This window comes from Streptomyces sp. NPDC030995, from assembly GCF_055571215.1.
Genome location: NZ_JBVIFS010000020.1, coordinates 82,218 through 139,310, shown reverse-complemented (window position 1 = coordinate 139,310; position 57,093 = coordinate 82,218). Strand labels below are relative to the sequence as shown.

Annotated in this window: 49 protein-coding genes and 1 riboswitch (1 of these 50 cut by a window edge); of the genes, 12 read left to right on the top strand and 37 right to left on the bottom strand. The window is 71.7% G+C overall.

Annotation, left to right across the window (positions count from 1 at the left end):
* From ACZ45T_RS26880 to ACZ45T_RS26760, 25 genes are all read right to left on the bottom strand, one after another.
* Positions 1–770, bottom strand: the 5' portion of a protein-coding gene (locus ACZ45T_RS26880) for a polyprenyl synthetase family protein (protein WP_468445568.1). The gene continues 301 nt to the left of window position 1, outside the view; only the first 770 of its 1,071 coding nucleotides appear in the window; its start codon is at positions 768–770; its stop codon lies beyond the left edge, outside the window.
* A complete protein-coding gene (locus tag ACZ45T_RS26875; protein WP_468445566.1) occupies positions 767–2,140 on the bottom strand; it encodes a cytochrome P450 in 1,374 nt (457 codons plus the stop codon). Before ACZ45T_RS26875 ends, ACZ45T_RS26880 begins: the two co-directional genes overlap by 4 nt.
* Before the next feature lie 2 nt (positions 2,141–2,142).
* Positions 2,143–3,231: a terpene synthase family protein gene (locus ACZ45T_RS26870; protein ID WP_468445564.1), complete on the bottom strand. Its 1,089-nt coding sequence runs from the start codon at positions 3,229–3,231 to the stop codon at positions 2,143–2,145.
* A 45-nt stretch (positions 3,232–3,276) separates the two neighbouring features.
* The gene (locus tag ACZ45T_RS26865; protein WP_468445562.1) at positions 3,277–3,603 is read right to left on the bottom strand and encodes a branched-chain amino acid transporter permease; all 327 of its coding nucleotides are present in this window, start codon (positions 3,601–3,603) and stop codon (positions 3,277–3,279) included.
* The gene (locus ACZ45T_RS26860) at positions 3,596–4,384 is read right to left on the bottom strand and encodes an AzlC family ABC transporter permease (protein WP_468445560.1); all 789 of its coding nucleotides are present in this window, start codon (positions 4,382–4,384) and stop codon (positions 3,596–3,598) included. Before ACZ45T_RS26860 ends, ACZ45T_RS26865 begins: the two co-directional genes overlap by 8 nt.
* Positions 4,381–5,514, bottom strand: coding sequence for an aminotransferase class I/II-fold pyridoxal phosphate-dependent enzyme (locus tag ACZ45T_RS26855; RefSeq protein ID WP_468445558.1), 1,134 nt, complete (start codon positions 5,512–5,514; stop codon positions 4,381–4,383). Before ACZ45T_RS26855 ends, ACZ45T_RS26860 begins: the two co-directional genes overlap by 4 nt.
* Positions 5,514–6,152, bottom strand: a complete 639-nt coding sequence (locus ACZ45T_RS26850) for a 2OG-Fe dioxygenase family protein (protein ID WP_468445556.1) — start codon at positions 6,150–6,152, stop codon at positions 5,514–5,516. Before ACZ45T_RS26850 ends, ACZ45T_RS26855 begins: the two co-directional genes overlap by 1 nt.
* A gap of 86 nt (positions 6,153–6,238) precedes the next feature.
* Positions 6,239–7,756 carry a cation:proton antiporter domain-containing protein gene (locus ACZ45T_RS26845; RefSeq protein WP_468445554.1) on the bottom strand — a complete coding sequence of 506 codons (1,518 nt, stop codon included), beginning with the start codon at positions 7,754–7,756 and terminating at the stop codon, positions 6,239–6,241.
* A 1-nt stretch (position 7,757) separates the two neighbouring features.
* The gene (locus ACZ45T_RS26840) at positions 7,758–8,957 is read right to left on the bottom strand and encodes an acyl-CoA dehydrogenase family protein (RefSeq protein ID WP_468445552.1); all 1,200 of its coding nucleotides are present in this window, start codon (positions 8,955–8,957) and stop codon (positions 7,758–7,760) included.
* The gene (locus ACZ45T_RS26835; RefSeq protein WP_468445550.1) at positions 8,954–10,555 is read right to left on the bottom strand and encodes an amino acid adenylation domain-containing protein; all 1,602 of its coding nucleotides are present in this window, start codon (positions 10,553–10,555) and stop codon (positions 8,954–8,956) included. The genes ACZ45T_RS26840 and ACZ45T_RS26835 overlap by 4 nt, the downstream gene beginning before the upstream one ends.
* Complete coding sequence (locus ACZ45T_RS26830; RefSeq protein WP_468445548.1) at positions 10,552–11,286, bottom strand: thioesterase II family protein; 735 nt, start codon at positions 11,284–11,286, stop codon at positions 10,552–10,554. Before ACZ45T_RS26830 ends, ACZ45T_RS26835 begins: the two co-directional genes overlap by 4 nt.
* Before the next feature lie 41 nt (positions 11,287–11,327).
* Positions 11,328–11,594 (bottom strand): phosphopantetheine-binding protein, encoded by a 267-nt coding sequence (locus tag ACZ45T_RS26825; protein ID WP_468445546.1) that lies wholly within the window; start codon positions 11,592–11,594, stop codon positions 11,328–11,330.
* Positions 11,595–11,614: 20 nt separating this feature from the next.
* Positions 11,615–12,568 carry a chlorinating enzyme gene (locus ACZ45T_RS26820; protein WP_468445544.1) on the bottom strand — a complete coding sequence of 318 codons (954 nt, stop codon included), beginning with the start codon at positions 12,566–12,568 and terminating at the stop codon, positions 11,615–11,617.
* A gap of 230 nt (positions 12,569–12,798) precedes the next feature.
* Entirely contained in the window at positions 12,799–14,229 is a 1,431-nt protein-coding gene (locus tag ACZ45T_RS26815; protein WP_468445542.1) for an MFS transporter, read from the bottom strand.
* The gene (locus ACZ45T_RS26810) at positions 14,229–15,590 is read right to left on the bottom strand and encodes a UDP-glucose dehydrogenase family protein (RefSeq protein ID WP_468445540.1); all 1,362 of its coding nucleotides are present in this window, start codon (positions 15,588–15,590) and stop codon (positions 14,229–14,231) included. Before ACZ45T_RS26810 ends, ACZ45T_RS26815 begins: the two co-directional genes overlap by 1 nt.
* A gap of 2 nt (positions 15,591–15,592) precedes the next feature.
* A complete protein-coding gene (locus ACZ45T_RS26805; RefSeq protein ID WP_468445538.1) occupies positions 15,593–16,153 on the bottom strand; it encodes a thioredoxin family protein in 561 nt (186 codons plus the stop codon).
* Between the two features lie 17 nt (positions 16,154–16,170).
* The gene (locus ACZ45T_RS26800; protein ID WP_468445536.1) at positions 16,171–16,641 is read right to left on the bottom strand and encodes a VOC family protein; all 471 of its coding nucleotides are present in this window, start codon (positions 16,639–16,641) and stop codon (positions 16,171–16,173) included.
* Positions 16,642–16,684: 43 nt separating this feature from the next.
* On the bottom strand, positions 16,685–17,014 hold the full coding sequence (locus ACZ45T_RS26795; protein WP_468445534.1) for a putative quinol monooxygenase: 330 nt from the start codon (positions 17,012–17,014) through the stop codon (positions 16,685–16,687).
* The gene (locus ACZ45T_RS26790; protein ID WP_468445532.1) at positions 17,011–18,192 is read right to left on the bottom strand and encodes a hypothetical protein; all 1,182 of its coding nucleotides are present in this window, start codon (positions 18,190–18,192) and stop codon (positions 17,011–17,013) included. The genes ACZ45T_RS26795 and ACZ45T_RS26790 overlap by 4 nt, the downstream gene beginning before the upstream one ends.
* Before the next feature lie 103 nt (positions 18,193–18,295).
* Complete coding sequence (locus tag ACZ45T_RS26785; protein WP_468445530.1) at positions 18,296–18,766, bottom strand: VOC family protein; 471 nt, start codon at positions 18,764–18,766, stop codon at positions 18,296–18,298.
* Positions 18,763–20,031, bottom strand: coding sequence for a Rossmann-fold NAD(P)-binding domain-containing protein (locus ACZ45T_RS26780; protein WP_468445528.1), 1,269 nt, complete (start codon positions 20,029–20,031; stop codon positions 18,763–18,765). The genes ACZ45T_RS26785 and ACZ45T_RS26780 overlap by 4 nt, the downstream gene beginning before the upstream one ends.
* 5 nt (positions 20,032–20,036) lie before the next feature.
* Positions 20,037–20,414 carry a cupin domain-containing protein gene (locus tag ACZ45T_RS26775; protein ID WP_468445526.1) on the bottom strand — a complete coding sequence of 126 codons (378 nt, stop codon included), beginning with the start codon at positions 20,412–20,414 and terminating at the stop codon, positions 20,037–20,039.
* A gap of 51 nt (positions 20,415–20,465) precedes the next feature.
* The gene (dapA, locus tag ACZ45T_RS26770; protein WP_468445524.1) at positions 20,466–21,365 is read right to left on the bottom strand and encodes a 4-hydroxy-tetrahydrodipicolinate synthase; all 900 of its coding nucleotides are present in this window, start codon (positions 21,363–21,365) and stop codon (positions 20,466–20,468) included.
* Between the two features lie 361 nt (positions 21,366–21,726).
* Complete coding sequence (locus ACZ45T_RS26765; protein ID WP_468445522.1) at positions 21,727–22,821, bottom strand: pyridoxal-phosphate-dependent aminotransferase family protein; 1,095 nt, start codon at positions 22,819–22,821, stop codon at positions 21,727–21,729.
* Between the two features lie 387 nt (positions 22,822–23,208).
* Positions 23,209–24,066: a helix-turn-helix transcriptional regulator gene (locus ACZ45T_RS26760; protein ID WP_468445593.1), complete on the bottom strand. Its 858-nt coding sequence runs from the start codon at positions 24,064–24,066 to the stop codon at positions 23,209–23,211.
* A gap of 108 nt (positions 24,067–24,174) precedes the next feature.
* On the opposite strand from ACZ45T_RS26760, the gene ACZ45T_RS26755 reads away from it, so the two are divergent.
* The gene (locus ACZ45T_RS26755) at positions 24,175–25,635 is read left to right on the top strand and encodes an MFS transporter (RefSeq protein WP_468445520.1); all 1,461 of its coding nucleotides are present in this window, start codon (positions 24,175–24,177) and stop codon (positions 25,633–25,635) included.
* Positions 25,636–25,648: 13 nt separating this feature from the next.
* Here the strand turns inward: ACZ45T_RS26755 and ACZ45T_RS26750 are convergent, their stop codons facing one another.
* From ACZ45T_RS26750 to ACZ45T_RS26735, 4 genes are all read right to left on the bottom strand, one after another.
* Positions 25,649–26,572: an LLM class F420-dependent oxidoreductase gene (locus ACZ45T_RS26750; protein WP_468445518.1), complete on the bottom strand. Its 924-nt coding sequence runs from the start codon at positions 26,570–26,572 to the stop codon at positions 25,649–25,651.
* A 139-nt stretch (positions 26,573–26,711) separates the two neighbouring features.
* A complete protein-coding gene (gene leuA, locus ACZ45T_RS26745) occupies positions 26,712–28,502 on the bottom strand; it encodes a 2-isopropylmalate synthase (protein ID WP_468445516.1) in 1,791 nt (596 codons plus the stop codon).
* A 196-nt stretch (positions 28,503–28,698) separates the two neighbouring features.
* Positions 28,699–30,018: a benzoate/H(+) symporter BenE family transporter gene (locus tag ACZ45T_RS26740; protein WP_468445591.1), complete on the bottom strand. Its 1,320-nt coding sequence runs from the start codon at positions 30,016–30,018 to the stop codon at positions 28,699–28,701.
* A gap of 93 nt (positions 30,019–30,111) precedes the next feature.
* On the bottom strand, positions 30,112–30,630 hold the full coding sequence (locus ACZ45T_RS26735) for a helix-turn-helix domain-containing protein (protein ID WP_468445514.1): 519 nt from the start codon (positions 30,628–30,630) through the stop codon (positions 30,112–30,114).
* 121 nt (positions 30,631–30,751) lie between these two features.
* On the opposite strand from ACZ45T_RS26735, the gene ACZ45T_RS26730 reads away from it, so the two are divergent.
* Positions 30,752–31,243: a YbaK/EbsC family protein gene (locus ACZ45T_RS26730; protein WP_468445512.1), complete on the top strand. Its 492-nt coding sequence runs from the start codon at positions 30,752–30,754 to the stop codon at positions 31,241–31,243.
* Positions 31,244–31,314: 71 nt separating this feature from the next.
* Here the strand turns inward: ACZ45T_RS26730 and metE are convergent, their stop codons facing one another.
* The 4 genes from metE to aceA form a co-directional block, all read right to left on the bottom strand.
* Positions 31,315–33,672, bottom strand: a complete 2,358-nt coding sequence (gene metE, locus ACZ45T_RS26725; protein ID WP_468445510.1) for a 5-methyltetrahydropteroyltriglutamate--homocysteine S-methyltransferase — start codon at positions 33,670–33,672, stop codon at positions 31,315–31,317.
* Positions 33,673–33,841: 169 nt separating this feature from the next.
* Positions 33,842–34,066: riboswitch (cobalamin riboswitch) on the bottom strand.
* A 170-nt stretch (positions 34,067–34,236) separates the two neighbouring features.
* The gene (locus ACZ45T_RS26720) at positions 34,237–35,136 is read right to left on the bottom strand and encodes a 3-hydroxybutyryl-CoA dehydrogenase (protein WP_468445508.1); all 900 of its coding nucleotides are present in this window, start codon (positions 35,134–35,136) and stop codon (positions 34,237–34,239) included.
* Complete coding sequence (gene aceB, locus ACZ45T_RS26715) at positions 35,133–36,737, bottom strand: malate synthase A (protein WP_468445506.1); 1,605 nt, start codon at positions 36,735–36,737, stop codon at positions 35,133–35,135. Before aceB ends, ACZ45T_RS26720 begins: the two co-directional genes overlap by 4 nt.
* Positions 36,738–36,829: 92 nt before the next feature.
* Positions 36,830–38,143, bottom strand: a complete 1,314-nt coding sequence (aceA, locus tag ACZ45T_RS26710; RefSeq protein ID WP_468445504.1) for an isocitrate lyase — start codon at positions 38,141–38,143, stop codon at positions 36,830–36,832.
* Positions 38,144–38,521: 378 nt separating this feature from the next.
* Here aceA and ACZ45T_RS26705 point away from each other — a divergent pair, with 378 nt between their 5' ends.
* Positions 38,522–39,919, top strand: coding sequence for a short-chain fatty acyl-CoA regulator family protein (locus tag ACZ45T_RS26705; protein WP_468445502.1), 1,398 nt, complete (start codon positions 38,522–38,524; stop codon positions 39,917–39,919).
* A gap of 49 nt (positions 39,920–39,968) precedes the next feature.
* On the opposite strand, the gene ACZ45T_RS26700 is transcribed toward ACZ45T_RS26705, so the two are convergent.
* On the bottom strand, positions 39,969–41,141 hold the full coding sequence (locus ACZ45T_RS26700; protein WP_468445500.1) for a PP2C family protein-serine/threonine phosphatase: 1,173 nt from the start codon (positions 41,139–41,141) through the stop codon (positions 39,969–39,971).
* A gap of 150 nt (positions 41,142–41,291) precedes the next feature.
* Here ACZ45T_RS26700 and ACZ45T_RS26695 point away from each other — a divergent pair, with 150 nt between their 5' ends.
* The 5 genes from ACZ45T_RS26695 to ACZ45T_RS26675 all read left to right on the top strand — a co-directional run bounded on the left by ACZ45T_RS26695 (position 41,292) and on the right by ACZ45T_RS26675 (position 49,076).
* Positions 41,292–42,227 carry a cyclase family protein gene (locus ACZ45T_RS26695; RefSeq protein ID WP_468445498.1) on the top strand — a complete coding sequence of 312 codons (936 nt, stop codon included), beginning with the start codon at positions 41,292–41,294 and terminating at the stop codon, positions 42,225–42,227.
* A gap of 132 nt (positions 42,228–42,359) precedes the next feature.
* Positions 42,360–45,185, top strand: coding sequence for a SpoIIE family protein phosphatase (locus ACZ45T_RS26690; RefSeq protein ID WP_468445589.1), 2,826 nt, complete (start codon positions 42,360–42,362; stop codon positions 45,183–45,185).
* A gap of 97 nt (positions 45,186–45,282) precedes the next feature.
* Positions 45,283–46,848 carry a sugar ABC transporter ATP-binding protein gene (locus ACZ45T_RS26685; RefSeq protein WP_468445496.1) on the top strand — a complete coding sequence of 522 codons (1,566 nt, stop codon included), beginning with the start codon at positions 45,283–45,285 and terminating at the stop codon, positions 46,846–46,848.
* Positions 46,845–47,897: an ABC transporter permease gene (locus tag ACZ45T_RS26680; RefSeq protein ID WP_468445494.1), complete on the top strand. Its 1,053-nt coding sequence runs from the start codon at positions 46,845–46,847 to the stop codon at positions 47,895–47,897. The genes ACZ45T_RS26685 and ACZ45T_RS26680 overlap by 4 nt, the downstream gene beginning before the upstream one ends.
* A 30-nt stretch (positions 47,898–47,927) precedes the next feature.
* Entirely contained in the window at positions 47,928–49,076 is a 1,149-nt protein-coding gene (locus ACZ45T_RS26675) for a substrate-binding domain-containing protein (protein ID WP_468445492.1), read from the top strand.
* 40 nt (positions 49,077–49,116) lie between these two features.
* Here ACZ45T_RS26675 and ACZ45T_RS26670 read toward each other — a convergent pair whose 3' ends face one another.
* The gene (locus tag ACZ45T_RS26670) at positions 49,117–49,638 is read right to left on the bottom strand and encodes a MarR family winged helix-turn-helix transcriptional regulator (RefSeq protein WP_468445490.1); all 522 of its coding nucleotides are present in this window, start codon (positions 49,636–49,638) and stop codon (positions 49,117–49,119) included.
* A gap of 31 nt (positions 49,639–49,669) precedes the next feature.
* Here ACZ45T_RS26670 and ACZ45T_RS26665 point away from each other — a divergent pair, with 31 nt between their 5' ends.
* The 3 genes from ACZ45T_RS26665 to ACZ45T_RS26655 all read left to right on the top strand — a co-directional run bounded on the left by ACZ45T_RS26665 (position 49,670) and on the right by ACZ45T_RS26655 (position 52,847).
* Positions 49,670–50,302: a mycothiol-dependent nitroreductase Rv2466c family protein gene (locus ACZ45T_RS26665; protein ID WP_468445488.1), complete on the top strand. Its 633-nt coding sequence runs from the start codon at positions 49,670–49,672 to the stop codon at positions 50,300–50,302.
* The gene (locus ACZ45T_RS26660) at positions 50,283–51,539 is read left to right on the top strand and encodes an MFS transporter (RefSeq protein ID WP_468445486.1); all 1,257 of its coding nucleotides are present in this window, start codon (positions 50,283–50,285) and stop codon (positions 51,537–51,539) included. Before ACZ45T_RS26665 ends, ACZ45T_RS26660 begins: the two co-directional genes overlap by 20 nt.
* Before the next feature lie 138 nt (positions 51,540–51,677).
* Complete coding sequence (locus tag ACZ45T_RS26655) at positions 51,678–52,847, top strand: hypothetical protein (RefSeq protein ID WP_468445484.1); 1,170 nt, start codon at positions 51,678–51,680, stop codon at positions 52,845–52,847.
* 157 nt (positions 52,848–53,004) lie between these two features.
* Here ACZ45T_RS26655 and ACZ45T_RS26650 read toward each other — a convergent pair whose 3' ends face one another.
* Positions 53,005–53,415 (bottom strand): MarR family winged helix-turn-helix transcriptional regulator, encoded by a 411-nt coding sequence (locus tag ACZ45T_RS26650; RefSeq protein ID WP_468445482.1) that lies wholly within the window; start codon positions 53,413–53,415, stop codon positions 53,005–53,007.
* 25 nt (positions 53,416–53,440) lie between these two features.
* Positions 53,441–54,319, bottom strand: coding sequence for an NmrA/HSCARG family protein (locus tag ACZ45T_RS26645; protein WP_468445480.1), 879 nt, complete (start codon positions 54,317–54,319; stop codon positions 53,441–53,443).
* A gap of 513 nt (positions 54,320–54,832) precedes the next feature.
* Between ACZ45T_RS26645 and helR the strand changes: the two genes are divergently transcribed.
* Entirely contained in the window at positions 54,833–56,998 is a 2,166-nt protein-coding gene (helR, locus tag ACZ45T_RS26640; RefSeq protein WP_468445587.1) for an RNA polymerase recycling motor ATPase HelR, read from the top strand.
* Positions 56,999–57,093: the final 95 nt, after the last annotated feature.

Genomic DNA, 57,093 nt, shown 5'->3' with positions numbered 1-57,093 from the left:
GCGTCGATGAGGTCGTCGCGCAGCTGGAAGGCCTCCCCCAGTGCCTCACCGTACTGTTCGAAGGCCCCGGTGAGGTCGGTGCGTCCGGCCAGCAGGGCGCCGAGCACCAGCGGGCGGTGGATGGTGTACCGGCCGGACTTCACCACCGCTATGTACCGGGCCAGTTCGGGATCCGGGATCAGCTCGGCCGCCGCGGCGACATCCAGGGCCTGGCCCTCGATGAGTTCGGCCTTGAGCTCGAACCATTCCGCGGCCACCGCCGCGGGCAGCCCTGCCATCAGGTGGTCGGCGTAAGCCCAGGCGAGGTCCCCGGCGAGGACCGCCACCGATTCGCCGTAGCGGCGGGACTCGCCGAACCAGCCGTTCGAGCGGTGGATGTCCGCGTGCCGCGCGTGGACGGTCGGCTTCGAACGGCGGCGGTCCGCGTCGTCCATCACGTCGTCGTGGATGAGAGCCGCGGCGTGCAGCAGCTCCAGTGCCATGGCGGCCCGGACCGGCGCGCCGCCCGGCTCACCGCCCGCGGCGAGGTAGCCGCTGAGCAGGAACCGGGGCCGCAGTCGCTTGCCGCCGGCGCCGACGAGCTCCGCGACGGCCTGGGCCGGTCCGGCGCCCCTGAGGTGCCCGCCCGGCCTGCGGTGGCCCTGCTCCGAGAGGAAGGCGCGCAGGCCGTCCTCCACCTCCACCAACAGGGTGGACAGGGCGGCCGGGACGGTCGGAGCGGCCGCGGCGCCGACCGGCGGCGAAACGGGCTGCGCCGGAGCCGTCGTCATGGCGCCGTCCTCTCCGGACGGCGGGCCTCCAGGCGCATGCGGGACTCCTTCGGCCGCAGGGTGGAACGCGCCACGGCACGCGTCGGGGCGTCGGTGGCGGACCGCAGCCGCCACTGCCCGGCCAGGGCGGCGAAGGCGATCGTGATCTCGGCATAGGCGAGCGACTCGCCGATGCACTTGCGTACGCCCGCCCCGAACGGCAGGTACGCGTGGCGGGGGATGGACCCGGCGCGCTCGGGGAGCCACCGGTCCGGGTCGAACCGGTCGGGCTCGGGGAAGAGCTCCGGGTCGCGGTGGAGGGCGTACGGGCTGAAGAACACGTCCGCGCCCTCGGGGATGCGGTACCCGCCCAGGTTCACGTCGGCGGTGGCGCGGCGGGTGAGGATCCAGCCGGTCGGGTACATCCGCAGGAGTTCCTGGATGACCCGGCCCATGTACTCCAGCCGGGGCAGGTCGGCGTAGGTCACCGGGCGTCCCTCCAGTACCTCGTCCAGCTCGGCGTGGACCCGGCGCTCGACGTCCGGTCGGGTGGAGAGTACCTGGAAGGCCCAGAGCAGCAGCGTGGCCGAGGTCTCCGTCCCGGCGACCATCATCGAGCGGATCTCGTCGTGGATCTGCTGGGTGGTCATCCCCTCGCCGGTGTGTTCGTCGCGGGCCAGCATGAGCATCGAGAGGAGGTCGTCCTGGTCCAGGTCGCCGGCCCGGTAGTCCGCGATGATGCCGTCCACCACCTCGTACAGGCGCCGCAGGTCGGCCGCCTCCCGCCGGTTGACGGGGAGCGGGAGCCGGTGGATGAAGTCGACCGGCAGGAAGGCCCGCCGTCCGACGCCCGCGACCAGTGCGGGCAGGGTGCGCCGGATCTCGGCGGCCGCCTCGGGAGTGAGGCTGGAGAAGAGCGTCCGGGCGAGGATGTCCATGGTCATGCCGTTGAGTTCGCGGCCCACGTCGAGCACCTGGCCGTCCCGCCAGGACGCGGATACGGCCTCGACCGAGTCGATCGCCGCGCGGGCGTAGATGGCCATCCGGCCGTGGTGGAAGGCGGGCTGCGACAACCGGCGCTGGCGCAGGTGCAGTTCGCCGTTGGACGCCGCCAGACCGTTCCCGAGCAGCTTCGTGGCCTGGTCGAAGAGGGTGCCGCCCTTTTCGAACTTGCTCTGGTGGGTGATCAGGATGTCCTTCAGCAGTTCCCCGGTACTGACCATGTAGGCGGGCCGGGTGCCGATCCGGAAGACGACGACCGGTCCCTGGTCGCGCAGTTCCTCCACGAACTCCAGTGGCCGCCGGGCCAGTCTCAGCGCGTGGCCGAGGAGCGGGACGCCGCCCGGCACCCTGCGGGCGGGGACGGGGCTGGGGGCAAGGGTGTCGGCCATGGTCATCGTGCCTCTCCGGTCCGGTCCGACAGCAGGGCGCCGAGCGGGGCGGCGGCGCTGTGGGCGAGGTATTCGGGCCGACGGCCGGTACGGGCCTGGTCGGCGTAGCGCTTGGTGGCGAGGGACCAGTCGTAGGTCACCCGCAGCTGGCGGGTCATGGCCCTGAGGTGGCGTTCGGTGCTCAGGCGCTCGTACGGGTCGCAGGACAGGCGGTCGCAGAGGGCGGGTATCCCCGCGGCGAGGCGCTGGAACCGCTCCGCGAGCCCACCGACCCTGCGGCGTATCTCCTCGATCACCTGCGCCCGGCTGCGCCCGCTCGCGGCCTCGAGGACGAGGACGAGGTTGTACGTGTCCCCGCGCGCCTCCTCGTGTTCGACGGAGTGGACGTCGTTGCAGTGCGCGAGGATGTCGATTTCCAGCTCCGCCAGCCGGCGCACCGTCGGGTCGGCGAGCACCCGCTCCGGGACCTCGTAGCGGCCGGTGCGTTCGGTGGCGTCGAGGTACACGTACATCGCCATGGTCTCCCGGCGCAGGGCCAGGTAGCCGTCCAGGGCGGGGACGGTGCGGGAGCGGCGGGCGTCGGCCTCGGCGAGGAAGGAGCGCAGGAAGCGGGCCCAGTTGCGGGCGGCGCGCTCGCGCCACTGCTCGGTCATGGGCGCCTGCAGTCGCTTCCACAGGTCGGCTGTGGCACCGGCCAGGCCCTCGGCGCCGGCGGGGACGGGCAGCGAGGCCGCGGCCGGGTGCGCTCCCGCCTCTCCGTAGGGCGCCGTCGTCGCGAGGAGCGCCCGGACGACGTCTGCGGCGAAGGCGGGGTCGTCGCCGGCCGGGCCGTCGAAGAAGTCGTCGCAGACCGCGGTCCAGGTGATGACGTCGGTCATCACGTCCAGGTCGGGCCCGCCCGCCTTGGGGCAGAATCCTGTAGCCACATCGGCCAGCCGCATGGCCAGGAAATAGCCGATGGCGGCGTCCGTGGGCTGGAGCAGGCCGTGCCCGACGGCCCAGTCCACGCCCCTGCGCTGAGCCTGCTCGACCGCGTCGGGTGTCGATCGCAGCGCGGTGAAGGGGAGGGGGAAGTCCACGTCTGTGGGCATGTCCTTCGGTGCTTCCTTTCGCTTGTGTGGGGTGCCCGCCGGGTCCTAGGCCATCAGGTGGGTCAGCGCCATGTAGGTGCCGGTGCCGAGCACGATCGCGAGGAGGGGGCTGCCGCGCCACTGGTAGAGCCCGGCGCAGACGACGATGGCCACGAGGGCCGGCAGGCCGTACGGGGCGTGGCCGAAGTCGACGCCGCGCACGGTGTAGACGACGAGGATGACCATGATCCCGGGCGGCAGCGCGGTACTGAGGTAGCCGAGCAGCGGCGCCTGCGCGGCGTTCCTGAGCAGGACGAACGGGGCCGCGCGCAGGGCGTAGGTCACTGCGGACATCACGAGGACGGCGCCGAGGATGTACGTGGTCTCAGGCACGGGAGCGCCTCCTCAGCGAGAAGTCGAGGGCCAGCATCGCCAGGAAGACGACGACGGCGACGGTGAGGAACTGGTCGCCTCCCAGCAGCCAGGCGACGGCGGCGGCCAGCAGGCCGTAGGCCACGGGACGGCCGTTCGCCCGCTTGCGCGCGTGGTCCCAGGCGAGGACGACGAACAGTGCGGTGAGCGCGAACTCGACGCCTTCGACCTTGTCGGGCAGAGCCGTGGAGGCGAGCGCCCCGGCCAGGCTGCCGAGCACCCAGTAGCCGTGGCTGAGGAGCTGGATCAGGGTGATCCGGCGGCCGTTGGAGCCCGCCTCGGGCGAGCTGGTGAGCAGCGAGTACGTCTCGTCGGTGAGCGCGAAGACGCCGTACGCCCGCTGCGCCCGGCCGGTCAGCAGGTGCAGCGGGAACGACAGCCCGTAGAAGACGTGCCGGAAGTTGACCAGGAGGGTGGTCAACGCGACGGCCGCGAGGCCGAGGCCCGACGTGATCATGCTGACGGCGAGGAACTCGAGCGATCCGGCGAACACCACCAGCGCGGTGGTGGGCGCCCAGTACCAGGGCAGGCCGTGGCTCACCAGGAGCAGCCCGAAGGCGGCTCCGAGCGGGAGGTAGCCCATCGCCACCGGCACGGTGTACCGGGCGGCGGCCGCCAGGTCGGCGCGCAGCGCGGTGCCCCGGGGCGCCGGGCCTCCCCGCGACGGGGCCGCAGGGGCCGCGTCGCGGGGGGCCGTCGTCGTCTCGCCCACGGGTCGCGAGCGGGAGGCGTGCTCGTTCACCCGAGGTCTCCGAGCTCGGCCGACAGCCGGCCCAGGCCCTCCTTGAGCACCTCGTGCGGGCGGGCGAAGCTGATCCGCAGGCCTTGCCGGGCGCCGAAGACCTCTGCGGGCATGACCAGCATCCGCCGGCGCTCCAGCAGTCGTTCGGCGAACTCGGCCGAGGTGACCGGGGAGCCGAGGTGGAACCAGGCGAAGGGGGTGCCGTGCGGCTCGACCAGCTCCACCACGTCCCGGTGCGCATCGGCGAACTCCCGCAGCTGGGCCAGGCCCGGCTCCACGAGCCCGTGGTAGCGGGACAGGTGCCGCTCCCGGTCGGCGAGCACCAGGGTGGCCGCCCGTTCCCACGCGAGGGAGTTGGACACCGTGGTGTAGCGCTTGTAGTTGACCATCCGCTCGATGAGCTCGGAGGGGGCCACGGCCCAGCCGATGCGCAGGGCGGGCAGCCCGTAGACCTTGGAGAGGCCGGAGACGGAGACGGACCGCTCGTAGCGGTGGACGATCGAGTCGGAGAAGTCGAGGAGGTACTCCTCGTCGTTGACCACCCAGAGGCCGTGGTCCCGAGCCACCCGGAGCACGCCCTCCCACTCCTGCTCTCCCAGCGAGCGGCCGGAGGGGTTGCCGGGGCTGTTGAGGATGAGGATCCGCGTCTCGGGGCGGATCGCGCGGGCCAGCGCCTCCGTGTCGAAAGCCGTGCCGGGACGCCAGTCGAGGACGCTGACCTCGCAGCCGATGTGCGCGGGCACCTCCCAGGCCTGCTGCCAGCCGGGGGCCGTCGCCACCACGTGGTCACCCGGCGAGAGCAGCGACCGGTACAGGAGGTACAGGGCTTCCTGGGCACCGTGCGCGATCATCACGTCCCGGCCGGCCCGGTCGGCTTGGCCGGACAGGCCGGGAGCGCCGTACAGGGCGGCGACCTGCGCTCGCAGTTCGGGGGTCCCGCGGTCGAGGCTGTAGTCCAGCTCCCACGCGCCGTCCAGGGGGAGGTCGCGTACGTGCTGGAACTGCACGCCGCTCTCGGCCAGGTCCAGGTCGTAGCGGCCCTGGGCGTGGTCGAAGAGCCATTCCTGGATGGTGTAGGTGGCGATCCGGCCGGTCGGGGCGGAGGCGGAAACGGGGGTGGTGCCGGGCATCAGTGCTCTCCCGCGAGGCTGAAGGTGATGACGACGACGTCGCGGTGGGCGGGCTGCCCGGGGATCTTCGGGGTGATCGGGCTGACGTAGTGCACGACCTCCCGGTCGGCGAGGAACAGCACCTCGCCCGGGACCATGGTGCGTTCGACGACGACTTCCCCCCTGTCCTTGTCCCGGACGAGGGAGATGCCGCCGCTGACGTTCTCGGTGGCGACGCAGGTCACCGCGATCAGGTCGTAGCCGTCCTGGTGGAAGCCCTCCGGGGCGGGCAGGCCGGTGTGCTCGTCGTCGGCGGTGATGCGGATCTGGTGGCACCCGATACGGAACTCCTCGTCCGCGACCAGCGCGCGGGCGGCCGGGGAGTTCACCAACGCCTCGGCGAAGGCACGGGCGGCGTCGGGCAGGGGCGCGAACCGCCGCTCCACACCGCCGGCGTAGCCGTTGATCCCCTCGCTCTGGAAGAAGGAGGCGGAGTCGTCGCCCCACAGGAAGGTCTCGCCCTTGACCCTGGCCTCACCGAAGGCACGGAAGCGGAAGCAGCGGTCGTGCCGCAGGTAGGTGTCGGCCGGCAGGGTCGCGTAACTGGCCAGCAGGCCGTCCGAGACCTGTCCTAGGGCGGAGGCGAAGACGTATCTCACTACTACTCCTGGAACGGTGATGTGCGATGCCGGGATGCCGGCACGTCGGGCAAGAAAGAAGGGGGCGGCGGACCGCCGGTCGCGGCTCAGCCGCGGAGCGCTGGTTCCCCGGGCGGCGGTTCGGCGAGGGCCTGTTCGTGGCCCTCACGGCGGCCGGGTCCGGTCGCTTTGAGCAGGCGCAGCAGGGGGCTGGTCATCACGGTGGTGCCGAGCGCGACGAGGGTGAGGATGGCGAGCATCCGGGCATCGATGATCCCCGCGTCGTAGCCGATCTGGATGACGATGAGTTCCGTCAGGCCACGGGCGTTGAGCAGGACTCCGAGGACGAGCGCCGGCCGCCGTCGCATTCCGGTGAGCCGGGCGCACAGCCCGGGCCCGGCGATCTTCCCGACGGTGGCCAGGGCGAGCAGCCCGAGGAAGACCAGGACCGTCGCGCCGTCCCAGTGCAGTGCGCTCAGGTCGGCCGTCAGCCCGAAGCCGAAGAAGAAGAACGGCAGCAGGACGGTCTTGGCCGTGCCCGTCAGCCGCTCCGCGACGGCCGCCCCGCGGGCCGGCCAGGCCAGGCCGACCAGCAGGGCGCCGATCAGCTGGTGCACACCGATGGCGGCCGTGAGCGTCGCCGCTGCCGTGACGCCGCAGACGAGGAGCACCCCGGTCGCGGCGCCTCCGCGGTCGCGTGCGGCCCAGTGGGAGAGCAGCCGTTTGACGGGGCCGAGGAACACCGCGGCCATGGCGACGGCGACCAGGCCGTTGACCAGCAGCACGGTGGGGTCGGAGCCGTGGGCCACGGCCAGGATCGCCGCGAGGACCAGCCAGCCGGCGCCGTCGCCGACGGCCGCCGCGAAGAGGCTGAGCCGTCCCGGTTCGGTACGGGAGATCCCGAGGTCGGCGAGGATCCGGGCGAGGACGGGGAAGGCGGTGATGCTCAGGGCGCAGCCGATGAACAGGACGAAGGCCACGCCGCCGCCGTTCGGCCCCGCGTACCGCTCGGCGAGCGGTACGGCGACGACCGCGCCGAGCGCGAAGGGCACCAGCACCGAGGCCTGGCTGACCAGCAGGGCCCGCGTCGCGGCGCCGCGCAGACGCATCCCGGCGAGCTCTTGGCCCACCCCGAACATGAAGAGGATGAGCCCCAGTTGGGCCAGCCCCTCCATGGGGCCGCGGCTGCCGGCCGGGAACAGCCAGGCCATGGTTCCGGGCGCCAGATGGCCGAGCAGTGACGGCCCCAGGGCGAGGCCGGCGAGGATCTCGCCGATCACGCGGGGCTGGCCGAGCCGGCGGGCGAGCGCTCCGCCGAGGTGGGCGGCGGCCAGGACCACGACGACCGCGAGGAAGAAGTGGCCGGTGGCGCCGAGTTTCGGCCCGCTGCCGTTGCCCGCGGCCGCGTCGGAACCGGGCAGGCCCGCGACGGCGGCGACGATGGCGGCGGCCGGTAGGACGGCGGTCACCGCGAGGGCGACGGCCACGCCCCGGCGGGACTTCGGCCCCGGGGCGCCGGTCCCGAACGACGGCTCCGACGTCGGCGCGCAGGACGCGGGGGACGGGGCGGACGCAGGGGACGGGGCGGCCTCGGGAGCCGCGGGCGCGGTGCTTTCCCGGGCCATCTCAGCTCGCCTCGAAGATCATGTCGCGCATCAGCTCGCTGGCTCCTGCCGCGATCGTGCCGGCCGTCGCGTCGCGCTGCAGCCTCGCCACGGCGGACCCTTCCAGGTACCCCTGCGCCCCGTGGTACTGCGCGCACACCTGAGCCGCGGACAGGGCCAGTTCAGTGGAGCGCAGCTTCAGCACCGACGCCGTACGGGTGTCGAGACGGCCCTTCGAATGCAGCCAGGCCGCGTGGTGGGCGTACCGGCGTACCATGTCGAACTCCCCGTACAGCTCGCCGAGTCGGTGCCGTACGGACTGGTGCGAGGCCAGGGGTACGCCCTTGACGCGGCGGGCGCGGACATGGCCGTCGAGCACACTCAGGGTGTGCCGTACGCCGCCGACCGCCAGCAGTCCCGCCACCAGCCGCTCGAAGTCCAGGGCGCGCATCAGCTGCATCAGGGCGCGGTCGCGCCGGCCGAGCAGGGCGTCGGCCGGGACCTCGACCCCCTCGAAGGTGATCTCGGCGATGTCGGCGGCGCGCCAGCCCACCATCGGCTGCGGGCGCCGGGTGATCCCCGGGCTGACCGCGTCGACGAGCAGCATGCTCGCTCCCGTCAGCCCCCGCTGCGCCCCGGAGTCCGGGGTGGGCCGGCGCGTGCGGGCCAGTACGACGAGCAGGCCGGCGCCGGTGCCGTTGGCGACGTAGCTCTTGTGCCCGTCGAGCACGAAGCCCGCGGTGGCATCCGAGCCGCGGGGCGCCGCGCAGGTCCGCAAGTCCCGCAGGTCCGATCCCGCCTCGGGCTCGCTGATGGCCAGGGCGGTGACGCGCTCGCCGCGGTGGGCTGCGGGCACGTGCGCCGCCTGCTGCTCGGGGGTGCCGAACAACAGGACGTAGGAGAGCGCCATGTACGCGTGAACGCCGATGGAGGCCCTGATGCCGGCGTAGCCGGTCGCGCCGAGCTCCTCCAGCAGCACTGCACTGCGCAGGAAGTCCTCGCCCGTGTGGCCGACGTCCAGGAGTCCGGCCGCGCCGAGCTCCTTCCAGGCGTCGGCCGCGATGGCGCCCCGTTCCTCCCAGGCCTCGGCCCGGGGCAGCACGCTCATCGCGAGCCGCTCCCGTACCCGGGCGCGGAACGCGTCGTGGTCGGGGCCGAAGAAGGGGAATTCCAGGGCCAGTTCCCGCTCGGCGAGCTGCCGGCCGGTGAGGGAGGTACTCATGACGACGCTCCTGCGGGGATCGACGGGGCGTCGTGAGTGGCGAGCAGGGCCCGCCGGTCCACCTTGCCCGTGCCGGTCAGGGGTAGTTCGCCGCGGAGCCGGATGACGGGCGGCACCATGTAGGCGGGCAGGATGCCGCGCAGATGCGCGCGGATCTCCTCGGGGTCGCGGTCCGCCGTATCGGGTACCGCGAAGGCGATGAGCTCCTGTCCGCCCTGCGCGTTCGGCCGGGTGGTGACGAAGCTCTGACGTACGGCGGGGTGCGCGTCCAAGTGGTAGGCGATCTCGCCCAGTTCGATGCGGAAGCCGTTGACCTTGACCTGGTCGTCGAGCCGGCCCTGGAAGACCAGGTGGCCCCGCTCCGAGAGGCGGGCGCGGTCGCCGGTGCGGTAGAGGCGTTCGCGGACTCCGTCGATGTCGGCCTCGACGAACTGGCGCGCGTTGGTCTCCGGCAGCCCCAGGTACCCCGGGGAGAGACCGGGGCCGGCGAGCAGGACCTCACCGGTCTCCCCCGGTTCGCACAGCCTGCCGTCGTGGACCACGTAGGCGCGGGTGTTCTGGATGGGCCGGCCGATGGGGAGGCTGGACTCGTCCGGGTGGAGCGTGCGCACCGGGTGGTAGGTGGCGAAGGTGGTGCACTCGGTGGGGCCGTAGACGCTGACGACGCGGTCGGCCCCGTAGGTGCGCAGGGCGGTGGCCATGTGGGTCAGGGAGTGCGCCTCGCCGCCGGTCAGGATCGTGGTGACGGTGCCGAGGGTGTCCGGGGCCTCGTCGACGATGGTGTTGAAGAGGGCGGTGGTGAGGAAGAGCACGCTCACCCGGTGTTCGGTCAGGACGCGGCGCAGCCGGCCGAGCCGGATGAAGGAGTCCGGGTACAGCACGCAGGTGCCGCCGCCCAGCAGGGCGCCCCAGATCTCGAAGGTCGCCGCGTCGAAGGAGGCGGGTGCGAGCTGGAGCAGGACGGCGTCCTCGTCCAGCCGCGCGTAGCGGGCGTCGTGGACGAGGCGGACGATGCCCCGGTTGCGTACGGGGACGCCCTTGGGGGTGCCCGTGGAGCCGGAGGTGAAATTGATGTAGGCGATGTCGTCGGGGGACCCCTGGTACGACGGCGACTCCTGCCGCTCCGTCAGGAGGTCCAGTTCCACCGGGACGACGGTCCGGCCGGGCAGCCGGGCGCTGACGGCACCGGTGTCGGCGGCGCGGGTCAGGACATGGGTGCCGCCGGTGCGCGCCAGCAGGGTGCTCAGCCGGTCGTCCGGCCAGGACGCGTCGGCGGGAAGGTAGGCGGCTCCGCACTTGGCCGCGGCCAGCAGGGCGATGATCAGCTCTGCCGAGCGGCCGATGAGGACGGTGACGGTGTCGCCGGGGCGGACACCCGCGTCCTCCATCCGCGCGGCGAGGTCGTTGGCGAGTCCGTCCAGCTCCCGGTAGGCAAGGCGGCCCCCGGGGTGGACGAGTGCGGTGGCGGTGGGGCGGCGGGCGGCCTGGGCCTCGAACAGCTCCTTGACCGCGCGTTCGGGATACGGGGTGGTGGTGCCCTGGTTGAGGGCCCGGTGGGCCGCCAGGGCGGCGGCCGTCGGGCGGTGCGGTGTGGTCATGAGGGTCCCCCCAGCCTCGCGTTGATCGTTTCCAGCAGTCGGTCCCGGTGCGTGTCCAGGAAGAAGTGCCCTCCGGGCATCTCCACCAGTTCGCAGTCGCGGCTGGTGTAGCGCTTCCAGTCGCGCATGCCGGCGTGTCCGTCGACGGGGTCGTCGCGTCCGTAGAGTGCGGTGATGGGCACGTCCACACCGGGTGCGCCGTGGCGGTCGTCCCACAGCTCCGCCAGCCGCATGTCGGCCCGCATGGTCGGCAGGAACAGGCGCATCATGGCCTTGTCGTCCAGGATCTCGGCGGGTGTGCCGCCCATGGCGCGGACCGCGTCGAGGTAGGCCTCCGGCGGCAGCTCGTGCAGATAGGGGCGGGCCTGCGGTGAGTTGGGGCTGCGGCTGCCGGACACGAACAGTCTCCGGGTGGCTCCCGGGTCGGTCCGAGCGGCCAAGTGGGCCATCTCGTAGGCGATCCGGCCTCCGAAGCTGTGTCCGTAGAAGGCGTGCGGGGCACTGAGGAGGCCGCCCGAGCGGAGTGCGGTGAAGGTGTCCGCGAGCAGGGTCTCCCAGTCCCCGTACATCGCCTCGCGCAGCCGGGGACCCCGGCCGGGCAGCCTGACAGCGACCAGTTCCACCCCGTCGTCCAGGCCGCCCGCCCAGCTCCTGAAGAGGTCGGGGCCGCCTCCCGCGTACGGGAAGCAGATCAGCCGGATGCGGCGGGTGCCCACCGCGGGCCGGAGCACCGGCGCCCACCTGTCGCTGTCGGGCCGCACGGCCGGCCCGCTCACTCCTGGGTGTTCTGGAGGATCGACGCGGCGATGTCCCGGACAGCGCTGCGGGCGAAGAGGTCGTCCGGGGACAGGACGTCCTCGCCGAAGGTCTCGTCCGCCTGGGAGATCAGGCGGATCGCGGTCAGCGAGTTGCCGCCGGCCTCGAAGAAGTCGTCATCGGCGTTCTCCACTGTGAGACCGAGGTCCCGGCAGGTGGTGACGACCCACTGCTCCAGCTCTTCCTGGGTCGCGGTCCGCGTGCTCTGGGCGTTGTTCGACACCGTGATCGTCCTTTCTGTTGTCAGTTGGTGCGGAACGGGTGGCCGTTGACCGTGCTGTCCACGAAACGGTTGTGGCCGTAAGTGTCCTGGCCCGAGGTCAGGACGTTGCCGAACTGGGCGAGGCTGGCCTGTCCGCCGAACTCCTCCAGCTCGGTGGAGTACGGGTAGACCTTCACCGAGGTCGGCAGGTAGCGGCCGGCGAAGCCCAGCCGCATCTGGTCGGTGAGACCGCTGTGCGGGTGCGAGGCGTGCATCAGCGTCGACCAGAAGACGATGAACTGGCCCTGGCGCATGACCTGGGAGACGGCCTTCGACTCGTCCGGGCTCCAGTCGGGGTCCTTCTGGAGCTGGCGGTAGTCATGGCCGAAGAAGCCGCGGCGGATGCCGTTCTTCTCCGTGTTGTTGATGGCGTCCGGGTTGTAGTCCATGGTCTTGGTCTCGTCGTAGTTCATCGTCTTGTGCGAGCCCGGGATGAACTGGAGGCAGCCGTTCTCGATGCTGGCGTCGGTGAACGCCGTCCAGACGGTGATGGTCCCGCCGAAGTCCGCGTCCTCGGGCCAGACGATCTGCGGGTGCTTGGACCCGGCGACGTTGGAGAAGTTGTCGGCCTGGTGCCAGTCGGTGCCCTCGTCGCCCGGGTACTTCGGGAAGAACTCGGAGCGCCAGCACAGGGTGTCCGGGCCGAGGATGCTGGAGACCCGGTCGACGATCTCGGGCCGCGTGATGTGGTCGGCGAGGAAGCCGACGTCCAGGTGCCGGTCGTAGTTCGCCAGGTTGGTGTTCCCGGAGACGGCCTTGCCGCCGCCGTAAATGGCCTTCTTCGTGCTCAGCAGCTTCGGACGGAGGGCCTGGAGGTTCGCCTCCATCTCCTCCTTCTCATAGAGGTCGAAGGGGCCTATGTATCCATTGCGGTGGAACTTCTCCAGCTCTTCTGCACTGAGGGAGAATTTCTTGGTCTCGCTGATCTGGCTCATGTCTCGGCTTTCCTACGAGGAGTCGTACGGGAACGTTCGTGAGCGGCGGGAATTCGCACGGTTGCTCAACGCACGGGAAATAAAAGGCTCATAGGTGCGCGCGGAGCGCTGCACTTGGAAGGGAGCCTGCAGGGAATCTTCGGGGGGGCGGGCCCTCCCGGTATCCCCGAGTTCATCACGTGTCTTTTGGTCGCGTCAACAGAATTCGAGCCCTATTTGCCGGGCGGCCTTCATTTCACCGGAATCGGCCGTTCACGGTCCTCGGATTCCGGCGTGTTCCGCGCGGCGCCGGCGTCCGGGCGCGACCCGGCGAGGGATTCGTTGACCTCTTCCAGGGCCCGACCGGTCGTCGCCGGGCCCAGCAGCCCGATGTCGAGCGCGATGATGCCGAGCGTCACGGCGACGAGGGCGAAGAGCACCCCTGATCCGAAGTCGTCCAGCACCGGCACGAGGAGGAACGGCATCGCGGCCGTGGTGATCCGGGACAGGGAGTACGTCCAGCTCACCGCGGTGACGCGCAACGCGGTCGGGAAGATCTCGGCCTGGTAGACGTGGTAGGAGTTGGAGAAGACGTTGCTGACGGCCGTGTAGCACAGACCGGCCAGCACGATGGTGAACTCGCTGTCCGCGCTGCCGAACAGCAGCCCGGAAGCGGCCATCGACAGCGCGGCACCCACGATGAGGTACTTGCGCTCCACCCGCTCGATGAGCGGCAGCGAGAGCAGCGAGCCGAGCGGGTAACCGAGGAACGTCACCGCACTGAACAGCAGCGAGTGGACGATGGAGTAGCCCTTGGCGGAGAGCACCAGGGGGGCCATCGTGCCGAACCCGTATCCGCCGAAGGCCTGCATGAGGTGGAAGACCGTCATCATGCCCACCCGGCGCCGGTACACGGGGCTTTGCATCAGGGCCCGTAAGGCCTCGCGTGTGGTCGGCGCCCGCAGGTCGCCGGCGGGCGCGGCCACAGGACCCGCCACGGGGCCGGAGGTGTCGCCCAACTCCTTGAGCGTCGCCTCGGCTTCGTCGATCCGGCCGACCGAGGCGAGCCAGCGTGGCGACTCCACCAGAGTGCGGCGCAGGGCCAGGACGACGAGCCCGCCGGCCGATCCGATGAGGAAGAGCCAGCGCCACCCGTCGAGGCCCAGCGGACTGAGCGGTACCACCCAGCGTGCCAGCAGCCCCACGGCGGGCACCCCCATGAACCCGATGGTGTAGGCCCAGGCGGTGTATCTGCCCCGGTGGCGGGCCGGGAGCAGGTCACTGAGATAGGAGTCGGCGAGCGGCAGCACCGGGCCGATGCCGAGCCCGGCCAGGAACCGGGCGCCGATGACCATCGACACGTCCGGGCTGACCGCGCCCACCGCCGAGAAGACCGTGTAGACGGCGATGGCGCTCAGCATGACCCGGCGCCGTCCGTACCGGTCCGCGAGCCGTCCCGTGACCAGCACGCCGATGAACATCCCGACGAAGACGGACGCCAGCACCGCCGAGGTCTGGGTGCGGGTGAGGTCGAACCGGCTGGTGAGCACGGCGCCCAGCACGCCCGACATGAAGATCTCGAACATGTCGAAGAACAGGGCGAGTCCGACCGTGCCGACGATGACCCGGTGGCGGAGCGTGGGCGCCAGGCCGTTCATCCGGTCGGCGATCGAGGCGGCCATCAGGCGGCTTCGGGTGCGTCGAACGGGATCTGGCCGGCCAGCGGCACCCGCCCGGGTGCCCGCACGCTCCAGCCCGCCGCCGCCCACGCCTGGTGGTCCAGCGCGTTGCGGCCGTCGACCAGCCGCGGTGTACGCACCAACGCGGCGAGCCGGCGCGGATCGGCGACCCGGAACTCCTCCCACTCGGTGAGCAGCATCACCAGGTCGGCGCCGGTGACGGCGGCCTCCAGCGAAGGCGCGAAGTCCAGCTCGGGACGGGCCGCGGCGCCCGCCCCGGCCGCCATCGGGTCGTACACGCGCACCTCGGCCCCCGCTCGTGCCGCCTGCGCGGCGACTTCGAGGGCGGGCGAGTCGCGCACGTCGTCCGTGTCCGGCTTGAAGGCGGCGCCCAGTACGGCGATCCGCCGGCCGGCCAGCTCGCCGCCCAGGGTGTCGCGGGCCATGTCCAGCACCCTGCCCCGGGCCCGTAGGTTGATGGCGTCCACCTCGGACAGCAGGGCGGCCGCCCCCTCGCCCCCCAGTTGACGGGCGCGGGCCCGGAAGGCCCGGACGTCCTTGGGCAGGCAGCCGCCGCCGAAGCCGACGCCGGCGTTCAGGAAGCGGTTCCCGATCCGGGCGTCATGACCGATGGCCCGGGCCAGGGTGGTGACGTCGGCCCCCGTGGCCTCGCACAGCTCCGCCATCGCGTTGATGAAGGAGATCTTCGTGGCGAGGAAGGAGTTGGCGGCCGTCTTCACCAGTTCCGCCGTGGCGAGGTCGGTGACGAGGAACGGCGTACCCCGCTCCACGATGCCGGCGTACACCTCCCGCAGCAGCTTCTCCGCGACGTCGGAGCGCACGCCCACGACGATGCGGTCCGGGCGGAGCGTGTCGGCCACCGCGTGCCCCTCGCGCAGGAACTCGGGGTTCCAGGCGAGGTCGACGGTGCCCCCGGCCGGCGCGAGGGACACCAGCCGGTCCACGAGGCGGGCGGCCGTGCCGACCGGGACCGTGGACTTGCCCACGACCAGGCAGGGCCGGGTCAGGTGCGGGGCGAGCGCATCGATCGCCGCGTCCACGTACCGCAGGTCGGCCGCCCCGTCATCGGCGGACTGCGGGGTTCCGACGGCCAGGAAGTGGATGTCGGCGAAGGCCGCGGCCTCCGCGTAGTCCGTGGTGAAGCGCAGCCGGCCCGAGGCGGTGTGGTTCCGCATGAGGGCGCCGAGGCCGGGCTCGTGGAAGGGAACTTCGCCGCGGGCCAGCGTCGCGATCTTGTCGGCGTCCACGTCCAGGCCGATGACCTCGAAGCCCATCTCGGCGAGCCCTGCGGCGTGGGTGGCACCGAGGTAGCCGGTGCCGAGCACGGAAATCTTCGGCTTCATGGTCAGGACGGCTCGTTTCCGGGTGCCCACTTCACGGAACAGCCCATGCTGGGGTGGTGCGGTTCGGGAACGGGCCGCCCGGCCAGCGTCTCGGTGACGGCGGCGCGCAGCCGCTCCCCCGTCACCGGCCGGCCGTTGCCAGGGGTCGAGTCGTCGAACGACCCGCGGTAGACGAGGGTCCCGTCGGGCCCGTACAGGAAGAAGTCCGGCGTGCAGGCCGCACGGTAGGCCCGCGCCACCGACTGGCCGGCGTCGATCAGGTACGAGAAGGTCCAGCCGGTACGGGCGACCTGGTCGCGCAGCCCCTGCGGCCCGTCGTCGGGGGCGACGGAGGTGTCGTTGCTGCATACGGCGACGACCGCGAGCTGCGGGAACTCCTCGGCGAAGGCGCCCAGCGCCTTCTCCAGGTGCTTCACGAACGGGCAGTGGTTGGAGACGAAGGCCACGAGCAGGGCGGGCGCCCCGGCGTGGTCGGCGAGGCTCACGGTGGTCCCGTCGAGAGCGGGCAGTGAGAAGTCGGGGGCGGGGGTGCCGAGCGGCACCATGAAGGAGGAGACGGCCATGTCGGGAGTTCCTTTCGTTACTTCTGAGCGTCCGAGAGCAGCAGCGGCGCGCTCGGGTGCAGGCCGCGGGAGTCGTTGACGAACTCCAGGTACATTCCGTCCGGGTCGATGACGAAGAAGTAGTCGACGAGGGTGCGGCCCGTGGCGATCTCCGTGACCTCCCCGATGCCGGCGGCGATCAGCTCCTCACGGGCCGCCGCCAGGTCGGGCACGCTGAAGCCGAGGTGCTTCACCCCGACCTCCGGCAGGTTGTTGCCGACGGTGAAGGACGGGCGCGGGGCGGCCGCGTTGGCGGCGTAGTGGAAGAGCTCCAGCACGTAGCCGCTGCCCTCCTGCTGGAGGTGCGTGATGGTCAGCGACTTGTCCTGCTTGGTCCACTCGAGGATGAGGGAGAAGCCGAAGTAGCCGTAGAAGGCCTTGGACGCGTCGAGGTCGGCCACGCTGAAGGCCGTGTGGTGCGGCTGGTAGACGGTGGTGCGGGCGGTCATGGCTTCTCTCCGAAGGTGTGCGGGGGCCGGCGGGCGGTTGCGGTCAGGGGCTGGGAGCCAGCCCGTTCGCGCTCCAGAGCACGTTGAGGAACTCGATGCGCGGCGGGCCCTGGACGAAGGGCACGTGGCGTCGGCCGAACTCGGCGGTCTGCTCCGTGGCCCGGTGCTCCTTGAACGCGGCCTCGTCGCGGTAGATCTCGTAGAAGACGCGGGTCAGCGGCTCGCCGTCGATGCGGTGCACCGCGTAGCCGACCAGTCCCGGTTCGTTGGCGGCGGCCTGCGCGATCCGCCACTGGGCGAGGGCGTCGAAGGCCTCGACCCCCTCCGGCTTCAGGTCGAAACGGGCGACGACCGCGTACTGGGCCTGGCTCACCGCTCGGCCCGGGCCGCGGCCAGCAGGGGGAAGCCGCCCTCGTAGCTGATGCCCCGGGCGAGCTCGTCCTCATTGGCGGCGATGCAGTCGGCCAGGGCCGCGACCCACTCGGCGGTGATCTCGCGGCGGCGGGCCGTGGCGAGGATCTGGCGCAGCGGGTTGATGTGCGCCTCGGCGAGGCCGCGCAGGCTGCGGATCTGCTCGGGCGTCACGTCGTGCGGGAAGGACGGCGGCAGGGGGCTGTCGCTGACCTTGAAGTTGAGGATGGTGCGGATGCACTTCTCGCACTGGCAGCAGTTGCGGTCCTTCTGCTCGCCCTGCCAGCACACGCGCAGGTTGTCGGCGCCCTCGGGCCACAGCCTGGCGAGGCCGGCGACCTTGTCGCTGCGCTCGATGCCGGTCGCGTCGTGATGCATGCGCATCCGGCCGCCGGACAGCATCCAGTCGGTCATGGGGTTGGAGCCCCAGGGCAGTACGAGCGAGCCGTAGGGTTCCGAGCTGGCGATGACTCCGTGCTCGAACCTGCCGCTGAACAGGGTCAGTACGGAGGTCATGCCGGTGGCGAAGGCGTCCTCCCAGTGGCTGAGGTCGCTGTGCCACAGCTTGCGGAAATTCGTGGTCACCGGCAGCAGTTCGACGCCGACACCGTCCAGCAGCGGCACGCTGCGGGCGTACAGCGCGTCGTAGGCGTCACGCTCCTCCAGCGGGATGTCGTAGCCGTGGACCATGACGGCGCCGGTCAGGTCGAGCGAGCCGCGGCCGGCCGCCTTCTTGACGTGGCGGATCGTCGTGAAGGCGCTGTCCACGCCGCCGGAGAAGGTCTGCAGGGCGCTGCGGGTGTCGGGGCCGGCGCGGTCCGGGATCTCTCGGTCGGCGGAGAGCTCGACGGCCGTGTAGCGCTCGGGGCGCCACTGCACCCAGGCCGCCTGGAACTCCTCGAGGTTCTCCAGGAGCGTCTGCGACACCGGGCCCTCGACGTGCAGGTTCTCGCCCTTGCGCATGGCCACGAACAGCGTGGCCAGCAGGAAGGGGTCCATGAGGTCGGTCAGGTAGGGGGCGTGGCGCAGGTCGACGCGGTACCAGAGGCGGTCGGTCGCGGCGCCGTCCTGGTGGGACACCTCGACGGAGAGCTCCAGGCGGCCGTCGGTCTCGGTGCGCTGGACGGGGGCGATCCACATGCTGGGGTGTTCCTTCTCGTCAGTCGGGATGGGACGCGATGGGTACGGCAACGGGCGCGGGTGCGAGTGCGGGTGCGAGTGCGGGCGCGGGTGCGGGCCCCGGTCAGGCGTCGCGCGCCGCGGGCGGCTCGATCAGCTCGACGAGGTTGCCGTCGGGGTCGCGGAAGTAGAGGAACTTCACGCCGCGGGCGGCTGCCGGAGCGTCCACCTCGACGGGGCCGCCGACCACCTCGAGCCGCCGCTCGCGCAGTTCGGCCTCGGCGGCGGCGATGTCGGCGACGGCCAGGGCGAGGTGGCGCAGGCCGGTCGTGTTCGACGGCGCCCGCGGGTCCTCGGGGCGCACGTGGCGGTCGTACTGGGTGAGCTCCAGGACGGTCTGCGCTCCGGGGATGCGCAGGTGGACGGTGGTCGCCGTGGCGCCGGGCACGCCGACTCCCTCGGCGAACCGGGGGGTGGTCAGCTCCAGCCGCTTGGCGACCTCCGCGCCGACGAGGCCGACGTAGAAGTCGGTGAGCCGGTCGATGTCCTCGGTCACCATCGCCACGTGGAGCAGTCCATGGACCTTGATCGTCATCGGACGAGTACCTCTCGTGTCAGCCCTTCCCTCGCGGCGGCCGGGGGCCGGATCGCGGTGGGGGCCGGGGTTCCGGTGTGGAAGGCCGGGTCGAGTGCGGGCAGCACGCCGGCGAGCCGGGCCCGCTGTCGCTGTTCCAGGAAGGCCAGGAACGCCTGCCCGACGCCCGCTTCGAGTCCCAGCTTGAAGGAGTCGGCGACCCATCCCTGGAGGACGTCGCCGCGGGCCGAGCCGAGGGTCGGCCGCAGGCCGGCCGGTTCGTCGACGGCCGACCGGATGAGGGCCGAGTTGCGCAGTACCTCGTCCAGGTCGACCGGAGCCGGGGCGGCCGAGGACAGTCTGGTGAAGGCGTGCGAGACCATCCCCAGCATGTTGTCGTCGGAGGTGAAGAGCCTCTTGCTGATGACCGTGGAGCCCCGGCACAGCATCACGCCGGCCTTGATGTCGGCCAGCTCCTCGCAGATCGGGGCGTAGGTGGCGTGGATCGACAGGCCTCCCCGGCTGAAGAGGTCGAGGCTCCGCACGATGGTCGGATAGTGCAGGTTGGAGTAGTGCACGAAGGCCGCACCGCGAGCCGCTCGGCCCACGATGACGCCTTCGCCGAGCCGCAACGGGGTCCCGTCGGGCGCGGTCATCGGGTCGAGGTCCTCGGCGTACTCGACCTGTTCGGGTTCTCCGAGCAGGTCGGTGCCGATGTAGAGCTGGTGCGGCATCTCGACCTCGAAGACCGTCGGCGACGCCGTGCCGGAGGCGCCTCGTCCGCGCAGGTTGTCCGCACGGCGGTCCTTGGAGAAGTTGGTGACGCACAGGACCGGGTCGAGGTCGTACAGGTCGATCAGCCCCCGGACCGCGCCGTGCACCTGTGAGTGCAGGTAGTTGCGCACCAGGACGGCCTGCGAGGTCTCCAGGACGCGGCGGACGTCGTCGACGAGTTCCGGCGGGACCGTGAAGGGCTTCTCGATCACGAACTTGCGGTAGCCGGCACGCCACCACTCCAGCAGTGCCGGGGCCAGCGTACGGCTCGGCAGGCAGAGGTCGACGATGGTCGACTCCGGTGCCGTGGGCGTCAGTTCCTCCCGTCCGGCCACCACCTTCTCGGCCACCCGGTCGCGCCGCAGCAGCGCGGCCAGCTCGGGCCCGGCCTTGCGGGTCGGGTCGACGAACTGGATGCGGGCGCGGTCCAGGCGGCCGGAGCGGGCGAGGTGCGAGTAGGCCCGGTAGTGGAGCGATCCCGCCTTTCCCGCTCCGGCGATCACGAGGTCCACGAGGGTCAGCCCGCCTTGACGTGCTCGACCGCGCCGCCGAAGTCGGCGTCGCCGATGTGGAAGGCGAGGTAGCGCAGCGTCTCCGTACCGGTGTTGGAGATCCGGTGCTTCGTGCCGCGCGGGATGCGGACGCAGGAGGTCGGGGCGAGCTGGTACAGCTCACCGTCGAACTCCAGTTCGGCATTGCCGGCGATGATGAAGTACGTCTCGTCGGTCTTGGGGTGGTGGTGGACCTGGCCGCCCTTGCCGGGCTCCGCGCTGGCCACGGCCACGCGCACGACACGGCTGCCCGGGTTGTCGGCGGCGGCGTAGAGCAGCGACCGTACGACGTCGCCGCCGTACACGCCCTCGGTCATGGCGGCCACATCGAGCAACGGGTTCATCTTGTTCTTCCTTCCAGGGTTCGGCTGACTGCGGCGGCGATGTGCGCCTGCTCAGAGGAGCTCGCAGTCCTTCATGATCGTTTCGAGCTCGCCGATGCGGTCCTCGGGCAGCGGGGTGAGCGGCAGACGCGGGTCGCCGACCTCGAAGTGGGCGAGGGAGAAGGCCTTCTTGAGGGCGATCGGGTTCGTCGCGAAGTAGATGCCGCGGTAGAACTCGGCGAACTTGAGGTACAGGTCGCGCGCGGTGGCGAAGTCGCCCGCGAGTGCCGCCTCGACGATCGAGCGGCTCTGGCGGGGCATGACGTTGGCCGCCACGGAGATGTGCCCGTGCCCGCCGAGGAGCAGGGTGGGCAGCGCCGTGAAGTCATTTCCGGCGAGCACCACGAAATCGGCGTCGCGCACCAGGTGAAGCACCCGGCGCAGTCGCACGATGTCCTGGTTGCCCTCCTTCATTCCGATGATGTTCGGGTGGCTCGACAGCTCGGCCACCTGGTTCGGCGAGATGTCGACGGTCGTACGGCCCGGCAGGTTGTGCATCATCAGCGGGATCTGAACGGAGTCGGCGACCTTGCGGAAGTACGCCACCAGACCGCGCTCGGTGGGCGGGTCCAGGTAGGGGGTGAAGGCGAGTACGGCGTCGGCCCCCAGCTTCTCGGCCTCCTTCGCCAGCTCCAGGGTGCGGGTCAGGTTCTCCGTGCCGATGTCGGGGATGACCATCGCGCGTCCGGCCGCCTGCTCGACGCAGATCCGGGTGATGCGCAGCTTCTCCTCGTCGGTGAGGGCCGCCGCCTCACCGGTCACACCGTTGGGACACAGCCGCGTGACGCCATTGTCGATCTGGAAGTCGACCAGGCGGCGCAGGGCCTCCTCGTCGAGGGCGCCGGAGGGGTCGAAGGGGGTGAGAAGGGTGGTGTACGCGCCGACGAAGCGGCGCGTCTCGGTGCTCAGCACAGGTTCTCCAAAGGGGTGTGGTCGGGGTGACGCGGCAGGCAGGCAGTTACGGCCGGCGCTGCGCCGTCGGGCGCGTCTGACTGCCCCCCGGGTGCGCTCGCCTCAGGGCATGGCGAGGATCGCGGGCACCGTTGACCGCGGCCGGGCAGGCAGGGATGAACCGCGGGCAGGCACGGGCCTGCGGGCGGGGGGAACGAGGCGCGGCCGAGCGCGGCCGGCACGTGGTGCGGCGGCGGCCGGGGCACTGGCGCGAGGGAAGGGGAAGGAGAAAGGAAGGAAGGGAAGGGAGGGGAAGGGAGGGGAAGGGAGCGCTGATGAGTGCGGTGAAGGGGCGCTCGCGACGGCCGGAGACCGGCTGACGTCAGGCGGTGCGCAGCCCTTGCTGTCTCCACAGGACGTCCGCCATGGCGGCCGACGCACGGCCGGGTTCCCGCACGACACCGCGTTCCAGGAGGAGGAGCTCCAGAGCCGTGAGGACCGGCAGAAGGTCGAGCGGGGAGACCGAGCCGATGTGGCCGATTCTGATGATCTTGCCCTTGAGGCTGCCCTGGCCTCCGGCGACACGGATGCCGAAGCGCTCGTGCAATGCCTCCACCAAGCCGTCGGCGCGGCCGTCCGCGGGCAGTACCGCGGCGGTGAGCGAATGCGAGGCCCTGCCCTGCGGCAGCATCGGCAGGCCCAGGGCCGCGAGGCCGGCCCGGCATACGGCGGCGCTGTGCGCGTGCCGCTCCCAGACGTTCTCCAGCCCTTCGGCCTCGATCCGATCGAGCCCGGCCGCGACGGCGAACAGTGTCGCGTTCGGCGGGGTGTTGGGGACGGTGCTCTCCAGAGCGGCGGCGCGCAGCAGGTGGAAGTTCCAGTACGAGTACCCCTGGGACGGACGTACCACGTCCCAGCCTCGTTCACCGACGGCGACGAAGGCGGCGCCCGGCGGGCTCATCAGGCCCTTGTGCGAGGCGGTGAGGGCGAAGTCCACGCCCCACTCGTCCATGTGGAAGGGTTCGACACCGATCGACGTCATGGTGTCCGCCACGACCGTGGCGCCGTACCGCCGGCCCAGTTCCGCGAGGCGTTGCACATCGTGCACGGCGCCGGTCGAGGTCTCGCAGTGCGTGAAGAACAGGTGGCGCGGCCCCAGCTCCGCCAGCTCGCGCTCCACGGCGCGAAGGTCGAAGGTCTCACCGTCGGGCACCTCGTGCAGCCGCACGTCGGCCTGATAGGTGCGGCAGAGCTCCGCCCAGCGGCGGCCGTACTTGCCCGCGGCGAGGACCAGAACGGTGTCACCGGCTGCCACGACATTGGCGACGACGGCTTCCATCGCGCCGGTGCCGGAGGCGGGAAGCATGAGAATCTGGCCGCTGGTGCGGAAGAGATTCTGCAGTCCGCCGTGAATACGTTCGAAGAGTTTTTTGAAATCGGCGGTCCGATGGTGCGTCAGCCGCGCGATCGACGCCATTCTGATAGCCAGCGGAACATGGGTCGGCCCCGGCGTGAACATATCTAAGTCCTGCATCACACTCCCCCGTTGAACTGCGAGTCACGACATCGGGTGCGGGGTGCCGCACTCAGTGAAGAAGAGGCTGAGGGTGGGCCTCTGAAAAAGCGGCCTGAACGAGTTCGGTTACTCAAGGACAGGCGCGTCCGTGGTGCATGCATTTACAATCCCATCTCCGGCTGACGAGATCAAGAAGTCTCCGCACCGAAAGCTCGGATTATCGGATTCTTGCAGGTCAAAGCGGTTCTGACGGACAGTCTGATTGTCCAAGGAGTGGACGGTATGCGGGTGGCCGCGCGAACACGTACGGGAATGCCGGGCGGTTCAGGTGAATCACTGTGACCATGCTCACCCCGCGCGTTCCGAAAGAAGCCACGCGAGTTTCTCGGAAGTGTCCGTTCCGGCCAGCGGGTTGTACAGCATCACGGTGAGGTCCGGCCGGGCGGGCAGCCGCAGTTGGCTGCTCTCGAAGCTGAGTGCGCCCACCTCCGGATGGTCGACCTCGTTGACGATCACTCCGAATTCCTGGACGTCCTGGCGGGCCCACAGCTCGGCGAACTCGGAGCTGGTCAGCAGCAGTTCCTCGATGACGTCGCGGAAGCCCTCGTCGTCGGGCCGCTCCGCGGCCGAGGCCCGGAAGGCGGCGACCACCGCCGGCGCGACCTGTTTCCAGGACCGGGCCCGGTCGCCACCCGGCCGGAACCTCTGGTGGCGGAAGAAGCCCACCAGACAATTGCGGTCCGCGCCCGGCAGCCCGAGCGCGAGCCGCGCCGACTCGTTCCACGCGACGTGGTTCCAATAGCGGTCGAGCATGGTGGCCGGACGGGGTTCCCACGCCTCGATGAGCCTTTGCAGCCCTTCGCAGTACGCGGCTCCCGGCGCCGCGGCGGGCGGTGGCGGGTTCACCCCCGCCAGGGCGTAGAGGTGGCGCCGCTCGGTGTCGTCCAGCCGCAGTACGCGCGCCACCGAGTCCAGCACCTGCGGCGACACGGCGATGTCCCGCCCCTGCTCGAGCCACTGGTACCAGGACGGACCCACTCCCGCGAGCACCGCCACCTCCTCGCGGCGCAAGCCGGGAGTGCGCCGGCGGCCGCTCGACGGCAGCCCTGCCTCCGCGGGTGTGATCCGGCCCCGCCGATTGCGCAGGAAGTCACTGAGCTCGGGCCGGTGCACGGCCGACCGGACAGTCGAAGTCACGTACGGGATCCCCTCGTTGCCACCGCCGCGCGTCGGCGGTGTCGGTGTGGCTGGTGGTGGCACCACCAGCACAAGCAGCCTCTTCCGCCCGTCTCCGGGCCAGTGGACTCTGTGATCATGACAAGCACTCCGACCGAAGCAGGGACAGCGGACCGGGACACCGCCGCCCCCGGCGACCACGACCGACTGAGCGCCCGAGCGACACTGACGCTCCTGCTTCTGTGCGCGGCGCAGTTCATCATCGCGCTGGACTTCTCCATCCTGAACGTGGCACTTCCCGTGCTCGGCGACGACCTCGGCATGGGACAGGCCGACCTCCAGTGGGCCGTCACCGCCTTCGCCCTGCCGTCGGGGGGATTCCTCCTGCTCTTCGGCCGCGTCTCCGACCTGTTCGGCCGCCGCCGGCTGTTCATCGCGGGCCTCGCCCTCTTCACCCTGGCCTCCGTACTCGCCGCGGCCGCCTGGAATCCGGCCCTGTTCCTCGTCGCCCGCGCCTTGCAGGGTTTCGGCGCCGCCGCCGTGGTACCGACGGGCATGTCCCTGCTGACCACGACCTTCCCGGAGGGCCCGCAACGCAACAGGGCACTGGCCGTCAACGGCACGGTCCTGTCGCTGGGCTTCACGGTCGGCATGCTCCTGGGCGGTGTGATGACCGACCGGCTGGGCTGGCGGTCCACCATGTCCCTGCTGGCGGGCGCCGGCGCGCTGCTCGTGATCGCCGCCCCCGCGCTGCTCGCCGAGAGCCGGCCCGCCCGGCGGCCGAAGCTGGACGTTCCCGGCGCCGTCACCGTCACCGGCGGTCTGCTGAGCATCATCTACGCCCTGTCCACCGCGGCCGAACAGGGCTTCGGTGAGGTCGAGGTGATCGTCACCCTGCTCCTGGGCGTCCTGCTGCTGGTGGCGTTCGTGGCCGTGGAGTTCCGGGCCGCCGAACCGCTGATCTCGCTCCAGATGCTGCGCCGCCCCAGCGTGGCCTTCGGCAATCTCGGCGGGCTGGCCACCTTCTCGATGATGAGCTCGGTGATCTTCCTGCTCACGCTCTACCTCCAGCAGGTGCTCGGTCTTTCGGGCTTCGAGACCAGCCTCGTCTTCGGCGGGCAGGGTGTCGTCCTCGCTCTCACCGGCATGGCGGCCTCCCGGATCGTCGCCTCCCTGGGAGCCAGGACCACGCTGGTCGCGGGCCTCGCGGTGCAGTCGGCGGGTACGGCGGCCCTGGTGTTCCTGCCCGGTCACGGCGGTGTCCCCCTGGCCGTCACCGCACTGCTCCTCGCGTCCGTCGGCCACATGTCCGCGGTGGTCTCGTACGGCATCAACGCCACGGCCGGCGTGACCGACCACGAACAAGGGCTGGCCACCGGACTCGTCACCAGCGCGCAGCAGATCGGAATCACCATCGGCATCCCGGTGCTGAGCGCGTTCGCGGCCGACCGGGCCGGTGCCCTGGAGCGCGCCGGCGACGCCGTCGAGACGGCCCTCCTGGGCGGTACCCGGCTGGGTGTCGGCGTGGACGCCGCGCTGGTCATGGCCGCCGCGGTGGCCATCGCGGTCGGCCTCCCCAAGTCCCGTGCGAAGGGCTGAGACCCCTGCCGGGTCACGGCAGTCGGGCGGCCACCCGGTCGGCGATCAGCTCCAGCTGACCGAGATCGGACAGGTCGAGGAGCTGGAGGTAGATCCTCGACGCACCGGCCGCCCGGTACCGCTCCAGCGTCCTGATCACCTCGTCGGGGGTACCCGCGAGTCCCGTCGCCCGCAGCTCCTGCGGGTCGCGGCCGATCGCGCCGGCCCGCCGCGTGACCTCGGCGTCGTCACGACCGACGCACACGGTGAGCGCGGCCGAGTAGACCAGCCCGTCCGGGTCGCGGCCGGCCTCCTCGGCCGCTTCGCGCACGCGCTCGAACTGGCCGCGGGTGTCGTCCGGCGTGGCGAAGGGCACGTTGAACTCGTCGGCGAACCGGGCGGCCAGGGCCGGGGTACGTACGGCTCCGCGGCCGCCGATCAGTACGGGCACCCGCCCGCGCACCGGCTTGGGCAGCGCCGGGCAGTCCACCAGCCGGTAGTGCCGGCCCTCGTGGTTGAAGGTCTTGCCCACGGGCGTGCCCCACATGCCGGTGAGGATCTCGAGCTGCTCCTCCAGCCGGCCGAAGCGCGCGGCCGGGAACGGAATGCCGTACGCCAGGTGCTCGCGCTCGAACCAGCCTGCTCCCAGACCGAGTTCGATCCGCCCGCCCGACATCTGGTCCACCTGCGCGACTTGCACGGCGAGGACTCCGGGCAGCCGGAAGGTGCTCGCCGTCATCATGGTGCCCAGGGTGATCCGGCTCGTCTCACGGGCGAGTCCGGCCAGGGTGATCCAGGCGTCGGTGGGACCGGGCAGGGCGTCGCCGGGAGCCACCTTCACATAGTGGTCCGAGCGGAAGAACCCGTCGAAGCCGAGCTCCTCGGCGGTCCGGGCAACGCGCAGCAGGGTCGGATAGTCGGCCCCCCGCTGCGGCTCGGTGAGCACACGCAGTTCCATCTGTCCTCCTCCGTACATTCCGCCGCCTCCACGAGGCGGTCATGGCACGGGGCCGTCCCGACGGGACGGCCCCGCATTCCGCAAGGACGGGGTGATGTCCGCAGGTCAGAGCCGCGGACGTGCAGGCCCCCGCACAGGGTCAGGCCCGGTCGCGAAAGCCCCGGTTGACCGCTGAGACGACCGCCTTCAGGGAGGCCGTGACGATGCTGGAGTCGAGGCCCACGCCCCAGAAGGTGCGGCCTTCGACCGAGGCCTCGACGTACGCGGCGGCGCGGGCGTCACCGCCCGTGGACATCGCGTGCTCCTGGAAGTCCCCGACCCGTACGTCGATGCCCAGTTCGCCGAGTGCCGAGACGAAGGCGTCGATGGGGCCGTTGCCGACTCCGTCCAGGGTCTTCTTCTCCCCGTCGAGCAGCACCTCCACCGAGAAGGAGTTCTTCTCGTCGATGACGGTGGCCGACTGGTGGGACAGCAGGGACATCCGGCCCCACGGTGCGACCTCGCCTCCCTGGCCGACGGCGCCCGCCTCCGGGGAGTCGACGGGCAGGTACTCCTCGACGAAGGCCTCCCACATCTGCGCGGGCGAGACCTCGCCGCCCTGGTCGTCCGTACGGTTCTGGACGGCCTGCGAGAACTCGATCTGCAGACCGCGCGGCAGGTTCAGCTTGTGCTCGGTCTTCATGACGTGGGCGATGCCGCCCTTGCCGGACTGGGAGTTGACCCGGATGACGGCCTCGTAGCTGCGGCCCACGTCCTTGGGGTCGATCGGCAGGTACGGCACCGCCCAGTCGAAGGCCTCCACCGGGGTACCCGCGGCGGCGGCCGAGCGCTCCAGCGCCTCCAGGCCCTTCTTGATGGCGTCCTGGTGCGATCCGGAGAAGGCCGTGTAGACCATGTCGCCGCCGTACGGATGGCGCGGGTGCACGGGAAGCTGGTTGCAGAACTCGACCGTGCGGCGGATCTCGTCGATGTCGGAGAAGTCGATCATCGGGTCGATGCCCTGGCTGAAGAGGTTCAGGCCCAGGGTGACCAGGCAGACGTTTCCGGTCCGCTCCCCGTTGCCGAACAGGCAGCCCTCGATGCGGTCGGCACCGGCCAGGTAGCCCAGCTCTGCGGCGGCCACGGCCGTGCCGCGGTCGTTGTGCGGGTGCACGGACAGGACGACCGCGTCCCGCCGGTCCAGATTGCGGTGCATCCACTCGATGGAATCGGCGTAGACGTTGGGCGTGGCCATCTCGACGGTGGCCGGCAGGTTGACGATGACCTTGCGGTCCGTCGTCGGCTGCCACACGCCGATGACCGCGTTGCAGATCTCGGCGGCGTACTCCAGCTCGGTGCCGGTGTACGACTCCGGGGAGTACTGGAAGCCGATCCCGGTGTCCGTCATCCGCCCGGCGAGATCGGCGCACAGCTGCGCCCCGCTCAGGGCCAGCCCGGTGACCTCGTCGCGGTCCATGCCGAAGACGACACGACGCTGGAGGGTCGAGGTGGAGTTGTAGAGGTGGATGATGGCGTGCTTGGCGCCGCGTACCGCCTCGAAGGTGCGCTCGATGAGGTGCGCGCGGGTGGGTACCAGGACCTGGATGGCGACGTCATCGGGGATCCGGTCCTCTTCGATGAGCTGCCGGATGAAGTCGAAGTCGGTCTGGCTCGCCGAAGGGAAGCCGACCTCGATCTCCTTGTAGCCCATCGAGACGAGCAGTTCGAACATGCGCAGCTTGCGGTCCGCGCCCATCGGGTCGATCAGTGCCTGGTTGCCGTCGCGCAGGTCGACCGCGCACCACTGGGGCGCCTTGGTGATGGTCTTGCCGGGCCAGGTGCGGTCGGGCAGGTCGATGGCCCGGAAGGGCTGGTACCGCTCGAACGGCATTCCGGAGGGCGCCTGGGCCGGGAAGGCGGGGGCACGCTGAACGGAGGGTGTGGAGTTCATTCGGAGATGTCCTCTGTGAATCGTCGCGGCTGCGGGCCGACTGTGTGGCGCATGGCCGGACTCCGCGCCGAGGAGGTCGAGCCCTAGAGGCCCTCGGCGCGGCAGATAAGGAGGAGGCGAATGCCGTGTACGTCGCGCATGTCAATTCACCTTACAAGTGCGTTGCTCGGTCCGGTCCAGCCTTTCGAAGGCCATCTCAGCGTGTGGGACTGGGAGTTGATGCTTGCGCGTGGGCGAAGGCGGAGGGAGCGGGTGGCGCGGCGGGAGACTCGGGCGCGTCGTCCGACCTGGTGCCGGACGGCGCGGGCAGCCGGCTCCGGCGATGCGCTCCGGCCCTGCGCGGTGTGCGGCGTCCGCGCGTCACCGCGACGGTCAGCGCCCCGGCCAGCAGTCCCCAGAACGCGGAACCCACGCCGAGCAGCGTCACCCCGGACGCGGTCGCCAGGAACGTGACGACCGCGGCCTCCCGCGAACTCTCGTCCGAGAGTGCGGAGGTCAGCGAGTTCCCGATGGTGCCCAGCAGTCCGAGCCCGGCGATGCCGAGGATGAGGGCGGTGGGCAGCGCGGTGAGCAGCGAGCCCACCGTTCCGCCGAAGATGCCCACGGCCAGGTAGAACACTCCCGCCCAGACACCGGCCAGATAGCGGCGGTCCGGGTCCTCGTGTGCTTCACGGCCCGTGCAGATGGCCGCCGTGATGGCCGCGAGGTTCAGTCCGAAGCATCCGAACGGCGCGAGCAGCAGATTGGTGGAGCCCGTCCAGGTGATCAGCGGCGACACCGGCACCCGGTCGTAGCCGTCGCCGCGCAGGACCGCGACGCCCGGCAGGTTCTGCGAGGCCATCGTCACGACGAACAGCGGCAGCGCGACGCTGATGATCACCTGCCAGGAGAACGCGGGGGCGGTGAAGACCGGTTCGGCGAAGGCGAAGCTGATCCTGCCCGGCTGTAGCGATCCCTGTGCGGCCGCGACCGCGACGCCCGCGGCGAGCGCCGCGATGATCGCGTAGCGGGGCATCAGCCGCCGGCCCAGGAGATAGACCGCGAAGATGGAGAACACGACGGCGAAATGGCCGTCCATGCTGGCGAAGAGTCCGGTGCCGAACTGTACGAGCACCCCGGCGAGCAGACCCGCCGCGAGCGGCACGGGGATCCGTCCCATCACGCGCTCGAACCAGCCCGTCAGCCCGCTGAGCACGATCAGCGCGGCGGAGACGAGGAAGGCGCCGACGGCCTGAGCCATCGTCACCCCGTCGAGTCCGGACACCAGCAGCGCGGCCCCGGGAGTGGACCAGGCGGTGACGACAGGGGCCTTGTACCGCAGGGACAGGCCTATGCAGGTGACCCCCATGCCGACCCCGAGGGCCAGCATCCACGAGGTGAGCTCCCGCGGCCCCGCACCTGCCGCTCGGGCGGCGGTGAAGACGATCGCGGCGGAACTGGTGACTCCCACCAGCACCGCGATCAGACCCGCCAGGACAGCGGTGGCCGACGTTGCTCTGCGTAACTTCTGATCCATCTCACTCACCGGGCCGATTGTTGCCAGCGCTTCTCGCCTGGGGCAACCCGCATCCCACGATCCGAGATCGGTTCGCCGGAGCCGGTTTGAATGTCACTGTGGGTAGCGCACGATCAGGAGCGCCTCGACGTCTCCGGAGGGTGCCTGGTACAGGTGCGGGACGTCGGCGGGCCAACTTCCGTGCATGCCGGGGCCGATCAGGGCGGGCGCGGAGAGCGCGCCGGCGCGTGCGGTCCCGGCGAGGACGATGAGGTGCTCGATCGTGCCGGCGGTGTGAGCGGCGGACTCCTGGCTCGTGCCGGCGCGGATGCGCACCCGGTAGGTCTCCGAGACCGAGTCGCCGGCCTCGAACCGCTCGATGAGGACGGCGTCGACAGCGTCACCGGAGATCGTGGCGGGAGACGCGAGATCGAGCAGCGCGGCGCTCAGGGGCACCTTGAGCGCCGTCGTCAGGGCGTAGAGCGTTTCCAGTGTGGGGTTGCGCCGACCGCCCTCGAGTTCGGAGAGCGTCCCCTTGCCGATGCTGGATCTGCGAGCCAGTTCCGACAGCGACACCCCCTGCGCTTCGCGCAACTCCCGCACACGCAAGCCGACGCGGGCGGCCAGATCCATGGTGTTCCTTCTCCTCGCCGGGGGTCGGTTGCTCCCACGCCCCGAGTGGATCTATCGTTCCACAAACAGAACGTTCCGTCTATGGAACGCATGCAGGTGCCACTTTGCACGAAGGAGTCACATGACGCCCCAGGAAGGCACGTCCCTGCCCGTTCGCAGCATGGAGGTGGCCCGCGCCCTCGCCGCGGCCGGCATCACGGGCGAGGTGCGCGAGCTCACGGAGTCGACGCGCACGGCCGCCGAGGCCGCCGCGGCCCTGGGATGCGATGTGGGCGCGATCGCCAACAGCCTCGTGTTCATCTCCGACGACGAGCCCGTCCTGGTCCTGACCAGCGGCCGGCACAAGGTGGACGCCACGGCGCTTGCCGCCCGGTGGGGACGCGGCAAGCTCCGGCGCGCCACCCCGGAACAGGTACGCGGGGCCACCGGTCAGGCGATCGGGGGCGTGGCTCCCGCCGGCCACCCCCGGCCGCTGCCCACGGTGGTCGACGAGGCCCTGACCGACTACCCCCGGCTCTGGGCGGCCGCGGGAACTCCCCGCACCGTCTTCCCGACCACCGCGGGCGAACTCCTCCACCTCACGGGCGGGATCCTGCTCCCCGTCGGCCCATGACCGGGCGTTCCGGCGCGTGATCCGTTCGGGCCGGAACGGGGGGTACGGAGTCGTTCCGGCCCGAACGGGCGTCAGGCGCCCTGCGAGACTTCCGAGCGCACCTGGCGGGCCGCTGCGACGAGGTGCTCCAGGGAGGCCCTCGTCTCGGCCCAGCCGCGGGTCTTCAGGCCGCAGTCGGGGTTGACCCAGAGCCGCTCGGCGGGGATCGCCTCAAGTCCCTTGCGGAGCAGGGCCGCCGCTTCCCCGGCCGAGGGGACGCGCGGAGAGTGGATGTCCCAGACGCCGGGGCCGACCTCGCGCGGGTAGCCGGCGCCGGCGAGCTCGTCGGCGACCTGCATGTGCGAGCGGGCCGCCTCCAGGCTGATGACGTCGGCGTCGAGGTTCTCGATGGCTTCGACGATGTCGCCGAACTCGGCGTAGCACATGTGGGTGTGGATCTGGGTGTCCGGGCGCACGCCGCTGGTGGTGAGGCGGAAGGATTCGGTGGCCCAGGCCAGGTAGTCGGCGTGGTCCGCGGCACGGAGCGGCAGCGTTTCGCGCAGGGCGGGCTCGTCGACCTGGATGACGGAGGTGCCGGCCGCCTCCAGGTCGGTCACCTCGTCCCGGAGCGCCAGGGCGACCTGGCGGGCGGTGTCGGCGAGCGGCTGGTCATCGCGGACGAAGGACCAGGCGAGCATGGTGACGGGGCCGGTGAGCATGCCCTTGACCGGCTTGGGCGTCTGCGACTGGGCGTACGTCGTCCAGCGCACCGTCATCGGATCGGGCCGCGAGATGTCCCCGGCCAGGACCGGCGGGCGTACGTAGCGGGTGCCGTAGGACTGGACCCAGCCGTGCTGGGTGGCCAGGTATCCGGTGAGCTGCTCGGCGAAGTACTGGACCATGTCGTTGCGTTCGGGCTCGCCGTGCACGAGGACGTCGATGCCGGTCTTCTCCTGGAAGGCGAGGACCTCGCGGATCTCCGCCTCGATGCGCTCCTCGTAGGCGGCCGTGGCGATGCGTCCCGCGCGCAGGTCGGCGCGGGCGGTCCGAAGGTCCGTGGTCTGCGGGAAGGAGCCGATGGTCGTGGTGGGGAGCACCGGAAGACCGAGGTGGGCGCGCTGGGCGGCGGACCGCTCGGTGTAGTGCTGCGAGCGGCGGCCGTCGGCGTCGGTGATCGCCGCGGTCCTGGCCCGGACCGCCGGGTCGTGCGTGAGGGCGGAGTTGGCGCGGGAGGCGAGGTCCGCGCGGTTGGCGGCGAGTTCGGCGGCGATGGTGTCGGTGCCCTGGGACAGGCCGCGGGCGAGGGTGGTGATCTCGGCGGTCTTCTGACGGGCGAAGGCGAGCCAGCGGCGGACCTGCGGGTCGATGTCGCGCTCGGCGGCGGCGTCCAGCGGGACGTGCAGGAGCGAGCAGGAGGCGGCGACGTCGACCCGGTCCGCGAGGCCGAGGAGGGTGGCCAGGGTGGCCAGGGACTTCTCGTGGTCGTTGATCCAGATGTTGCGGCCGTTCACGACGCCGGCGACCAGGCGCTTGCCGGGCAGGCCCCCGATGGCGGCGAGGTCGGCGAGGTTGGCGGCGGCGCGGTCGGTGAAGTCGAGGGCGAGTCCGTCGACCGGGGCCTTGGCCAGGACGGGCAGGGCCTCGCCGAGCCGGTCGAAGTAGGACGCGATCAGGAGCTTGGGCCGGTCGGTGAGGGCGCCCAGTTCGCGGTAGGCGCGGGCGGCGGCGTTCAGTTCGGCCGGGGTGCGGTCCTGGACGAGGGCGGGCTCGTCGAGCTGGACCCAGTCGGCTCCGGCGGCGCGGAGCTCGGCCAGTACCTCGGCGTAGACGGGCAGCAGCCGGTCGAGCAGGGTGAGCGGCACGAAGTCCGCGGCGACACCGGGTGCGGGCTTGGCGAGGAGCAGGTAGGTGACCGGTCCGACCAGCACGGGGCGGGCGGTGTGCCCCAGGGCGAGCGCTTCGCGCAGCTCGGCGACCTGCTTGGCGGGATGCGCCGTGAACCGGGTGTCGGGGCCGAGCTCGGGGACGAGGTAGTGGTAGTTGGTGTCGAACCACTTGGTCATCTCCAGCGGGGCCACGTCCTGGGTGCCGCGCGCCATGGCGAAGTAGCCGTCGAGCGGATCGGCGTCCACCGCGGCGCGGTGGCGCTCCGGGACGGCGCCGAGCATGACGCTGGTGTCGAGGACGTGGTCGTAGTACGAGAAGTCGCCGCTGGGCACCTCGTGGATGCCGGCGTCGGCGAGCTGACTCCAGTTCGAGCGGCGCAGGTCCGCCGCGGTCTCCCGGAGGGCGTCGGCGGTGACGCGGCCCTTCCAGAAGCCCTCGACGGCCTTCTTCAGTTCCCGGTTCCCGCCTTGCCGGGGGTAGCCGTGGACGGTGGCGCGTGCGGCCGCGGGTTCGGGTGTGGCAGCGGGTGCGGGAGCAGGTGCGGGTGCGGAATTGCTGGTCACGGGACTCTCCTTCGCGAGCGTGTCTCCATGGCCGGTGACCGGCCGGAGGCGCGAAGGGGTGACCAAGCGGGCGGACCGTGAACGCGCCCCGACAGGAACGCGCGGATGTCCGCCTCGCATGTACTCCCCCGGACCCGCCCACGAGGTCACCGGGATCCGTGCGCGATCGGTCGCGTACGGGCAACGGGCAGGTCTTCGGACTCGCGGGCACGCCTGCCGGTTTCCCGGCGGGCACCTACTGGCCGTCGCTTCCCAGGACCGGTTCCGGTCCCAGTGCTCATGACGGCGGTCGTTCCCGCTCACCGCTGCGGGGCAGTCCCGGATTCCCACCGGGTTCCCTCTTACGACGCATCCCGCCTGGCGGACGGGGCGAACCAGCTGCACCGGCCACCCTAGGCCCGCGTCGCGCCGGACGGGTAGCACGGCTCACATCCCGGACGGTGATCTGGGACACGCGGACGGTGAACGCCCAAGGCAGCAAGGCGCGGAGTGGCTCACCAGGCCACTGCGCGCCTCGCTCACACCGCTACGGGCCCCTCATGCCCTGCGGCTCGCCGGAGCCCCTCAGCCCCGGCCGTACGTGTGGAACCCGCGGCCGGCCTTCCGGCCGAGCAGCCCCGCCTGGACCATCCGCCGGAGCAGCGGTGGCGGGGCGTACAGCGGTTCCTTGAACTCGTCGTAGAGGGATTGCGCGATGGCGGCGACGGTGTCGAGCCCGATGAGGTCGGCCAGCTTGAGCGGGCCCATGGGATGGGCGCAGCCCAGCTCCATGCCCGCGTCGATGTCGGCCGCGGTGGCGAAGCCGGATTCGGCCATCCGGACGGCCGAGAGGAGGTAGGGGATCAGGAGGGCGTTGACGACGAAGCCGGACCGGTCCTGGGAGCGGATCGCGGTCTTGCCCAGGGTGTCGTGGACGAAGGTCTCGACGGCGGTGGCGGTGTCCGCCGAGGTGTGCAGGGAGGTCACCACCTCCACCAGGGGGAGGACGGGAACGGGGTTGAAGAAGTGGAGGCCGATGACCCTGTCGGCGCGGCGGGTTGCCATGCCCAGACGCATGACGGGGATGGCGGAGGTGTTCGTGGCTAGGATCGCCCCCGGGTCCTCGACGATCTTGTCGAGTGCGGTGAAGACCTCGGTCTTGGCCTCGGGGTTCTCGGTCACCGCTTCGATGACGAGCTGCCGGTCGGCGAGGTAGTCCAGGTCGCCGGTGAACAGCAGCCGGGCCAGTGCGTCCTCGGCCGAGAGCCGGTCGAGCTTGCCGCGCTGCACCGCGCGCTCCAGTGACGTCGCGACGCGCTCACGGGCCGCACGGGCGGCGGTCGCGTCGGCCTCGGCGACGACCGTGTCCAGGCCGGCCCGGGCACAGACCTCGGCGATGCCCGCGCCCATCTGGCCTCCGCCGACGACGCCCACCCGCCGGATGGCGCCGGGCAGCAGGGGGCCGGGCTGCAGGGGGCCGCTCATGACCGCACCTGCGCGGCGGCGACGGTGCGGCGGACGAGGTGCCGGGAGTAGGCGTCCGGGGTGAAGAAGGCGGGCAAGTGCGTGGCCAGGGCGGTACGTTCGAACACCTCGCGGGCCTCCGCGGCCAGGGCGCCCGGGTCCTCCTCGGCCAACGCCGCGCACTCGGCGTCCAGCAGGCGGGTGACGGTGGCCCGGTCCACACTGCCGTGGCGGAGCCACTGCCAGATCTGGACGCGGGCGATCTCGGCGGTCGCGGCGTCCTCCATCAGCCCGTACAGGGCGACGGCGCCGCTGCCGCGCAGCCAGGCGTCGAAGTAGCGCAGTGCGACGGCGACGTTGACGCGCAGGCCCTCCGCGGTCGGGGGTGCGGCGATCCGCCGGACGGACAGCAGGTCGGCCGGTTCCACGTGGACGTCCTCGCGCGTGCGCTCCAGCTGGTGGGGCCGCTCGCCCAGGACGCCGTCGAAGACCTCGCGGCAGACGGGAACCAGCCCGGGGTGGGCGACCCAGGAGCCGTCGAAGCCGTCCTCGGCCTCGCGTTCCTTGTCGAGGCGGATCTCGGCGAGGGCGGCGGCGTTGGCCCCGGTGTCCCGGCTGGGGACGTGGGCGGCCATGCCGCCGATGGCGTGGGCGCCGCGCTTGTGGCAGGTGCGGACGAGGAGTTCGGTGTAGGCGCGCATGAACGGTGCGGTCATCGTGACCTTGGCCCGGTCCGGAAGATGGAAGTCCGTGCGGTGGCCGAAGGTCTTGATCAGGCTGAAGAGGTAGTCCCAGCGGCCGGCGTTCAACCCCGCGCTGTGCTCGCGCAGTTCGTGGAGGATCTCCTCCATCTCGAACGCGGCGGTGATCGTCTCGATGAGGACGGTGGCGCGGACGGTGCCGCGCGGGATGCCGAGCAGCTCCTGGGCGAGGAGGAACACGTCGTTCCACAGGCGGGCCTCGTAGCTGTTCTCCAGCTTGGGGAGGTAGAAGTACGGGCCGTGCCCGGCGTCGATCTGCCGCCTCGCGCAGTGGAAGAAGTACAGCCCGAAGTCGACGAGGGAGGCGGACACGGGGCGCCCGTCGATCTCCAGGTGTTCCTCGGTCAGGTGCCAGCCACGTGGCCGGACCATGATGGTCGCGACCTGCGCGCCGAGGCGGTACTCCTTGCCCTCGGGGGTGGTGAAGTCGATGCGCCGCTCGATGGCGTCGAGCAGGTTCAGCTGGCCGCCGATGACATTGTCCCAGGTGGGCGCTGTGGCGTCCTCGAAGTCCGCCATCCAGACGCGGGCACCGGAGTTGAGGGCGTTGACGGTCATGCGGCGCTCGGGGGGCCCGGTGATCTCCACCCTGCGGTCGGTGAGTCCGGGACCGGGGGGAGCGACCCGCCAGTCGGGGTCGTCGCGCACGGCACGGGTGGCGAGCGGGAAGGCGAGCGGCTTGCCGTCGGCCAGGTGGCCGGAGCGGCGGTGCCGCTCCTTGAGGATCTCCCGACGGCGGCCGGCGAAGGCCGCGTCGAGTCGGCCGATGAACTCCAGGGCCTGGGGGGTCAGGATCTCCTCATGGCGCTCACCCGGTGCGCCGAGAACCCGGACACTGCTGGTCAGGGGCTTCAGGGACATGCGGTTCTCCTCAGCGGGGCGGTGGGTGCCCGACGGGGACGGCCGGCGGGCACCCACCCGGAATCCGGTCGGCGGGGCCGTTCGAGGACGGGTTAGTGGAACTGCTCTTCCTCGGTGGAGCCGGCGAGCGCGGTGGTGGAGGAGGCCGGGTTGACGGCGGTGGAGACCAGGTCGAAGTACCCGGTGCCGACCTCGCGCTGGTGCTTCACGGCGGTGAACCCGTGCTCCTGGGCCGCGAATTCGCGCTCCTGGAGGTCGACGTAGGCGGTCATGCCGTGTTCGGCGTAGCCGCGGGCCAGGTCGAACATGCCGTGGTTGAGGGAGTGGAAGCCCGCCAGGGTGATGAACTGGAAGCGGTAGCCCATCGCGCCCAGCTCCCGCTGGAACTTGGCGATCTGGTCGTCGTCCAGCGCCGCCTTCCAGTTGAAGGAGGGGGAGCAGTTGTAGGCGAGCATCTGGTCCGGGTACTGCGCGTGGATCGCCTCGGCGAACTCGCGAGCCTGCGCCAGGTCCGGGGTGCCGGTCTCGACCCAGATGAGGTCGGCGTACGGGGCGTAGGCGAGACCGCGGGCGATGACCGGCGCCATGCCGTTCTGCACCCGGTAGAAGCCTTCCGCGGTGCGCTCACCCGTGACGAACTGGGCGTCGCGCTCGTCGACGTCACTCGTGATCAGGTTGGCGGCGAGGGCGTCCGTACGGGCGATGACCAGGGTCGGGGTGTCGGCGATGTCGGCGGCGAGGCGGGCCGCGTTGAGGGTGCGGATGTGCTGGGAGGTGGGGACGAGGACCTTGCCGCCGAGGTGGCCGCACTTCTTCTCGGAGGCCAGCTGGTCCTCGTAGTGGATGCCGGCCGCGCCCGCAGCGATCATCGCCTTGGTCAGTTCGAAGGCGTTGAGCGGGCCGCCGAAACCGGCCTCGGCGTCGGCGACGATCGGCGCCAGCCAGTCCGTCCCTCCGTCGGTCGAGCCCGTCGAGCCCGTCGAGCCACCCTCGGCGGTGGCGATCTGGTCGGCGCGCAGCAGCGCGTTGTTGATCCGACGGACCACCTGGGGAACGGAGTTGACCGGATACAGGCTCTGGTCCGGGTAGGTGTGGCCCGCCTGATTGGCGTCGGCCGCGACCTGCCAGCCCGAGAGGTAGATCGCCTGGAGGCCGGCCCTCACCTGCTGGACCGCCTGGCCGCCGGTCAGCGCGCCCAGGGCGTGGATGTAGTCCTGCTCGTGGAGCTGACGCCACAGCCGCTCGGCGCCGCGCCGGGCCAGGGTGTGCTCCTCGCGGACGCTGCCGGACAGCCGGACCACGTCCTCGGCGCTGTACGTCCGCTCGATCCCGGCCCAACGCGGGTCGGACGCCCAGCGCTGCTTCAACTGCTGGGCCGCTGCCGTCGTCGTGTTCGCCTCTGCCATGACCGTCACCGTTTCCGTGAGTCGCTTGGTCTGCCAATGCTCTCGTCAGCAGGACAAGGCATTGGCACTGTGTGCCTGAGCAAGGGGTTGCGGCCGCCGGGCCCACCCGTGGGCGGAACTGAGCAACGGTGCAGGGCAACCGCGTGCGAACCGCCGGGATCTCCGACGTCAGGGCGTGCATCGTGCCCCGACTGTGCGCCTCGGCCGCCGGGGTCCGGCGGGCCGCAGGACAGACTCTGGCAGTGGCACGCAGTGCCCTCAAGAAGGGACGTATGCCAAGTTCTGCGAATCTTCCCGGGCGTTTTTGCCAAGGTTGCAAAGGTCGGCATCGGTGATGTCGCGCGTACGCTGAACCCGACCTAGGGGCGGAGGAGTCCGGTGAGCAAGACGTACGCGGGGGCGCGGCTTCGGCGGCTGCGTGAGGAACGCCGGATGAGCCAGGCGGAGCTGGCCCGGGTCCTCGGCATCTCGCCGAGCTACCTCAACCAGATGGAGCACGACTCGCGTCCGCTCACCGTCCCGGTGCTGTTGCGGCTGACGGAGGCCTTCGGCGTCGACCCCGGCTTCTTCTCGGAGCGCGACACCGGCCGGCTCGTGGCCGACCTGCGCGAGGCGCTCGCCGCGGAGGTCGCCGAGGCCCGTGTCTCCCCCTCCGACCTGGCCGAACTCGCCACGCGGATGCCCGCCGTCGCCTCCGTCCTGCTGGATCTGGGCCGGCGCGGCCAACTCCTCGCCGAGCGGCTGGCGCAGACGCCGGACGGCCGCGACGGCGGGCCCGCGGCGCCGCGCTCGCCGCACGAGGAGATCCGCGAGTTCTTCTACCGACGGCAGAACTACCTCCACGACACCGACCTCGCCGCGGAGGGCCTGGCCCAGGAGATCGGCATCCGGCCCGGGGACGTCGTCCGTGTGCTCTGCGCACGCCTCGCGGACCGCCACGGGGTCAGGCTGGCGGCCGGCTCCGACCGGCTGCACCACTTCGACGCGCGCGCACGGGTCCTGCACCTCTCCGGCCGGCTCCGCCCGGGGCAGCAGGCGTTCCGGATGGCCACCCAGCTCGCCCTGCTGGAGTACGGGGCCGACCTGGACCGGCTGGCCGCCGAGGACTTCGCCCCGGCCTCCCCGGCCCACGCCCTGGCCCGCATCGGCATCGCGAACTACTTCGCGGCCGCGCTGATCCTCCCGTACCGGGCCTTCCACACGGCCGCCGAGGAATTCCGCTACGACATCGAGCGACTCACGGACCACTTCGGCCTCGGCTACGAGACCGTCTGCCACCGCCTCAGCACCCTGCAACGGCCCAGGCTGCGCGGGGTGCCGTTCTCCTTCGTCCGGGTCGACCGGGCCGGCAACATGTCCAAGCGGCAGTCCGCGACCGGATTCCACTTCTCCCGCGCCGGCGGCACCTGCCCGCTGTGGAACGTGTACGAGGCCTTCGCCGCGCCCGGCCGCATCCACGTCCAGGTCGCCGCCATGCCCGACGGACAGCGCCACCTCTGGACCGCCCGCGCCGTCACCCGCCACCGCGGCGGCTGGGGCGAGCCCGGCAAGACGTTCGCGATCGGCCTCGGCTGCGAGATCCGCCACGCCGCGCGCCTGGTCTACTCCGACGGCCTCGACCTCGACAACGCGGCGGCGGCCACGCCCATCGGGATGGGCTGCCGCCTCTGTGAGCGCCTCGACTGCCCGCAGCGGGCCGTCCCGCCGCTCGGCCGGACCCTCGCCGTGGACGAGAACAGCAGCACTTTCATCCCGTACCCGGTCAGCGGGAGCTGACGGCTGCGGAGAGCACGTCGGGCCGCGGAGACCACGTCGGGCCGCGTTTTCACGTCAGGCCGCCCGGCTCCTCGCCTTCGATCCGGTCGACGATGATGACCGCCACGTCGTCCGCCAGGGCGTCCTGCGTGTGGCGGAGCAGTGCCTGGCGCAGACCTTCCAGGAACGCGTGCCGGGTGTGGCCGCGCATCGCCGTCATGGCCGCGGGCAGGTCGAAGAACGCGTTGTCGCCGTCGCGGGCCTCGATGACCCCGTCGGTGTGCAGCAGCAGCCGGTCCCCCGGCGCGAACGGATAGGTGTCCGTCCGCCCGGGCGGGCCGGTGATGAATTCCTCGAGACCGAGCGGCGGCAGCGGGGAGCTGGGCATCAGGGCCCGGACCGTGCCGTCGCGCATCAGCAGCGGCGGGGGATGGCCCCGGTTGATCACCTCGACGTCGGGGCCGTCCGGGATCTGGGCCACGAGCGCGGTGACGAAGCCCTCCAAGAGGGCGTCCTCGGTGCCGGCCAGGCCCGCGCCGACGCCCGCGCCCGCGATGGCGGCGTCCCGCCGCAGGGCCGCTCCGCAGTGGTTGATGACCTCCACCAGGTCGTCCTCGTAGTGCACGGACTCCCGGAACGCGCCGAGCACGACCGCGGCGGCCCGTACGGCGGGCAGTCCCTTGCCCCGGACGTCCCCGACGATCATGCGGACCCCGTACCGGGTCTGGACCGCGTCGTACAGGTCGCCGCCGATCTGCGCGCCCGTCTCGGCCGCCAGGTACATGCTGGCCGCCCGTACGGGGCCCAGCCGGTCCGGCACGGGCCGCAGCAGGACCTCCTGGGCCGCCGCAGCGATCCGGCGCACCTGGTTGAGCTCGTTCTCCCGGCGCGTGCGGACGGCGCGGCTCGTCATGAAGCTGGCCACCGACACCAGGAACAGGGCGAGGAAGTTCGTGTAGACCTGCTGTCCGCCCCAGGCGTGGTTGTGCGTGGCGGTGGTCACGCTGACCGCGACGGCCACCCCGGCCGCCGCGAGGGTGCCCTTCGGCCCCATCGTCACGGCCGCCAGCGCGGGTGTGGCGACCAGCAGGGGGCCGGTGTACACGACGTGGGCAGGCGTGAGCTCGACGAGGAGTACCAGCAGGGCGATCGCGAAGGGCACGCACTCCGCGAGGGCGAAGAGGACCTGGTGGTGGTGGCCGCCGGCTCCCGGTCCCGGGGGCGAGCGCACGGGCGCTCTCATGAGTCCAGCCTGCATCGCCCGGGCGTACGGCCGCCACTCATCGGCGCATCGCCCCCCAGAAGCGTCCGGCCGCCGGCCGGACCGGGTATGCATGCGGAAAACGGCGGGCCGCCCCCGCCGCCCCTGAGCCGTCTGGAGCGCCGCCCGCCCATGAGCACCGACCCCGCGGAGGTTCCCCGGGTCTCCCGCCGGGAATTCGACGCCCTCTTCGCCTCGGTCCGTACGTGGGGCCGCTGGGCCCCGGCCGACCGGGGCGCCTGGAACCGGGTCACCCCGGACCATGTGCGCCGGGCAGCCGCCCTGGTCCGGGACGGGACGACGGTGCCGCTGGGGCTGCCGTGGAACACCCGGCCGGGCCCCGACAACACCAAGCCCGCCCTGCACTACATGTCCGACCTCGGCGATGTGGAGCCCCCGGAGCCGACCACCCACAAGGACTTCCTCGCCGTCGACTACCACGGCAAGGGCGTCAGCCATCTCGACGCGCTGTCACACATCGCCTACCGGGGGCAGCTCTACGAGGGGCACCGGGCACGCGAGGTCATCGGCGCCGGCGGCGCCCGCTTCGGCTCGGTGGCGGCGCTGGGCCCGCTGGTCACCAAGGGCGTGCTCCTCGACCTGCCCGCCGTTCTGGGGACCGACTGGCTGGAGCCCGGGCAGGCGGTCCGCGCCCGTGACGTCCTCGCCGCCGAGCGGGCGCTGGGCGTCGGGATCGACGACGGGTGCGCGGTGCTCCTGCGCTCCGGCCGGTTCCGGCGCCGCCGCGAGCTGGGCCCGTGGGACGTGGACGCCGCCAGCGCGGGCTTCCACGTGGACGCGCTGCCGCTGCTGGCCGAGCGCGCGATCAGCCTGCTCGGCGCGGACGGGGACAGCGACGTACGGCCCTCCCCGGTCGAGGGCCTCCACTCCCCCGTCCACGCCCTCGCCGTCGCGGCCATGGGGGTGCCCCTGCTGGACAACCTGGACCTGGAGGCGCTGTCCGCCGCGTGCGCGACGGCGGGACGCTACGAGTTCATGATCGTCGTGACGCCCCTCAACGTCCCCGGCGGAACGGGATCGCCGGTCAATCCGGTCGCTCTCCTGTGAAGCGACAAATAGCCAGGAATATACTCGAAAGGCGCTGATTCAACATTCATCGCACGGCACCGCACGCACGCACGGACCAGAGCGATCATCCCGGTACGGCCGAGGGCCCGCGGGCCAGGGGAAGTGATGCAGATGGGGGTCACGGGAGAGCAGATCGGCCCCGCACGCTCCCGTGAGCGGTTCCTGGTGGGCGAGTCGGTCGAGACCGGGGTGCGCGGTCCGATCCTGAACTCGTGGCAGCGCTGCCGGCTGCTGGGACTGTCACCGGACCAGAGCGAGCTGCCGTACCGGGACGACTTCGATCCGGACAGCCGGCTCGTACGGGCGGCGCGGCCCGTCCTCGACCAGCTGCAGTCCCGGTTCTCCGGCAGCCAGATGAACATCTCGGTCGCCGACGCGAACGGCATGGTGCTGCAACGCCGGTTCGGCGATGCCTCCCTGGCCCACACCCTGGCCCCCATCCAGACCGTCCCCGGCTTCGTCTTCGCCGAGCGCTTCGCCGGGACCAACGGCATCGGCCTCGCGCTGGCCGAACGGGGCCCCATCCAGGTCTACGGCGCGGAGCACTTCGCCGAACGCGCCCAGCGCAACGCCTGCTGCGCCGTCCCCATCCGCGACCAGCTCAGCGGGCACATCGTGGGCGTGCTCTGCTTCGGGTACCCGCACGCCTACGAGCGCCCGGCCCTCCCCCTGCTGCTCGGCCGGGCGGCCGCGACCATCGAGCGGCGGCTGATGGAGCAGAGCTCGGCGCGCGAGCGCGGGCTGCTGCGCACGTACCTCGATGCCGAACGGCGCGCGCACACGGCCGGGGCCGCCGGGGACGGGCTCCACCTCGGGCCCGCCGTGCCGGCCGGCCCGGCCGGACTGGACCGGCTGGACGAACTGGCCGACCTCCAGCTGGACCCGCACGACCAGACAATCCTCAAGGAGAAGGCGACCGAGCTGATCTCCTCGGCCCGGCCGGGCGCCTTGGACGTGGTCCTTCCGCACGGCCGTGAGGCCACTCTGCTGAGTCACCCGGTCACGAGCGGCTCCGGCGTGGCGGGCATCGTCGTCGAGGCCGTACTCAGCGGCGGCACCCCGCCGGTCCACCACCTCCCCCTCTCGCCCCGCTCGGGACCGCCGCCGGCCGGAGCACCGGCCGCCGCACCGCCACCGCCTGGAACACCGGCCGCCGCGCCGCTGCCCGCCGGAGCGCCGGCCGACAGCGCGGCCCCCCGCCCCGGCACGGTCCGGGGCCTGGTGCTGGTCGGCGAGCCGGAGGTCGGGAAGTACGCCGTGGAGGCACGGCGCCGGCTGGAGCTGCTGGCCGAGGCCAGCAGCCGCGTCGGCACCACCCTGGACGTGAGCCGCACCGCGTGGGAGCTCGCCGAGATCGCGGTCCCGCGCCTGGCCGACTACGTCACCGTGGACCTGCCCGAGGCTGTACTGCGGGGCGACGAGTCCGCCCATCCCGAGGCCGAACTGCACCGCGCCGTGCGCCACGGCCTCCGCGCCGACAGCCCCTTCTTCCCAGTCGGACAGCACGTGGAACTCCAACCCGGATCCCCCCACATGCGTGCGCTGGTCGAAGGACAGGCGGTCCTGGAGGCCGAGTTCGACCCCGCGGCCGGCTGGATCACCGCGAACCCCGCGCACGCCCGGCACGCCCGGCGAATCATGGCGCACGGCGTGCACTCCCTCATCGTCGTCCCGCTGCTCGCCCGCGGCGTCCTGCTCGGCATCGCCGCCTTCTACCGCGCGCAGGACCCGGCCCCCTTCGGCGACGACGACGCCCGCCTGGCCCAGGAACTCGCGGCCCGCGCCGCCCTGTGCATCGACAACGCCCGCCGCTACACCCGGGAGCACACCCTCGCCCTGACCCTCCAGCGCAGCCTGCTCCCGCGCGGCCTGCCCGAGCAGGGCGCCGTCGAGGTCGCCCACCGCTACCTGCCCGCCGAAGCCGGAGTCGGCGGCGACTGGTTCGACGTCATCCCGCTGTCCGGCGCCCGGGTCGCCCTCCTGGTGGGCGACGTGGTGGGCCACGGCCTGCACGCCGCCGCCACCATGGGGCGGCTGCGGACCGCCGCACGCAACTTCGCCGAGCTGGAACTCGCCCCCGACGAGCTCCTCACCCACCTGGACAACCTCCTGGTGCGCCTGGACCGGGAGGAGGGCGACGACCCTGCCACGGGCAGCACCGGTTTCGTCGGCGCCACCTGCCTGTACGCCATCTACGACCCCACCTCGCGCCGGTGCACCATGGCCCGGGCCGGCCACCTGCCGCCCGCCCTGGTCGGACCCGACGGCAGCGTGAGCTTCCCGGACCTGCCCGCCGGGCCCCCGCTGGGCCTGGGCGGCCTGCCCTTCGAGACGGCCGAGATCGAGCTCCCCCAGGACAGCACGCTCATCCTCTACACCGACGGGCTCGTCGAGGACCGCCACCGCGACATCGACGTCGCCCTCGACCAGCTGCAGCGCGCCCTGGCCCACGCGGACCGCAGCCCCGAGGACACCTGCCAGGCCGTCATGGACGCCATGGCGCCCGAGCACCCCGCCGATGACATCGCCCTCCTCGTCGCCCGCACCCACACCCTGCCCGCCGACCGGATCGCCGCATGGGACCTGTCCGCCGATCCCGCGCGGGTCTCCGACATCCGCGCCGCCGCCACCCGGCAGCTGGCCCAATGGGGGCTGGAGGAGCTCTCGTTCGCCGCCGAGCTGCTGCTGAGCGAGCTGGTCACCAACGCCGTCCGCTACGGCACCGAGCCGATCCAGGTACGCCTGATCCACGACCGCGCCCTGATCTGCGAGGTCTCCGACGGCAGCAGCACCGCCCCGCACATGCGGCGGGCCGCCACCACGGACGAGGGCGGCCGGGGCCTGTTCCTCGTCGCGCAGCTGGCCCAGTCCTGGGGCACCCGTTACACCCACCGCGGCAAGGTCATCTGGGCCGAATGCGCCCTGGACGCGGCATAACAACCGTATGAGCCGGGTTTACCCCTTGACTGCCAGTAGCATCCTGCCTGTCCCACCCTCCCCAGAGGGGGATCCGAGGTCGGCCCCGGAGACGTCCGTGCATGACGCCCATGACCCTTCCGACACCTCGACGAGCCGCCCGCCCGGGCGCTCCGGCGGGGACCCGCTCGTGCGCATACGCGGTCTCGGCAAGCGGTTCGGCGGCACCGTCGCGCTGGACGCGGTCGACCTCGACCTCCACCGCGGCAGCGTGCTCGCCCTCCTCGGCCCCAACGGCGCCGGGAAGTCCACGCTCATCAAGGTGCTCGCCGGGGTCCACCAGGCCGACGAGGGCGAGGTGACGGTGGCCGGGCACCCGCTCGGGTCCGAAGCCGCCTCCGCCAAGATGTCGTTCATCCACCAGGACCTCGGCCTGGTCGAGTGGATGACGGTCGCCGAGAACATCGCCCTGGGGACGGGCTACCCGCGCCGCCACGGCCTCATCTCCTGGCGGCGGACCCGGGAACGCTGCGCCGAGGCCCTGCGGATCGTCGCCGGGCACCTGGACGCCGATGCCCGGATCGCGGACCTCGCGCCCGCCGAGCGTTCCCTGGTGGCCATCGCCCGCGCCCTCGCGCGCCGGGCGGAGCTCTTCGTCCTCGACGAGCCGACCGCCACGCTCCCCGCCGCGGACTGCGCCCGGCTCTTCGACGTGCTGCACACCCTGCGCGACCGGGGGCACGGCATTCTCTACGTCAGCCACCGGCTCGACGAGGTGTACCGGGTCGCCGACACGTTCGCCGTCCTGCGCGACGGCCGCCTGGTCAGCGGAGGGCCGCTCGAAGGGTACGGTCCCGCTCGCCTGGTCCGTGACATCGCGGGCGGCGTGCCGGCCGGCCGCGGGCCCGCCGCCGCCGTGCCCGCCGGCCGTCCTCCCGTACTGCGTCTCGACGCCGTGACGACGCAGCGCACCGCGCCCGTCAGCCTGGATCTGGCGCCCGGCGAGATCCTCGGCATGGTCGGGCTGACCGGCGCCGGCCACATGCACCTGGGCCGCGCCCTCGCCGGCGCGCTGCCGCTGCTCGGCGGACGGGCACTGCTCGACGGCCTGCCGTACCGCCCGCGCACCGTGGCCGCCGCCCTCGGCCGGGGAGTCGGCTTCGTGGCCGCCAACCGCCAGGAGGAGGGCTGCGCCCCCGATCTGACGGTCCGGGAGAACTTCCTGGCCAACCCCCGGGCGGCCGGCGTGCCGGCGTGGCGCTGGCTCGGTCCCCGGCGCGAGCGGCGTGAGGCGGCCGCCCTGATCGAACGGTTCTCGGTGCGCCCCCGCGACAGCGAGGTGCCCATCGCCACCCTGTCCGGCGGCCATCAGCAGAAGGTCGTCCTGGGCCGGTCGCTCCGCGCGCGGCTGCGGCTGCTGATCCTCGAAGAGCCGACCGCGAGCGTGGACGTCGGCGCCAAGGCGGCGATCCACCGGCTGCTCGACGAGGCGGCCGCCGAGGGCCTGGCGGTCCTGCTCGTGTCCACGGACTTCGAGGAGGTCGCGGACCTCTGTCACCGCGCGCTGGTCTTCGTACGCGGATCGGTGGCGGCCGAGCCGGCGGGCGCCGCCCTCACGTCCGCCGAACTCACCCGCGCCGCCTCGGCCATGCCCGCGATCACCGGAAGCACGACGGCCTCGTGACCCCCTGGTCCCCGCGCGGGCACGTCATCGGGAACTACGGCCTGCTGACCCTGACCGCCCTGCTGTTCCTGGTCTTCTCCGTGGCCCTGCCGGACACCTTCCCCACCCGGGACAACGTGTCCTCGATCCTGTCCAACCAGTCCATCCCCGCCCTCCTCGCACTCGGTGCGACGATCCCCATCGCCACCGGCAAGTTCGACCTGTCCATCGGCTACGGGCTGGGCCTGGCGCACGTCCTGGTGATGCACCTCATCGTCGAGGAGGGGACGCCGTGGCCGCTCGCCTGTCTCGCCGTCGTCCTCGGCGGGGCGCTGGTCGGCGCCCTGAACGGTGTCGTCGTCGAGTTCGCCCACATCGACTCCTTCATCGCGACGCTCGGCACCGGCAGCATCATGTACGCCCTCACCGGATGGCTCACCGACGGCAGCAGGATCGTGCCCGGCCCGGACGGCCTGCCGGCCTCCTTCACCGGCCTCTACGACGCCCGGTTCCTCGGTCTGCCGGTGCCCGCCTTCTACGTCCTCGCCGCCGTCGTCGTCCTCTGGGTGGTGCTGGAACGGCTGCCGTTCGGCCGGTACCTGTACGTCGTCGGCTCCAACCCCCGCGCCGCCGGCATCATCGGCATCCCCACCCGCAGGTACTCCGTCTACGCCTTCGCCGGATCGGGCCTGGTCGTGGGCATCGCAGGGGTCCTGCTCGCCGCGCAGCAGCAGGTCGGCAACCCGAGTGTCGGCCTGGACTACCTGCTGCCCGCCTTCGTCGGCGCACTGCTCGGCTCCACCACGATCAAGCCCGGCCGCGCCAACGCGCTCGGCACCCTCGTGGCCGTCAGCGTGCTCGCCGTCGGGCTCGCCGGAATCGGCCAGCTCGGCGCCCAGTTCTGGGCCACCCCGCTGTTCAACGGAGGCACGCTGCTGCTGGCGGTCGGCCTGGCGGGCTACGCGGCCAGGCGGCGGCTGCGCACGCGGGCCACGGCGGACCGGCACCCGCCCGACGAACCACCCGAACCGCCCGGGCCGTCGGCGGCGGCCGCAGCCGACGCCCGGTAGACCTCCAGCGCACCCCCGGTCAGGAGCACTGTGTACCCGAACCGCACCAGCGTCCTCGCGGCCGCGGCCCTGTGGGCGGCCGCCGCCACCCTCCTCGCGGGCTGCGGAGGCGGCTCGTCGCAGCCGCCTGCCGCGGCCTCGCCCTCGACGGCCGGCTGCCCGGCGGTACTCGCGCAGGCGAAGGAGGCCGTCGGGCGGGCCGAGCGTACGGACGACTCCTGGAACGGCCCCACGACCGGCCCCGTGGCGGTTCCCGACAAGACCGTCGTCTACGTTGCCCAGACCATGACCAACCCCGGTGTCGCCGGAGTCGCCAAGGGCGTCCGGGAAGCCGCGGCGGCCATCGGCTGGCAGGTCCGGGTGATCGACGGGGAGGGCACCCCGGCGGGCATCCAGGCCGCCCTCAGCCAGGCGGTCACCCTCAAGCCCTCGGGCATCGTCATCGGCGGCTTCGATCCCCTGCTCACGGCGCAGCAGACGGCCCGGGCAGCGGCGGCGGACATTCCGCTGATCGGCTGGCACGCGGTCGGCGCCCCCGGACCCAGTACGAATCCCCGGCTCTTCACCAACATCACCACGAAGGTGGAAGAGGTCGCGAGGGTCAGCGCGGACTGGGTCATCGCCCGGTCCGACGGCCACGCCGGGGTCGTCGTCTTCACCGACGACTCCATCCCGTTCGCCCGCAACAAGGCCGAGCTGATCAAACGGCAGCTCGCGGCCTGCCCCGCGGTGACGCTGCTGGCGACCGAGAACATCCCCATCCCGGACGCGAGCCAGCGCACCCCGCAGCAGGTCTCCTCCCTGGTGTCCCGCTTCCGGGACCGGTGGACCCACTCCGTCGCGATCAACGACCTCTACTTCGCCGACGCGGCTCCGGCGCTGCGTGCCGCCGGGCGCCCCGGCGGGGGACCGCCCTTCAACATCGGCGCGGGCGACGGCGATCCCTCCGCCTTCCAGCGCATCAACAGCCGCGGGTTCCAGGCCGCCACCGTCCCCGAACCGCTGGCCCAGCAGGGCTGGCAGATCATCGACGAGTTCAACCGCGCCTTCGCCGGCCGCCCCGCCAGCGGCTACGTCGCACCCGTTCACGTGGTGACGGCAGAGAACAGCGGCGGGGCCACGTCCTGGGACCCGCGGGGCTACCGCGAGGCGTACCAGAGGGTCTGGCGCGGTGAGTGACCCGGAGCCCGAGGCAGCCGCTTGGGGTACTGCGGGTCACTCAGCCGGACTCCCGGTCGTCGTCTGAGGCCAGTGTCGAGGCGAGTCGTCCGAGCAGGTGCGCGAGCTGTGTTCGCTCGTCCTCGCCGAGCCCGGCGAGGAGTCGGCGCTGGTTGTCCAGGTGGACGGCGATGAGTTCGTCGGTCAGTGCGAGGCCCTCGGCGGTGAGGGTGATGAGGCGTCCGCGCGAGTCGGTGTCGGCGACGGCCCTGCCGACCAGGCCGCGGGCTTGGAGCCGGTCGACCCGCTTGGTCACCGCGCCGGTGGTGACCAGGACGGTGCGGCTGAGTTCGCCCGCGGAGAGGGTGTAGGGCGATCCGGCACGGCGGAGCGCGGCGAGCACGTCGAAGTCGCCGTTGCCCAGACCCGCCGCGGCGAACGGCGGGCGCAGTCGCCGGTCCAGCGTGTCCGTGAGCGTGAAGAGCCGGCCGATGACGAGCATCGGTGTCGCATCGAGGTCGGGGCGCTCGTGGGCCCACTGTTCGGTGATGGCGGCGATCGCGTCTGGCTCCGTGGGTTCCATGGGTTCCATTCTATCTTCCATGGAAGATAGAATGCCTTCCGTGGAAGATAAATCTGCTGCCCAGCTCCCGGTGACGGTCGACTGCTTCTTCGACCCCGCCTGCCCCTACGCCTGGATCACCTCCCGGTGGCTGCTCGAGGTGGAACGACTCCAGCCGATCGATCTGCGCTTCCGGATCATGAGCCTGTCCGTACTCAACGAGGACCGCGAACTCGAGCCCTGGTACCGCGAGTTCAACGACCGCGCCTGGGGCCCGGCCCGGGTGTGCGCGGCCGCCGAAGCCCTGCACGGCAACGCGATCCTGCGCGACCTCTACACCGCACTCGGCAACCGCATCCACGGAGAACGCAACAAGGACTACGACGCGGTCATCACCCAGGCCCTCGACGAACTGGGGCTGCCGCCGTCCCTCGCCAAGGCCGCGTACGGCGACGAGTTCGACGCCGCCTTGCGCGCCAGCCATCTGGCCGGGCAGGAAGCGGTCGGCGAGGAGGCCGGCACGCCCGTCGTCACCGTGGACGGCGCGGCCTTCTTCGGCCCGGTCCTCACCTCCGTCCCCCGGGCGGAACAGGCGATCCGGCTGTTCCAGGCCGTGCGGACCCTGGCGGGGATGGACGATTTCGCCGAGCTGAAGCGTGGACGCGGTGCGCTCGACGTCGACTGAGCCCCCCATACGCACCCATCGGCGCTTCATCACCGCCAGCCTCGTCGACTCGGTCGGCGACGGCATCTACGTGCCCTTGACGATGCTGTTCATCCACTCGCTCACCGGGCTTTCGCTGACCTCGGTCGGCGCGGGCCTGACGGTCGCCGGGCTGTGCGCGCTGGCGTTCATGCCCGTGACGGGCGTCCTCATCGACCGGTTCGGCGGCCGGCGCGTGTTCATCGGCGCACTGGCGCTGCGGGTGGCCGGATTCGCCGCGTATCCCTTCGCCGACTCCCATCCCGCGTTCCTCGCGGTCGCCCTGGTCGTCGCGGTGGGGATGTGGGCCTCCTCGCCCAGCCAGCAGGCGCTCATCGGCGATATCGCCGAAGGCACCGAGCGCGACCGGCTACTGGCCTGGAACCGCAGCCTCCGCAATGCCGGCATGGGAGTGGGCAGCCTGGCGGCGGGAGGCATGCTCGCCTTCAACGGCAGTACCGGCTTCATCGCCGTCTCGGCGGTCCTGGCCTCGGTCTTCGCTGTCGCCGCGGTCCTGGTCGGCCGGGTCCCGGCGGCCCGCATCAGCGCAGTCAGGCCGGCCGAAGGCCGTGACGGGTTCCGGGCAGTGCTCGCCGACCGCCCCTACCTGCTCATCACAGCGGCCAATTTCCTCATCGCCTTCGGCTACACCGCCCAGGCCATGGCCCTGCCGGTCTTCCTCACCCGCGACGTCGGGCTCCCCGACGTCCTGGCCGGGGCCGTGTTCGCGGTCAACACCGCGATCGTCGCCGCGCTCGGCGTGCCGGTCGCCCGCCTGACCCTGCGCGGCAGGCGTACCCGCGGGGCCGCGCTCGGCGCGGTCGTCTTCGCGCTCTCCTTCGCCGCCTTCGCCGCCCTGCCCCGGCTCGCCGGCGGTTCCACCGCCTTCGTCGCCGTCCTGGCCGTCGCGGTGCTCTACACCGCAGGCGAGCTGGTCCACTCCGGGCCCGCGCAGAGCCTGTCGGTCCAGGCCGCTCCCGACCACCTGCGCGGCCGGTACCTGTCGGTCTACCAGCTGTCCTGGTCCCTCTGCCGTACCATCGCGCCGCTCCTGCTCGGGTTCCTCCTGGAGGCCGGGCCATGGCGGTTGTGGACTGTCCTGGCGGTGATGGTCCTGGCCGGCGCGGCGGTCCTGCTGCTGGCCGAGCGCAAGCTGCCGGCGCACGTCCTCGGCACGCGCGAAGTCGCCGGTACCGCTCCCCAGCAGGTCACGACCTGACGGCCGAAGGCTTGTACGACCTGCGTGACGCGGTCCTGCGGATGCACGCGGCCTGTAGGAGTGTCAGGCTCTTCTTGGCGCTCCTGTCTGCGCCCACATTCGCGCACTTGGCCCCGGAACCGTCAGCGGAGAGCAGCCATGAGCGATTTCCTGGTGAACACCACCAACACCGGCAGGCAGTTTCAGCCGTCCGTCGAGTCCTTCTCCGGCGCGCGGTACCAGGCCGTATGGTCGGACGGCAGTGACGCGAGCGTCAAAGCTCAGAAACTGTCGACGAGCGGCACGAGGATCGGTGAGGAATTCCGGATCGACACACCGGTGGTGCCGGACGGCAACACGAACCGGCAGTGGCCGGCGCTCGAAGCGGCCGGATTCGGTTCGTTCGCCGCGTGGATCGAGCAGCCCTTCAACAATCCGCCGCCCAACCCGCGGCTCGTCCTGCAGAGGTTCTCCGGCGCGAATCCGGTCGGGGCGCCCGTCCAGGTCAACACAGGCGACATCGACCCGACGCAGCGGCCGTCCGTCACCCGCATGGTCGACGGAGGGTGCGTCGTCGTCTGGGCGGGCGCCCGCATGGACCAGCGCATCCGGGCTCAGCGTTTCAACGCCGAGGGCGCGAAGAAGGGCTCCGAGATCGCCGTCAACACCACCGAGGGATTCCACGTGAAGCCGGCGGTGACGGTTCTGAAGGACGGGGACTTCGTCGTCGCCTGGACGGTGGACCCCTCGGCCATCGGCGGCGGACGGCTCACCTACCGGGTCTTCACCTTCGAGGGACAGCCGCAGGGTGGTGAAGTCCTGCCGAACGTCGGGGGATTCCAAGGCGTGAACGCCATCACGCTGCTCGACAACGGCAGATTCGTCGTCGCCCACATCGAGGCGATCCAGCCCAGCGATCTCGGCGTCTCGCAGACCACCGTCCAGGCCAGCGTTTTCAGCCCGGCCGGAAACGGATCGGTCATCACCAGCGTCACCGCAGGCAGCCCCCGGGACTTCAACCGCTCGGCGCCGGCCCTCACGCCTCTGCCGGGCGGACGCTTCCTGCTCGCCTGGGTGGAGAAGAGCGCCGTCACCTTCTCCACCGTCCCCCAGGTCAAGGCGATGATGTGCTCGGACTCGCAGCTCTCCCTCGGCCCCCCGGTCCAGGTCAGCTCGGGGACGGCGGGAAACCGTTTCCACACGTGCGCCGCGGCCGCCTTCGGCGACGGCGCCGAGAGCGTCCTCCTTGCCTGGACGGACCAAGACGGAGACGGGGACGTCACCGTACGCGGCCGCACCTTCCAGGTCGCTGCGGACCAACTCGTCTAGTGCTGTGGCCGGAAAGGTTTGCCGGGTCGCGGCGTCCGGTGCGGTACATCGCAAGGCGGAGGGCCGCGGCTCGTACTGGACGTACCAGCGCGGTCCGACAACGCGGCGAGGTGCCGTGCCGGGGGCCGCGACCCGGTGAACCTTTCCGGTCACAGCACTAGCCGGTCGCCGCTTCGATATTGCGGGTCATGCGTTCCAGGACGAGGACGGCCGTGCGGTACTCGTCCTGGGAGATCCCGGTCGCGGACAGGGCACGGAACGCGTCGACGCGGTCGGCGACATCGGGCAGGCGCCGGCGGCCGCCGGGCGTGAGCGCGAGCCGATCCGGCGCGGGACGGGTTGCCCAGCCATCGGCGAGCACGACGTCCATGGCTTCGGTCAGCGTGGGCATGTCGGCATCGACGGCGAGGGTCGACAGGATGTGGGCGTCGGTGGCCTCGCCGTCGTCATGGATGACCTTGAGGATCTGCCAGGCGATTCGGGTGAGGCCGAACTCCGCGAGCATGTCGTTCATGGAGCGGGTCAGCGCCTGGTCGGTGCGGTTGAGCCAGTATCCGATGGGCTTCATGGGGGTGTTCTCCAGGGGTGGGGTGTCAGTGGTGCGCGGCGGCGGTGGGCAGGATGGCCCGCCAGTCCTGGCGGTTCGCCCAGTCGGCGAAGCCGTGCCAGCCGACTTCGGGGTAGTCGCGGCGCAGTGCGGCGACGTCGATGTCGAGGCCTGAGGTGGTGAAGTACTCGAACATGGCGGCCAGGTCGGTGGACCGGGTGCGTACGTAAGCGAGCGGCACCTCCTCGTAGGAGAGGGGACGGCCCATGGCGGCGGCGAGGATGTCCGCCATCTCGCCGGGAGTTCGCTCGTCGGAAGCGATGTCGATGCGCTGCCCGGCGAACTCGTCGCGGCGCTGAAGGACGAGTGCGGCGAACGCGCCGATGTCTTCGGCGGGGATGAGGGTGAGCGGGCAGCCGACCGGCATGGGCCAGGCGAACGTGCCGTCGCGCAGCCCGTCGAGGGTCCAGCCGCTGGTGTAGTTGTCCATGAACGCCGCCGGAGCGATCACCGTCCACGGCACGCCGGAGGCGCGCAGGTGCTGTTCGATCAGGCGCTTGCTCTCGTAGTGCGGGACGCCGGTGTCGCGGTCGGCGTGAGCGGCAGAGGTGAACACGACGTGCCCGAGGCCTGCGGCCACCGCGGCGTCGACGAGGTCCTTGCCCTGCCGGGTCTCGGTCGCGGTGTCGGTTTCGAACGTGGTGACGGCGAAGAGGGAGTCGGCGCCGGCGAGGGCGGCGTCGAGGGAGGGGCGGTCGTCGAAGTCGGCGTGGTGCACCTCGGCGCCGAGGTCGCGCAGGGTTTCGGCGGCGGGCGAGTCGACGTGGCGGGTGAGGGCGCGCACCCGGTGGCCGGCGGTGAGCAGGCTGCGGGCGGTGGCTCCGCCCTGGGCTCCGGTGGCTCCGGTGACGGCGACGGTGAGCATGGTTCTCCTTTAGGCACTTTCGCTGCGTTGCGCAGTTACTGCGCTACACAGGAGACTAGAGGAGATCGCTGCGTCGCGCAGCAAAAAGGAAGGTGGCCCACGTCACACACGGCTCGGCCCGAGAAGGCCCAGCCGTGGACAGGAGCGGAAGAGGAGCGGGAGAGGACGAGGGAACCGCCATACGTGGCGCGTTGCCGCCTCGGGAAGGGCTTGCCCGTCTACAGCGGGCGATGAGGGCAAGAGGGAAAACCCACCCCTTGCCACTTTCAACTTATAGCGCACTGGGGGGCTTGCGGCAAGGCCCCGGTCGTACCGCAGAATCGCTCGTCGAGGCCGGAAACTGCGGAAGTGGGAGATTCACAAAGTGCGTGTGTGGGTGTGGACTTACGGGTCGTGCGGTGACGTCGAGCCGGTGGTGGGACGCGTGCCGCGGTTGCGGGCACTCGGCGTCGAGGCGCAGGTGTGCCCCTCGGCGGACTTCACGGGCGCGACCTCGGACTGGAGCTGATGGACATGAACTCCCTGACCACCAGCGCGTTCGGCCTTCCCGAACACCTCTCCCCCAAGGCCGACCCGGCACTGATCGACGGCGACGAGCGGCACTTCGCGGCCATCGCGGAGAGTCTTGCGCAGGCGATCGCCGAAGTGTCCGACCGCCTCGATGCCGAGCGCCTGTCGCCCGGCGGCATCGGCCGGGAGGCGATGGACCGGGACCTGGAGATCCACCGGCTGACGGGGCGTCTGCGCGCCTTGCGCCGCTTCGGTTTGGACCTGTGCCTCGGACGCATCGTCGGTGCGGACGACCCCGAACCCGTGTACATCGGACGACTCGGCCTCACCGACAGCTCGGGGCGCCGGCTGCTGCTCGACTGGCGCTCCCCCGCGGCCGAGCCGTTCTTCGCAGCGACCCACGCCAACCCGATGGGGCTGGCGAGCCGCCGCCGGTACCGCTGGACCCGCGGCCGGATCACCGACTACTGGGACGAGGTGTTCACCGCCGACGGGCTCGAAGGGCACGCCGCGCTCGACGACCAGTCCGCCTTCATCGCCAGCCTGGGCAGCAACCGCTCGTCCCGGATGCGAGACGTGCTCGGCACCATCCAGGCCGACCAGGACGCGATCATCCGTGCGGGATCGCGCGGCGCTCTCGTCGTCGACGGCGGCCCGGGTACGGGCAAGACCGTCGTCGCCCTGCACCGAACTGCCCACCTCCTCTACTCCGATCCTCGCCTCGGTCACCGTCGGGGCGGCGTGCTGTTCGTCGGTCCGCACCGGCCCTACCTGGACTACGTCGCCGACGTCCTCCCCAGCCTCGGAGAGGAGGGCGTGCAGACCTGCACCGTGCGGGACCTCGTCGCGGAGGGGGCCGGGGCAGCGGTCGAGCGCGACCCGGACGTGGCCCTCCTGAAGTCGTCCGCGGACATGGTGAAGGCCATCGAGCCGGCCGTCGGCATCTACGAAGAGCCGCCCGCCAAGGGGATGATGGTCGAGACCCACTGGTCCGACATCTGGCTGAGCGCCGACGACTGGGCCGTGGCCTTCAAGGCACCGGATCCGGGTACTCCGCACAACGAGGCGCGCGATCAGATCTGGGAGGAACTGGTCACGATCCTGCTGGACAAGCACGACGACGACGAGGTCTCGCCCGACCTGTTCCGCAGGTCGCTGCGGCAGAACAGGGAGCTGGTCACGGCCCTGGACCGCGCGTGGCCGATGCTCGAAGCGACTGACCTCGTCGGAGATCTCTGGTCGGTCCCCGCCTACCTGCGCAAGTGCGCTCCCTGGCTCAGCCGCGACGAGGTTCAGAAGCTCCAGCGCGAGGACGCCCAGGCCTGGACGGTGTCCGACCTGCCGCTCCTGGACGCGGCACGGCAGCGCCTCGGCGACCCGGAGGCGTCACTGCGCACGCGTCGGCACAACGCCTCCGTCGCCGCCGAACGCGAGCGCATGGCCGGCGTCATCGACAGCGTGATCGCGGCCGATGCCGACGGTGAAGGTGCGGTGACGATGCTGCGGGGCAAGGACCTGCAGGACAGCCTGATCGACGAGACCGCACTGCCCACCGCCGACCGGGACCTGCTCGCCGGCCCGTTCGCGCACATCGTCGTGGACGAGGCTCAGGAACTGACCGACGCGGAGTGGCAGATGCTGCTGCTCCGCTGCCCGTCCCGGAGCTTCACCATCGTCGGTGACCGCGCCCAGACCAGGCACGGGTTCACCGAGTCGTGGCAGGAACGGCTCGAGCGGGTCGGGTTCGACCGGATCGACCTGGCTTCCCTGAGCATCAACTACCGGACTCCTGAAGAGGTCATGGCGCAAGCCGAGCCGGTCATCCGAGCCGTGCTCCCGGACGCCAATGTGCCGACCTCGATCCGCAGCAGCGGCGTCCCCGTCGTCCACGGGTCCGTCTCGGACCTGGACTCGACCCTCGACACCTGGCTCGCGGCACACGCCGAGGGGATCGCCTGTGTCATCGGCACGGGTGCCATCGACGGTGACAGGTTCCGTACGACGTCCCGCGTGCGGTCGCTGACCCCGGCCCTGTCGAAGGGGCTCGAGTTCGACCTGGTCGTCCTCATCGACCCGGAGTCGTTCGGCGAGGGCGTCGCAGGCGCCGTAGACCGCTATGTCGCGATGACCCGAGCGACCCGGCAACTCGTCATCCTCACGAGCTCCTGACATGGGCCCGGGGACACAACAAGAAAAGGGGGGGGGGGGGGGGGGGGGGGGGGGGGGGGGGGGGGGGGGGGGGGGGGGAGGGGGGGGGAGGGACG

Coding starts and splice junctions, on each gene's coding strand:
- leuA (WP_468445516.1), bottom strand. CDS start 28,502: ATGAACTCCACACCCTCCGTTCAGCGTGCCCCCGCCTTCCCGGCCCAG.
- ACZ45T_RS26700 (WP_468445500.1), bottom strand. CDS start 41,141: ATGAGAGCGCCCGTGCGCTCGCCCCCGGGACCGGGAGCCGGCGGCCAC.
- ACZ45T_RS26755 (WP_468445520.1), top strand. CDS start 24,175: ATGACAAGCACTCCGACCGAAGCAGGGACAGCGGACCGGGACACCGCC.
- ACZ45T_RS26820 (WP_468445544.1), bottom strand. CDS start 12,568: ATGAGCCAGATCAGCGAGACCAAGAAATTCTCCCTCAGTGCAGAAGAG.
- ACZ45T_RS26855 (WP_468445558.1), bottom strand. CDS start 5,514: ATGCCCGGCACCACCCCCGTTTCCGCCTCCGCCCCGACCGGCCGGATC.
- aceB (WP_468445506.1), bottom strand. CDS start 36,737: ATGTCCCTGAAGCCCCTGACCAGCAGTGTCCGGGTTCTCGGCGCACCG.
- helR (WP_468445587.1), top strand. CDS start 54,833: ATGAACTCCCTGACCACCAGCGCGTTCGGCCTTCCCGAACACCTCTCC.
- ACZ45T_RS26670 (WP_468445490.1), bottom strand. CDS start 49,638: ATGGAACCCACGGAGCCAGACGCGATCGCCGCCATCACCGAACAGTGG.
- ACZ45T_RS26785 (WP_468445530.1), bottom strand. CDS start 18,766: ATGACGATCAAGGTCCATGGACTGCTCCACGTGGCGATGGTGACCGAG.
- ACZ45T_RS26695 (WP_468445498.1), top strand. CDS start 41,292: ATGAGCACCGACCCCGCGGAGGTTCCCCGGGTCTCCCGCCGGGAATTC.
- ACZ45T_RS26730 (WP_468445512.1), top strand. CDS start 30,752: ATGACGCCCCAGGAAGGCACGTCCCTGCCCGTTCGCAGCATGGAGGTG.
- ACZ45T_RS26800 (WP_468445536.1), bottom strand. CDS start 16,641: ATGACCGCCCGCACCACCGTCTACCAGCCGCACCACACGGCCTTCAGC.
- ACZ45T_RS26655 (WP_468445484.1), top strand. CDS start 51,678: ATGAGCGATTTCCTGGTGAACACCACCAACACCGGCAGGCAGTTTCAG.
- ACZ45T_RS26845 (WP_468445554.1), bottom strand. CDS start 7,756: ATGGCCCGGGAAAGCACCGCGCCCGCGGCTCCCGAGGCCGCCCCGTCC.
- ACZ45T_RS26765 (WP_468445522.1), bottom strand. CDS start 22,821: ATGGCGTCGATCGCGCGGCTGACGCACCATCGGACCGCCGATTTCAAA.
- ACZ45T_RS26720 (WP_468445508.1), bottom strand. CDS start 35,136: ATGAGCGGCCCCCTGCAGCCCGGCCCCCTGCTGCCCGGCGCCATCCGG.
- ACZ45T_RS26775 (WP_468445526.1), bottom strand. CDS start 20,414: ATGAACCCGTTGCTCGATGTGGCCGCCATGACCGAGGGCGTGTACGGC.
- ACZ45T_RS26735 (WP_468445514.1), bottom strand. CDS start 30,630: ATGGATCTGGCCGCCCGCGTCGGCTTGCGTGTGCGGGAGTTGCGCGAA.
- ACZ45T_RS26835 (WP_468445550.1), bottom strand. CDS start 10,555: ATGACCACACCGCACCGCCCGACGGCCGCCGCCCTGGCGGCCCACCGG.
- ACZ45T_RS26875 (WP_468445566.1), bottom strand. CDS start 2,140: ATGGCCGACACCCTTGCCCCCAGCCCCGTCCCCGCCCGCAGGGTGCCG.
- aceA (WP_468445504.1), bottom strand. CDS start 38,143: ATGGCAGAGGCGAACACGACGACGGCAGCGGCCCAGCAGTTGAAGCAG.
- ACZ45T_RS26840 (WP_468445552.1), bottom strand. CDS start 8,957: ATGAGTACCTCCCTCACCGGCCGGCAGCTCGCCGAGCGGGAACTGGCC.
- ACZ45T_RS26645 (WP_468445480.1), bottom strand. CDS start 54,319: ATGCTCACCGTCGCCGTCACCGGAGCCACCGGAGCCCAGGGCGGAGCC.
- ACZ45T_RS26750 (WP_468445518.1), bottom strand. CDS start 26,572: ATGGAACTGCGTGTGCTCACCGAGCCGCAGCGGGGGGCCGACTATCCG.
- ACZ45T_RS26810 (WP_468445540.1), bottom strand. CDS start 15,590: ATGAAGCCGAAGATTTCCGTGCTCGGCACCGGCTACCTCGGTGCCACC.
- ACZ45T_RS26740 (WP_468445591.1), bottom strand. CDS start 30,018: ATGGATCAGAAGTTACGCAGAGCAACGTCGGCCACCGCTGTCCTGGCG.
- ACZ45T_RS26690 (WP_468445589.1), top strand. CDS start 42,360: ATGGGGGTCACGGGAGAGCAGATCGGCCCCGCACGCTCCCGTGAGCGG.
- ACZ45T_RS26665 (WP_468445488.1), top strand. CDS start 49,670: ATGCCTTCCGTGGAAGATAAATCTGCTGCCCAGCTCCCGGTGACGGTC.
- ACZ45T_RS26790 (WP_468445532.1), bottom strand. CDS start 18,192: ATGTGGATCGCCCCCGTCCAGCGCACCGAGACCGACGGCCGCCTGGAG.
- ACZ45T_RS26650 (WP_468445482.1), bottom strand. CDS start 53,415: ATGAAGCCCATCGGATACTGGCTCAACCGCACCGACCAGGCGCTGACC.
- ACZ45T_RS26805 (WP_468445538.1), bottom strand. CDS start 16,153: ATGGCCGTCTCCTCCTTCATGGTGCCGCTCGGCACCCCCGCCCCCGAC.
- ACZ45T_RS26815 (WP_468445542.1), bottom strand. CDS start 14,229: ATGGCCGCCTCGATCGCCGACCGGATGAACGGCCTGGCGCCCACGCTC.
- ACZ45T_RS26870 (WP_468445564.1), bottom strand. CDS start 3,231: ATGCCCACAGACGTGGACTTCCCCCTCCCCTTCACCGCGCTGCGATCG.